This is a genomic window from Citrobacter sp. R56 (assembly GCF_016811995.1).
In the GTDB taxonomy this organism is placed as follows: domain Bacteria; phylum Pseudomonadota; class Gammaproteobacteria; order Enterobacterales; family Enterobacteriaceae; genus Citrobacter_D; species Citrobacter_D enshiensis.
Map to the genome: position 1 here is coordinate 2297408 of NZ_CP069159.1, position 57671 is coordinate 2355078.

General features: G+C 54.0%; 55 protein-coding genes and 1 pseudogene (2 of these 56 running past the window's edge). 20 read left to right on the top strand and 36 right to left on the bottom strand.

Annotated elements, in window-relative coordinates:
• Positions 1-74, top strand: the end of a protein-coding gene (locus JM656_RS10920) for a glutathione S-transferase family protein (RefSeq protein WP_203361161.1). The gene continues 544 nt to the left of window position 1, outside the view; 74 of the gene's 618 nt are visible here — the last part of the coding sequence; its start codon lies beyond the left edge, outside the window; the stop codon is at positions 72-74.
• A gap of 170 nt (positions 75-244) precedes the next feature.
• On the opposite strand, the gene JM656_RS10925 is transcribed toward JM656_RS10920, so the two are convergent.
• Complete coding sequence (locus JM656_RS10925) at positions 245-1216, bottom strand: NmrA/HSCARG family protein (RefSeq protein WP_203361162.1); 972 nt, start codon at positions 1214-1216, stop codon at positions 245-247.
• Between the two features lie 96 nt (positions 1217-1312).
• Here JM656_RS10925 and JM656_RS10930 point away from each other — a divergent pair, with 96 nt between their 5' ends.
• Positions 1313-2245, top strand: coding sequence for a LysR family transcriptional regulator (locus JM656_RS10930; protein ID WP_203361163.1), 933 nt, complete (start codon positions 1313-1315; stop codon positions 2243-2245).
• A 10-nt stretch (positions 2246-2255) separates the two neighbouring features.
• Positions 2256-2483 carry a tautomerase PptA gene (gene pptA / locus JM656_RS10935; RefSeq protein ID WP_203361164.1) on the top strand — a complete coding sequence of 76 codons (228 nt, stop codon included), beginning with the start codon at positions 2256-2258 and terminating at the stop codon, positions 2481-2483.
• Between the two features lie 4 nt (positions 2484-2487).
• Here the strand turns inward: pptA and JM656_RS10940 are convergent, their stop codons facing one another.
• Both JM656_RS10940 and JM656_RS10945 read right to left on the bottom strand, forming a co-directional pair.
• Positions 2488-3537, bottom strand: coding sequence for a GGDEF domain-containing protein (locus JM656_RS10940; RefSeq protein ID WP_203361273.1), 1050 nt, complete (start codon positions 3535-3537; stop codon positions 2488-2490).
• A 162-nt stretch (positions 3538-3699) separates the two neighbouring features.
• On the bottom strand, positions 3700-4269 hold the full coding sequence (locus JM656_RS10945; protein WP_203361165.1) for a flavin reductase family protein: 570 nt from the start codon (positions 4267-4269) through the stop codon (positions 3700-3702).
• Positions 4270-4427: 158 nt separating this feature from the next.
• Between JM656_RS10945 and nhoA the strand changes: the two genes are divergently transcribed.
• Together nhoA and JM656_RS10955 are read left to right on the top strand one after the other, a co-directional pair.
• Entirely contained in the window at positions 4428-5273 is an 846-nt protein-coding gene (nhoA, locus tag JM656_RS10950) for an N-hydroxyarylamine O-acetyltransferase (protein WP_203361166.1), read from the top strand.
• A gap of 61 nt (positions 5274-5334) precedes the next feature.
• A complete protein-coding gene (locus JM656_RS10955) occupies positions 5335-6477 on the top strand; it encodes a hypothetical protein (RefSeq protein ID WP_203361167.1) in 1143 nt (380 codons plus the stop codon).
• A gap of 308 nt (positions 6478-6785) precedes the next feature.
• On the opposite strand, the gene JM656_RS10960 is transcribed toward JM656_RS10955, so the two are convergent.
• The 7 genes from JM656_RS10960 to JM656_RS10990 form a co-directional block, all read right to left on the bottom strand.
• Positions 6786-7679 (bottom strand): PhzF family isomerase, encoded by an 894-nt coding sequence (locus JM656_RS10960; RefSeq protein WP_203361168.1) that lies wholly within the window; start codon positions 7677-7679, stop codon positions 6786-6788.
• 78 nt (positions 7680-7757) lie between these two features.
• On the bottom strand, positions 7758-8438 hold the full coding sequence (narI, locus tag JM656_RS10965; RefSeq protein WP_203361169.1) for a respiratory nitrate reductase subunit gamma: 681 nt from the start codon (positions 8436-8438) through the stop codon (positions 7758-7760).
• Positions 8435-9130 (bottom strand): nitrate reductase molybdenum cofactor assembly chaperone, encoded by a 696-nt coding sequence (gene narW, locus JM656_RS10970; RefSeq protein ID WP_203361170.1) that lies wholly within the window; start codon positions 9128-9130, stop codon positions 8435-8437. The genes narI and narW overlap by 4 nt, the downstream gene beginning before the upstream one ends.
• The gene (gene narH / locus JM656_RS10975) at positions 9130-10674 is read right to left on the bottom strand and encodes a nitrate reductase subunit beta (RefSeq protein WP_203361171.1); all 1545 of its coding nucleotides are present in this window, start codon (positions 10672-10674) and stop codon (positions 9130-9132) included. The genes narW and narH overlap by 1 nt, the downstream gene beginning before the upstream one ends.
• Positions 10671-14411: a nitrate reductase subunit alpha gene (locus JM656_RS10980; protein WP_203361172.1), complete on the bottom strand. Its 3741-nt coding sequence runs from the start codon at positions 14409-14411 to the stop codon at positions 10671-10673. The genes narH and JM656_RS10980 overlap by 4 nt, the downstream gene beginning before the upstream one ends.
• 129 nt (positions 14412-14540) lie before the next feature.
• Positions 14541-15926 (bottom strand): NarK family nitrate/nitrite MFS transporter, encoded by a 1386-nt coding sequence (locus JM656_RS10985; protein WP_203361173.1) that lies wholly within the window; start codon positions 15924-15926, stop codon positions 14541-14543.
• A 213-nt stretch (positions 15927-16139) separates the two neighbouring features.
• Positions 16140-16721 (bottom strand): TetR family transcriptional regulator, encoded by a 582-nt coding sequence (locus JM656_RS10990; protein ID WP_203361174.1) that lies wholly within the window; start codon positions 16719-16721, stop codon positions 16140-16142.
• 118 nt (positions 16722-16839) lie between these two features.
• Between JM656_RS10990 and JM656_RS10995 the strand changes: the two genes are divergently transcribed.
• The gene (locus tag JM656_RS10995; protein ID WP_203361175.1) at positions 16840-18327 is read left to right on the top strand and encodes an MFS transporter; all 1488 of its coding nucleotides are present in this window, start codon (positions 16840-16842) and stop codon (positions 18325-18327) included.
• Position 18328: 1 nt separating this feature from the next.
• On the opposite strand, the gene JM656_RS11000 is transcribed toward JM656_RS10995, so the two are convergent.
• The 3 genes from JM656_RS11000 to yddG all read right to left on the bottom strand — a co-directional run bounded on the left by JM656_RS11000 (position 18329) and on the right by yddG (position 21402).
• A complete protein-coding gene (locus JM656_RS11000) occupies positions 18329-18709 on the bottom strand; it encodes a GFA family protein (RefSeq protein WP_203361274.1) in 381 nt (126 codons plus the stop codon).
• Between the two features lie 143 nt (positions 18710-18852).
• Positions 18853-19950: a porin OmpC gene (gene ompC, locus JM656_RS11005; RefSeq protein ID WP_203361176.1), complete on the bottom strand. Its 1098-nt coding sequence runs from the start codon at positions 19948-19950 to the stop codon at positions 18853-18855.
• A 570-nt stretch (positions 19951-20520) separates the two neighbouring features.
• Complete coding sequence (yddG, locus tag JM656_RS11010) at positions 20521-21402, bottom strand: aromatic amino acid efflux DMT transporter YddG (protein WP_203361177.1); 882 nt, start codon at positions 21400-21402, stop codon at positions 20521-20523.
• 232 nt (positions 21403-21634) lie between these two features.
• Here yddG and fdnG point away from each other — a divergent pair, with 232 nt between their 5' ends.
• From fdnG to fdnI, 3 genes are read left to right on the top strand one after another with little or no spacing between them, the layout of a single operon-like run.
• Positions 21635-24682 (top strand): formate dehydrogenase-N subunit alpha, encoded by a 3048-nt coding sequence (gene fdnG, locus JM656_RS11015; RefSeq protein WP_203361178.1) that lies wholly within the window; start codon positions 21635-21637, stop codon positions 24680-24682.
• 13 nt (positions 24683-24695) lie between these two features.
• Positions 24696-25580, top strand: coding sequence for a formate dehydrogenase N subunit beta (gene fdnH, locus JM656_RS11020; RefSeq protein WP_192612223.1), 885 nt, complete (start codon positions 24696-24698; stop codon positions 25578-25580).
• On the top strand, positions 25573-26226 hold the full coding sequence (gene fdnI / locus JM656_RS11025; RefSeq protein WP_162382270.1) for a formate dehydrogenase-N subunit gamma: 654 nt from the start codon (positions 25573-25575) through the stop codon (positions 26224-26226). Before fdnH ends, fdnI begins: the two co-directional genes overlap by 8 nt.
• A 63-nt stretch (positions 26227-26289) precedes the next feature.
• On the opposite strand, the gene JM656_RS11030 is transcribed toward fdnI, so the two are convergent.
• The 6 genes from JM656_RS11030 to sra all read right to left on the bottom strand — a co-directional run bounded on the left by JM656_RS11030 (position 26290) and on the right by sra (position 32349).
• Entirely contained in the window at positions 26290-26574 is a 285-nt protein-coding gene (locus JM656_RS11030) for a HigA family addiction module antitoxin (RefSeq protein ID WP_203361179.1), read from the bottom strand.
• Positions 26571-26852 (bottom strand): type II toxin-antitoxin system RelE/ParE family toxin, encoded by a 282-nt coding sequence (locus tag JM656_RS11035; protein ID WP_203361275.1) that lies wholly within the window; start codon positions 26850-26852, stop codon positions 26571-26573. Before JM656_RS11035 ends, JM656_RS11030 begins: the two co-directional genes overlap by 4 nt.
• A 185-nt stretch (positions 26853-27037) precedes the next feature.
• Positions 27038-28048 (bottom strand): alcohol dehydrogenase AdhP, encoded by a 1011-nt coding sequence (adhP, locus tag JM656_RS11040; protein ID WP_203361180.1) that lies wholly within the window; start codon positions 28046-28048, stop codon positions 27038-27040.
• Between the two features lie 238 nt (positions 28049-28286).
• Positions 28287-30005 (bottom strand): ABC-F family ATP-binding cassette domain-containing protein, encoded by a 1719-nt coding sequence (locus JM656_RS11045; protein ID WP_203361181.1) that lies wholly within the window; start codon positions 30003-30005, stop codon positions 28287-28289.
• 326 nt (positions 30006-30331) lie between these two features.
• Positions 30332-32029 (bottom strand): malate dehydrogenase, encoded by a 1698-nt coding sequence (gene maeA / locus JM656_RS11050; protein ID WP_203357833.1) that lies wholly within the window; start codon positions 32027-32029, stop codon positions 30332-30334.
• A 179-nt stretch (positions 32030-32208) separates the two neighbouring features.
• Positions 32209-32349, bottom strand: a complete 141-nt coding sequence (sra, locus tag JM656_RS11055; RefSeq protein ID WP_203357834.1) for a stationary-phase-induced ribosome-associated protein — start codon at positions 32347-32349, stop codon at positions 32209-32211.
• A 227-nt stretch (positions 32350-32576) separates the two neighbouring features.
• On the opposite strand from sra, the gene osmC reads away from it, so the two are divergent.
• A complete protein-coding gene (gene osmC, locus JM656_RS11060; RefSeq protein WP_192612216.1) occupies positions 32577-33014 on the top strand; it encodes a peroxiredoxin OsmC in 438 nt (145 codons plus the stop codon).
• Positions 33015-33071: 57 nt separating this feature from the next.
• On the opposite strand, the gene JM656_RS11065 is transcribed toward osmC, so the two are convergent.
• Genes JM656_RS11065 through JM656_RS11090 form a run of 6 tightly spaced genes read right to left on the bottom strand, consistent with a single transcriptional unit; the run spans position 33072 to position 38787 of the window.
• Entirely contained in the window at positions 33072-33842 is a 771-nt protein-coding gene (locus tag JM656_RS11065) for a 3-hydroxybutyrate dehydrogenase (protein ID WP_203361276.1), read from the bottom strand.
• Between the two features lie 11 nt (positions 33843-33853).
• Positions 33854-35248: a GntP family permease gene (locus JM656_RS11070; protein ID WP_203357835.1), complete on the bottom strand. Its 1395-nt coding sequence runs from the start codon at positions 35246-35248 to the stop codon at positions 33854-33856.
• A gap of 43 nt (positions 35249-35291) precedes the next feature.
• Entirely contained in the window at positions 35292-36215 is a 924-nt protein-coding gene (locus tag JM656_RS11075; RefSeq protein ID WP_203357836.1) for a 3-hydroxyacyl-CoA dehydrogenase family protein, read from the bottom strand.
• Complete coding sequence (locus tag JM656_RS11080) at positions 36205-37410, bottom strand: acetyl-CoA C-acetyltransferase (protein ID WP_203357837.1); 1206 nt, start codon at positions 37408-37410, stop codon at positions 36205-36207. Before JM656_RS11080 ends, JM656_RS11075 begins: the two co-directional genes overlap by 11 nt.
• A 10-nt stretch (positions 37411-37420) precedes the next feature.
• Complete coding sequence (locus tag JM656_RS11085; protein WP_203357838.1) at positions 37421-38077, bottom strand: CoA transferase subunit B; 657 nt, start codon at positions 38075-38077, stop codon at positions 37421-37423.
• A 2-nt stretch (positions 38078-38079) separates the two neighbouring features.
• Positions 38080-38787 (bottom strand): CoA transferase subunit A, encoded by a 708-nt coding sequence (locus JM656_RS11090; protein ID WP_203357839.1) that lies wholly within the window; start codon positions 38785-38787, stop codon positions 38080-38082.
• 142 nt (positions 38788-38929) lie between these two features.
• Here JM656_RS11090 and JM656_RS11095 point away from each other — a divergent pair, with 142 nt between their 5' ends.
• Positions 38930-39820, top strand: a complete 891-nt coding sequence (locus JM656_RS11095) for a LysR family transcriptional regulator (protein WP_203357840.1) — start codon at positions 38930-38932, stop codon at positions 39818-39820.
• A gap of 13 nt (positions 39821-39833) precedes the next feature.
• Here JM656_RS11095 and JM656_RS11100 read toward each other — a convergent pair whose 3' ends face one another.
• The 7 genes from JM656_RS11100 to JM656_RS11130 are packed head-to-tail and all read right to left on the bottom strand — an operon-like array spanning position 39834 to position 46745.
• Positions 39834-40772: an ABC transporter ATP-binding protein gene (locus JM656_RS11100; RefSeq protein WP_203357841.1), complete on the bottom strand. Its 939-nt coding sequence runs from the start codon at positions 40770-40772 to the stop codon at positions 39834-39836.
• Positions 40765-41751: an ABC transporter ATP-binding protein gene (locus JM656_RS11105; RefSeq protein WP_203357842.1), complete on the bottom strand. Its 987-nt coding sequence runs from the start codon at positions 41749-41751 to the stop codon at positions 40765-40767. Before JM656_RS11105 ends, JM656_RS11100 begins: the two co-directional genes overlap by 8 nt.
• Entirely contained in the window at positions 41748-42644 is an 897-nt protein-coding gene (gene ddpC, locus JM656_RS11110) for a D,D-dipeptide ABC transporter permease (protein WP_203357843.1), read from the bottom strand. The genes JM656_RS11105 and ddpC overlap by 4 nt, the downstream gene beginning before the upstream one ends.
• Positions 42641-43663 (bottom strand): ABC transporter permease, encoded by a 1023-nt coding sequence (locus JM656_RS11115; RefSeq protein WP_203357844.1) that lies wholly within the window; start codon positions 43661-43663, stop codon positions 42641-42643. The genes ddpC and JM656_RS11115 overlap by 4 nt, the downstream gene beginning before the upstream one ends.
• A gap of 44 nt (positions 43664-43707) precedes the next feature.
• Complete coding sequence (locus JM656_RS11120) at positions 43708-45267, bottom strand: ABC transporter substrate-binding protein (protein ID WP_203357845.1); 1560 nt, start codon at positions 45265-45267, stop codon at positions 43708-43710.
• A gap of 15 nt (positions 45268-45282) precedes the next feature.
• On the bottom strand, positions 45283-45864 hold the full coding sequence (ddpX, locus tag JM656_RS11125) for a D-alanyl-D-alanine dipeptidase (protein WP_203357846.1): 582 nt from the start codon (positions 45862-45864) through the stop codon (positions 45283-45285).
• 14 nt (positions 45865-45878) lie between these two features.
• A complete protein-coding gene (locus JM656_RS11130; RefSeq protein ID WP_203357847.1) occupies positions 45879-46745 on the bottom strand; it encodes a MurR/RpiR family transcriptional regulator in 867 nt (288 codons plus the stop codon).
• A gap of 404 nt (positions 46746-47149) precedes the next feature.
• Between JM656_RS11130 and hdeB the strand changes: the two genes are divergently transcribed.
• From hdeB to JM656_RS11165, 7 genes are all read left to right on the top strand, one after another.
• A complete protein-coding gene (hdeB, locus tag JM656_RS11135) occupies positions 47150-47479 on the top strand; it encodes an acid-activated periplasmic chaperone HdeB (RefSeq protein WP_203357848.1) in 330 nt (109 codons plus the stop codon).
• A gap of 167 nt (positions 47480-47646) precedes the next feature.
• A complete protein-coding gene (locus JM656_RS11140) occupies positions 47647-49593 on the top strand; it encodes a methyl-accepting chemotaxis protein (RefSeq protein WP_203357849.1) in 1947 nt (648 codons plus the stop codon).
• 138 nt (positions 49594-49731) lie between these two features.
• Positions 49732-50046 carry a helix-turn-helix domain-containing protein gene (locus JM656_RS11145; protein ID WP_203357850.1) on the top strand — a complete coding sequence of 105 codons (315 nt, stop codon included), beginning with the start codon at positions 49732-49734 and terminating at the stop codon, positions 50044-50046.
• Positions 50039-51307: a type II toxin-antitoxin system HipA family toxin gene (locus tag JM656_RS11150; RefSeq protein WP_203361277.1), complete on the top strand. Its 1269-nt coding sequence runs from the start codon at positions 50039-50041 to the stop codon at positions 51305-51307. Before JM656_RS11145 ends, JM656_RS11150 begins: the two co-directional genes overlap by 8 nt.
• A gap of 199 nt (positions 51308-51506) precedes the next feature.
• Entirely contained in the window at positions 51507-51905 is a 399-nt protein-coding gene (locus JM656_RS11155; protein WP_192612199.1) for a RidA family protein, read from the top strand.
• 19 nt (positions 51906-51924) lie between these two features.
• Entirely contained in the window at positions 51925-52893 is a 969-nt protein-coding gene (locus tag JM656_RS11160; protein WP_203357851.1) for a threo-3-hydroxy-L-aspartate ammonia-lyase, read from the top strand.
• A 79-nt stretch (positions 52894-52972) separates the two neighbouring features.
• Positions 52973-53608: a transcriptional regulator gene (locus JM656_RS11165; protein ID WP_203357852.1), complete on the top strand. Its 636-nt coding sequence runs from the start codon at positions 52973-52975 to the stop codon at positions 53606-53608.
• A gap of 70 nt (positions 53609-53678) precedes the next feature.
• Here the strand turns inward: JM656_RS11165 and JM656_RS11170 are convergent, their stop codons facing one another.
• The 4 genes from JM656_RS11170 to JM656_RS11185 form a co-directional block, all read right to left on the bottom strand.
• On the bottom strand, positions 53679-54995 hold the full coding sequence (locus tag JM656_RS11170; protein WP_203361278.1) for a glycoside hydrolase family 10 protein: 1317 nt from the start codon (positions 54993-54995) through the stop codon (positions 53679-53681).
• Positions 54996-55100: 105 nt separating this feature from the next.
• On the bottom strand, positions 55101-55388 hold the full coding sequence (locus tag JM656_RS11175) for a VF530 family DNA-binding protein (protein ID WP_203357853.1): 288 nt from the start codon (positions 55386-55388) through the stop codon (positions 55101-55103).
• A 92-nt stretch (positions 55389-55480) separates the two neighbouring features.
• A complete protein-coding gene (locus JM656_RS11180) occupies positions 55481-56074 on the bottom strand; it encodes a hypothetical protein (RefSeq protein WP_203357854.1) in 594 nt (197 codons plus the stop codon).
• Between the two features lie 178 nt (positions 56075-56252).
• A complete protein-coding gene (locus JM656_RS11185; protein WP_203357855.1) occupies positions 56253-56435 on the bottom strand; it encodes a hypothetical protein in 183 nt (60 codons plus the stop codon).
• A 313-nt stretch (positions 56436-56748) separates the two neighbouring features.
• Here JM656_RS11185 and JM656_RS11190 point away from each other — a divergent pair, with 313 nt between their 5' ends.
• Both JM656_RS11190 and JM656_RS11195 read left to right on the top strand, forming a co-directional pair.
• Positions 56749-57600, top strand: coding sequence for an aldo/keto reductase (locus tag JM656_RS11190; protein ID WP_203357856.1), 852 nt, complete (start codon positions 56749-56751; stop codon positions 57598-57600).
• Positions 57601-57642: 42 nt separating this feature from the next.
• Positions 57643-57671 (top strand): annotated as a pseudogene (locus JM656_RS11195) (aldo/keto reductase); its annotated part runs 337 nt beyond the window's last position; the annotation flags it as partial.

The window sequence follows — 57671 nt, forward strand, 5'->3', positions numbered from 1 at the left end:
TTAGCGCGATTGCCGATGCGGTATGCCAGATACCGCAGCTGCGAACGGTGCTGAAAAACAATGAAATTATCTGAAAGTCATAAAAGCGGCACAGTGCTTTGCCGCTTTTACATTTCGAGGTAATAACAATTTTACCGACCTGTTCGTTGGCTGATCGTATTGACCAGATATAGGGAAAAGATGTCATTATTGATATTGGATTTCATTTGGTAGAACGGAAATCCCCCTGATCGGATGCAGGAAATCAGGGGTAAAATGATAAATCCAATTTTTCTCCCTGCCATTTTGAATGGATAAGAAATGTCTCCCAGGTTCGGGTTGCTGGAAAGACGTTTCGGCTCCAGTGTAGATCCCTGTATTTTGAAAAATAGCCATAGCTAACCGCATATTCTGTCATCCCGGTCAGTTCATCGACCAGACCGTTATTTTCGGCGAATGCCGGAAAGAGATGAAGCAACTCATCACGCCTAACAGCCGAACGATAAACTGCTTTTTTTCCTGTGACCTTGCTAAAGGTTTCAACCATTTCGCGTGGCGTCAGCATTTCCCCAATGACGGGAAGCGTCTGCCCGGCATAAGTTTCGCGGTTATCGAACATTTCCAGTACCGCTGGCCCGGTCGAGGTGAGCGGGTCGACAAAAGGGGCTCGAAACTCCTCAGGTAAATAGATAGGAAACACCAGATCTTCACCTTCCTGGCGCGGCTGATAATATTCAAGCAGATTGGTATAGAAAAAAGCCATTTGAATAAACGAACTACTCATCGGAAGGGTACGAATATATTCTTCGATTTTGCCTTTATCGGTAAAATGTGGAACCCATAATTTCCCTGATGTTATTTTTTCAACATTCTCCAGACTGCTAAAAACAACGTGTTCAACACCGGCGTTCAGCGCTGCATCTGCCAGTCGTTTTCCCAACGCCAGCTCAATGGTTTCTGTCCTTGTAGCATCAGGAACGACACCAGGCGTCATTAGGAAAACACCGGTTGCCCCATTAAATGCGGCGACGAGGGTATTCTCATGAGCCGATTCTACGTTCACCTCGCTAAGTTCGGCACCCAGTCGCTGCAGTTCCTGCGCTGCCGGGGATTGTGTGTTACGGGTTAAAGCCCGCACACGATAACGCTGGCTTTGTAGCAGGGTGCGTGTGACGCTGCGACCCTGTTTACTCAGTGCGCCGACAACGGCTATCAGCGGCTTGTTGTCTGACAACATTTTACTCTCCTGAGGGTTCTGAAAGGGAATGATTGCATTATGAAAACAGATAAGGGATAAGTGAAATCGATTAACTTTTGCCAAGGAATCCATTGAGTGGATACCAAAAAATTAGATCTGAACCTGTTGCTAACGCTGGAGGCGCTACTCGCCGAACTGAATGTGACCAAAGCCGCAGAACGATTGCATCTGAGTCAACCGGCAGTAAGCGCTCAGCTCAACCGGCTAAGGACTTTGTTTCGCGATCCGCTGCTGATCCCGGGGCGAAGAGGAATGATACCGACGGCAAAGGCGCTTGAGCTGATGGTTCCACTCAGCGAAGCGCTAGAAAAGATCCGCTTTACTCTCAATACACAAGACGAATTTACGCCAGAAGACTCCGCGTTGACGGCAACACTCTCTTGTACGGATTACATCCAGGTAGCGCTGATCAAGCCGCTCATTAATGTCCTTAGGGAGGTTGCTCCTGGGATACGCATCGCCATTCGCAATTACGATCCGCGACAGTCGGCATATCAACTGGTAGCAGGGCAAACGGATTTGGTTATTGCCACGCCGGAAACCGCCTATCCGTCTTTACGAACTCAGCATCTGTTTTATGAAACCTATGTGCTGGTCGGGAGTGCAGGGCATACCGCACTAAAGGAAAAACTGACTATGGAGGAATTTTGCCAACTTGAGCATATTATTGTTTCACCGGTTGGCGGTGGGTTTACCACCCCTGTTGACGAACTGCTTGCCGAATCGGGACTAAAGCGCAACATTGTGCTCTCTGCTGCCTCGTTCCTGTTTATTCCGGCGATGGTCGCGACCAGTCGTTTAGTTGCTCTGGTTCCCCGACGTTTTATGCAAGAATCGTTCAATCAACTCTCAGTCGTAGAAGTGCCATGGTTAAAAGAGCGTTTTGAAGTCAGCCTCATATGGCATGAGCGTAACCATGGGCATGTGGGCTATCGCTGGCTCAGAGAGCTGATTTTAAAACTCAGCAAAGATGAGAACATATCTTCACTTCCCTCACATAATGAATAAGGAGCCTGCTATGCCGCACGTCGATATCAAATGTTTTCCCCGCGAACTGAATGACGATGAGAAAACCGCACTGGCCAAGGACATTACCGCCGTTATCGTTCGTCACCTGCAAAGTAAAGAGAGTTCGGTGAGCGTGGCGCTAAACGAAATCCAACCCGCAGAGTGGAAAGCGGTCTGGGACGCGGAGATCGCCCCCCAGATGGATACACTGATCAAAAAACCGGGCTACAGCATGTAACCGGCTAGCGTGACCAACGATTCCGCCCGGCCTGTTTTGCCCGATACAGTGCGGCGTCGGCCTCTGCAATCGTCTGTTCAGCCGTTTTATCTTTCGCTGAACAGGCGATACCCTGACTTACCGTGACGTTGTCACTTACCGTTGACGCGGAGTGGGGGATTGCCGCTGTCTCCAGACCGGCTTTGATTCTGGCGGCCACCTGCTCAGCCTCCGGTAGCGACGCGCCAAACAGCACTACCGCAAACTCCTCGCCGCCGTAGCGCGCAACCACATCTTCCGGACTACGCACCGACTGCATCAACACTTCCGCCACCTGCGCCAGGCAGGCATCGCCTTTCGGGTGTCCGTAGGTATCGTTGTAGCGTTTAAAGAAATCGACGTCGAGCATCAGCAGTGTGAATGCGCTGTCATTGGCGGTAGCGCTGTGCAGCACATCCTCCAGCGCGCGTCGGTTTGCCGCGCCGGTCAGCGCGTCTCGGTGCGCGAGGGCGTCAAGGCGAGAAATGAGCACGTTGTTATGTTGGTTCTGATACCAGGCTTCATCGAACCAGCGAAGCAGGATGACGCGCCCGCCAAGCATAATCAGCGTGAAGATGACCCAAACGACCGCAAAGTGGGGATTGATCCCGTGGTTAAGCACAACGCTTGCCACCGGCACCGTGAACCACAGCGGTATCACGTAGGAAAGCAAAGTCGGGGTGTGAAAATAGAGCGCCACGACGGCACTGAGCAGCAAGATGGAACACAGTGGATAGGCAACCGGTAATTGCCACTGGTCGATGAACGAGTAGATGCACAAGGACCAGAGCAGGCTCAGCAGTACTAGCAAACCCTGATTCAGCCACGATTTTCGCCGTGGCGAGAAAATCAGGATGACGCTGATCAGCACAATTCCCATCACCGCGCTGTCGATGGACTGGAGGAGGCTTATCTTCGCCTGATACAGGGTATCCGCATCAGTAAACAGGGCGCGACGGAAAAGGATCATCAACGCAAAGCTGATGTTCACAAAAGCGAACCACGGCAGGCTGATCGCCATTCCGCGTTCAACCATATCTTCACGTTTGGCCCAGATGGTATAGGCAGGTTTTCTATTATTTGGCGTCATAAACTTCATACATACGTAAAACGGGCGGAAAGTCCCGCCCCCAGAGAGTGTGAATTAGGGTGTAATAACCGTGGAGCAGAATTCAACTTTATCCTTAACGTGAGGCGTTCATCCCGCCGTGACCCGTTTCCCGCTGGTGATAAAGGTTCCGGCGCCTAAATGGTGCAGGGTATTGAGCTTGTCGTCGTCAAATTGCCAGCGACCTTCCACAAAGGCGCGTTCGTCGGCAGAGGCCGAGACGACTTCGCCAAACAGTGTATCGTATTTCTCTTGCGCGGACGTCGCAGGCAACAACCGGCACTCCATCCAGGCCAGACATTTTTCTTCAATCATCGGCAATCCGAGCACCGGGCCTTTCACCACCGGGATCCCGTAGCAGTTGAATTTGTCTTCCACACGTCCTGAAACGCTGCCGACCGCATAGGTCCAGTTGGTGGCGGCCACTCCCGGAACCACAATGCCAAACATGCCGCTACGCTCAATCAGTTCGCGCGACCAGGTACTTTTGTCGACCACAATTGCGATACGGGGTGGCTCAAATTCGACCGGCATGGACCACGCCGCCGCCATGACGTTACGTCGTTCAGTGTGACTGTCCCGACAGGTGATCAGAATCGTCGGGCCATGATTTAACAGACGGCAAGCATGCGTTAACTCAACAGGGCGAAAATGGCTCATGGCAGTTCCTCAGAAAGATGAAAACGTAACGGGAATAGTATTGATATTAACGGGATTAGCGATTTTGTCGCCCCGTTGTCGCTATTCACCGCACAAAATCGCCTGTGCAACAATAAAAATACGTTATAAATACAGGACGCTATCAACAGGAACGCCTTATGACGCCTTTTTTACACGCTTATTTTTCCCGCCTGGGTTGGTCAGCCACGGCGGCGGTCAACATCGATACCCTGCGGGCGCTGCATTTAAATCACAACAGCGCCATCGTGTTTGAAAACCTTGATGTGTTGCTACCCCGCGAGATACAGCTTGACGATCAATCGCTGGAAGAAAAACTGATCGTTGCACGTCGTGGCGGATATTGTTTCGAACAGAATGGTGTTTTTGAACGGGCGTTACGTGAGATTGGATTTACCGTCCGCAGTTTGCTGGGAAGAGTGGTACTGGCGAATCCGGCAAGTATGCCGCCGCGCACGCATCGCCTGTTACTGGTTGAGTTAGAGGGCGAACAGTGGATCGGCGACGTGGGATTCGGTGGGCAAACGCTGACCGCGCCAATCCGGTTACAGGCCGATCTTGAACAAAAAACGCCTCACGGGGAATACCGTCTGGTCCAGGAAGGCGAAGAGTGGATTTTGCAGTTCCGCCATCACGATCACTGGCAACCCATGTACCGTTTCGATCTCGGCATTCAGCATCACAGCGATTATGTGATGGGTAACTTCTGGTCGGCGCACTGGCCGCAATCGCATTTCCGTCACCATCTGTTGATGTGTCGCCATCTGCCGGACGGCGGAAAACTGACGTTAACCAACTTTCACTTTACCCACTACCAGGATGGTCACGCGATAGAGCAGATCAATTTGCCCGATGTGGCCAGTCTGTACGCGCTGTTGCAGACGCGGTTTGGACTGGGCGTTGACGATGCGAAGCACGGTTTTACCGAGGCGGAACTGACGGCGGTGATGTCCGCCTTTGATACCCATCCGGAAGCAGGAAAATAATTGTGCAAGTCTCCGCCGAAGAGCCATGCCCTCCGGCGGATTGACCTGATGACGAGGACCTATGAAACACTCTGCATTGCCATTTTTTGCCGGTCAGCACCGCCAGGAGCGCCTCGGTGCCCGCACCGTATTCAGCCCCCTGCCGGTGATGACCAATGTGCCGCCGGTGCGCCGCGCCGACTGGCTGACCCAAAAGCACCTCCACTATATCGAACTGGGGGGGGCGGGTGGATCTCTCTTTCAAACACAAATTCTCTATTCGTTCTGGGTGCTCGGATTACTTCTCTTTGCTTCAGCTTTTTGGGGGCCGCCTGGTTCTGGTTTGAGTGACGGACAGGGGTGGGCCGGCGTTTGGGCCGGACATTATCAGGAGGTCTGGATTGGCCCGGACCAATGGGTGATGGAATTTAGTTGGATGAACTTGCTTGGTACAGTTCTATTACTAGGTATGGGGCCAGGTTTTGCTTTACTCCTAACGGTAAAAATGTTGTGGGAGCATCAGCAGCAGCTACGTCGGGTGTTGCCTTTTCGCTTTCACCGCCAGCGCCGCGAGGTGATGCTGTCGCGCTGGGACAAGCGCACCAGACGCACCGAGGTCCGGATTTTCCCCTGGGAAGATATGTGCGCCATGGTGGGAGAGGGCTCAGCCGTTTCGGTCAGCGGTGTCATGACCATGGCGAGCCTGTTTTTCGGTATCAACTCGGACGAGCGGCCCGGTTATTTCTGGTCCGGCATGAATGTCGGCACCCTCAGCAAGGAGGTGGGGGCCGGCGAGTGGGAGATGCTCCGCCGCTATATGGAAGAGGGCCCCGAGGCCATCGACGAGCCGGCCTCCGTCACCTTTGACGGCATGATTGAGGAGTTCTGCCGGGAACGGAAGATACCCCGCAGCGCCTTCTCCCCCCTGCGCCGGCTCTGGTGGGAACTCAACGGTACCCGCTTTGGCATATTACGCATCAATATCCAGAGCCGCTTGCAGCAGCGCTTTGCCGGGCGCTACTTCGCAGCCCATCCCGAGCTGGCAGCCTGGAGTGAGCCATTGCCACCCGAACAGTGGGCCAAACCGAGCGAGCGGCTGACCCGTTGCAACCAGCTGTTGGCCGAGCAGTACGCCCAGGGCCGGACCATCTTTACCGTGGGTGACGTGCGCGAACTGCTGGGGGAGGTTATCACGGCGGAGGAGGAACAGGTGTTGGCACCCTAGGCCGCAAGACGGCGTGGTCTTGCAAGCGCCCCCTCGGGCCGGTTGTGTCGCATTAAGGCAGTGTCAGGTAATCTGCTGTTTTCTTGATGCTACCTGATCATGTTGGCACTGTTGCAAAGTTTTATCGCAGAACATTTCCCTGGCACATTTTGTGGACCAATACGGGAGTTGGCACAATAACTTGTGGCTGCAATTCCCTATTTTCCGGGAGAATCAAACTTTGCAACAGTGCCGTTCAACGCTCCCTGGTCAGTCAGTACAAAAAATCATCTTAACGTACAATAATTTTCGATACCCAAACTAACCCCTTACAGGTCAATCGCCCATTCTGCGCTGAATAAGATCACTGCGGTGCCGGAGATCGTCACTTTTACTGGCTGATTATCGCGAATAGTGACGTTCACATCGACGACGCCATCGCGTCCCAGCGCGCGTCCCTGATGCCCCAGAACACGCAACGTGTTGCCGTCGTGCGCCATCACATTGTGATGAACCAACCATGCCCCCATCGGACCATTGGCGTTGCCTGTCACCGGATCTTCAACAATACCGATTGCTGGTGAGAACATGCGCCCATCGGTTTCATTTTTGCCAGGGCGGATCTGGAACGGAAAAAAGCCGTTGCAGCCAATCTGCTGGCTGATGGCCGTCAGTGCCACAAGATCGGGGGAAAGGGCGTCAATATCGACGCCGGGTTTCAGCGGGATCATCACTTTCGAATGTCCCGTTGTCGCCACCTGAATCGGCAGGCCGGGAAGAATATCGTCTTCACCAAGGTGGAATGCGCTGACGATGGCGGCGCGCGTTTCACCCTCAAGCGGCGGCTCAAAACCCGGCGTACCTTGTTCCAGCGTGATGCGATAGCCGTTGTCTTGCGCAAGGATATCGACCCGGTGACGTCCGGCGAGCGAGCTTTGCCAGACGGTACCATTCCCTAACCCAAGTACGGTGGCGCGAACATAATGCGCCGCAATGGTCGCATGGCCGCAAATCGGCACTTCAACCGTTGGCGTAAAATAACGAATGCGCACATCGCTCTCGTCGCTTTTTAAAACGAATGCCGTTTCACTGTGGCGGAGTTCGCGGGCGATAAGCTGCATTTGCGCTTCGCTGAGTCCATCAGCATGTAACACGACGCCCGCCGAGTTACCGCGAAACGGTTCGGAGGTGAAAGCATCAACATGATAAACCTGGGGTTTCATTCGGGTTCTCCTTAGGTCGGAGAACCATCATAACGCGCCAGCCGCCGGAGAGTGAAGGCTATCCGGCGGCACAGAGGATTAGCGACGCGAGCGGACAATCTGGTAGCGGCGCGTAAAGTATTCAAACGGTGCGCTCCAGACATGAACCAGACGGGTAAAGGGAAAGATCAGGAAGATGGTCATTCCCAGCACCAGATGCGCCCGGAAGACCAATGCCACACCGTCCAGATGCGCAGACGCTCCGCCCTGGAAGGTCACCACTGACTGCGCCCAACCGACCAGTTTCAGCATTTCGCTGCCGTCCGAGTGCTGGGCGGAAAAGGGGATCGAAATGAGGCCCAGGATGCACTGAAACAGCAGGATGCAGAGGATGAGAATATCGGCGGTAGAAGAGGTCGCGCGAATTCGGGAGTTGGTCAGACGGCGAACCAGCAAACCCGTACCGCCGACTAATGTCAGCACGCCACAGAGGCCGCCAGCAATCATTGCCATCTGCTGTTTCATCGCCATGGGCAGAAACCAGGCGTACATCCAGTGCGGGGTTAACATCCCGAACAGGTGCCCGAAGAAAATCCCCAGAATGCCGATATGGAACAGATTCGACCATAACACCATGCCCCGTTTGTCCAGCATTTGGCTGGAGGCGGCGCGCCAGGTGTACTGCCCGTAATCGTAGCGTAACCAACTGCCGAGGATAAACACCGTACCGCACAGGTAAGGGTAGATATCGTAAAAAAAGACGTTCAGGTACTGTATCATTTCGGACCTCCCGAACTGACGTCAACATACTGTGGCGCCACGTCCTGGCTAAAGCGGCGTTGATAATGTTGTAACGGTGAACTGTCACAGGCGGTGGCGTTATCTTCGATAAACTTCACCTGTTCTTCTTCCCACACCGCGTCCAGTGCCTGACGCGTGTCATCCCGCGTTTCACTGCTGACCTGCTTGGTGACACTGTCACTTGATAGCGGGCTGCCTGCCAGAGCAAGCAACGCGTCAAACAGGTGATACCACGGGGTTTCGCGCTGTTTTAAGCGCCCGCCCAGCAGGGCCAGAATAGGGGCGACATTCTGTAATCCTTCTTTGGCCTCGGCCTCCGGCAACACGCTCAGGTACTCCAGATAGAGGGGAAGATGGTCCGGCAATTCCCGGCAGTTAAGCTGCAGTCCGACCTTTTCATATTGCGCCAGCAGATCCACCATCGCCTGACCCCGATCACGGGACTCCGCATGGACATGCTCAAACAGCAGTAACGAGGTAGCGCGACCACGATCAAACACTTCGCACCATTGCGCCTGTTTCTCGAGCAAGGGCGCATTGAGAAGATCGGCCGCGAAGTCGCTCAGCATCGGCGCTTCATTGCGAACCAGCGCGAGGGCGTCGTCCCGACACTCCCAAAGAAATTCATCGGGATATTCCATCAGCAGCCCAATCACTTTGAGAATTTGCATTATTCGCCCTCCGCTTTATCGCGCACTTCCGTGACATCGATGGCGTCGATTCGACTGCTGTTAAACAGGTTGAATTTGGTGTCTGAGCCGTGACAGCCGTCGCCGAAGGTAAAGCCGCAGCCGTTTTTCTCCGGGAAGGCGTCGCGCGCCATCTCCCGGTGGCTGGTCGGGATCACAAAGCGGTCTTCATAGTTGGCAATGGCCAGATAGCGATACATCTCTTCAACTTGTTCAACGCTTAATCCCACTTCCTCAATCGCGCGGGTGTCCGTGACGCCTTCCACGGTTTGTGAGCGTTTGTAATGGCGCATCGCCATCATTCGTTTCAGGGCGCGCAGCACGGGACCGGTGTCGCCCGCGCTGAGCATATTGGCGAGATATTGCACCGGGATCCGCAAACTTTCGACGGCTGGCAGAATACTGTCGGTCTGCGGCAATCCGCCTGCATCGGCATACGACTGGATGGGCGACAACGGCGGGACGTACCAGACCATCGGCAGGGTGCGGTATTCCGGGTGCAGCGGCAGGGCCAGCTTCCAGTCCATCGCCATCTTGTAGACCGGCGAACGCTGGGCCGCCTCAATCACGTTGTGTGGAATTCCCTGTTTCAGCGCCTCTTCGATCACCGCCGGATCGTTCGGGTTCAAAAACACGTCGCACTGGCGCTCATAGAGGTCGGTTTCATGTTCGGTACTGGCCGCCTCTTCAATCTTGTCGGCATCGTAGAGCAACACGCCGAGATAACGGATGCGGCCCACGCAGGTTTCTGAACAGACGGTTGGCTGGCCCGATTCAATACGCGGATAACAGAAGATGCATTTTTCAGATTTGCCGCTCTTCCAGTTGAAGTAGATTTTTTTGTACGGACAGCCGCTGATGCACAGACGCCAGCCTCGGCATTTATCCTGGTCAATCAAGACAATGCCGTCTTCTTCACGTTTGTAAATCGCGCCGCTCGGGCAGGTCGCCACGCAGCTGGGGTTCAGGCAGTGTTCACATAAGCGCGGCAGATACATCATGAAAGTGTTTTCAAACTGACCGTACATCTCCTTCTGCATCTTGTCGAAGTTACGGTCGCGGGCGCGTTTTTCAAATTCCCCGCCTAGCAGCTCTTCCCAGTTTGGCCCCCAGATAATCTGGTCCATCCGTTTGCCGTCAATCAACGAACGCGGACGGGCAGTGGGCAGATTTTTGCCCTCAGGCGCGCTATGCAGGTGCTGGTAATCGTAGGTGAACGGCTCGTAGTAATCATCGATTTGCGGAATCACCGGGTTGGCGAAGATTTTCGTGATAACGCCCATTTTGCCGCCCAGACGCGGCCTGATCTTACCGTTAACGTCGCGAACCCAGCCTCCTTGCCACTCCTCCTGATCTTCCCAGTTCTTCGGATACCCGATACCCGGTTTAGTCTCAACGTTGTTAAACCACGCGTATTCCATGCCTTCACGCCCGGTCCAGACGTTTTTACAGGTCACCGAGCACGTGTGGCAGCCGATGCACTTATCAAGATTGAGGACCATGCCAACCTGCGAACGTATTTTCATTTTTTCGCCTCCTGTACCTGATCCCGACCTTCATCATCCAGCCAGTTAACATGTTTCATTTTGCGGATCATGATGAATTCATCGCGGTTCGAACCCACCGTGCCGTAGTAGTTAAAGCTGTACGCCAGTTGGGCATAGCCGCCAATCATGTGCGTCGGTTTCGGGCACACGCGCGTCACCGAGTTGTGGATGCCACCGCGCATACCGGTGATTTCCGAGCCTGGAATGTTCATGATGCGTTCCTGGGCGTGGTACATCATGGTCATCCCCGGCGGAACGCGCTGGCTCACCACCGCGCGGGCGGTGAGAGCGCCGTTGGCGTTGAAGGCTTCAATCCAGTCGTTGTCTTCAATACCCAACTCTTTGGCGTCGGTCTCGCTAAGCCAGACAATCGGCCCGCCGCGCGACAGCGTCAGCATCAGCAGGTTTTCGCTGTAGGTGGAGTGAATGCCCCATTTCTGGTGCGGCGTCAGGAAATTGAGCGCCTTTTCGGGGAAACCGTTAGGGGGGATCTCTCGCATCGCGCTGACGCTGCGGGTGTCAATAGGCGGTCGGTACGCCACCAGACTTTCGCCAAACGCGCGCATCCAGGCGTGATCCTGGTACAGCTGTTGGCGACCCGAGAGCGTGCGCCACGGGATCAACTCATGGACGTTGGTGTAACCGGCGTTGTAGGAGACATGTTCGCTTTCCAGACCGGACCAGGTCGGGCTGGAGATAATCTTACGCGGCTGGGCCTGGATATCACGAAAGCGGATTTTCTCGTCTTCTTTGTTGAGCGCCAGATGAGTATGTTCGCGACCGGTAATGACGCCTAACGCCTCCCAGGCTTTCACCGCCACCTGACCGTTGGTTTCCGGCGCCAGCGCCAGGATCACTTCTGAAGCATCGATGGCAGTGTCGATGAGCGGGCGACCTTTCGCCGGGCCATCCAGCTTGGTGTAGTTGAGCTTGCCGAGGAAATCGACCTCCGTCTGGGTGTTCCAGGAGATGCCTTTACCGCCGTTACCCAGCTTGTCCATCAGCGGTCCAAGTGAGGTAAAACGCTCATAAGTGGCCGGATAGTCACGCTCGAGCACCGCAATATTGGGCGCGGTTTTTCCGGGGATGAGGTCACATTCGCCTTTGCGCCAGTCCTGAATATCAAAGGGTTGTGACAGTTCTGCCGGAGAGTCGTGTTGCAGCGGTTGCAGTACGACATCCGTTTCCTTGCCAAGATGCCCGACGCACACCTCTGAGAACGATTTGGCGATCCCTTTGTAGATATCCCAGTCGCTTTTCGATTCCCAGGCCGGGTCGACGGCGGCCGATAACGGATGAATAAACGGATGCATATCCGAGGTATTCATGTCGTCTTTTTCATACCAGGTGGCGGTCGGCAGTACGATGTCGGAAAACAGACAGGTACTCGACATCCGGAAATCGAGCGTCACCAGCAGGTCAAGCTTGCCTTCAATCGCGGCGGACTGCCATTCAACCTCTTCAGGCTTGATCCCTTCGTTCGACCCTAACGCCTCGCCCTGAATACCGCTCTCGGTACCCAGCAGGTATTTGAGCATGTACTCGTGGCCTTTACCCGAGGAACCCAGCAGGTTTGAACGCCAGACGAAGAGATTGCGCGGATGGTTTTTCCCGCTGTCCGGCTGCTCACAGGCGAAACGAATTTCACCAGATTTGAGCGCCGCAACGGTGTACTCCGCAGGCGATAATCCGGCCTGATCCGCGTTGGCTTTCAGGGTTAATGGGTTGAGATTGAGCTGAGGCGCCGAAGGCAGCCAGCCCATGCGTTCTGCCCGGACGTTGAAATCGATCAGATGCCCGGTAAATTTCGAGGCGTCCGCCAGCGGCGAGAGCAATTCCTGCGCGGTCAGTTTTTCATAGCGCCACTGACTGGAGTGGTTATAGAAAAACGAGGTGCTGTTCATCTGGCGCGGCGGTCGGTTCCAGTCCAGCGCGAACGCCAGCGGCAGCCAGCCGGTTTGCGGACGCAGTTTCTCCTGCCCGACATAGTGCGCCCAGCCGCCGCCGCTTTGCCCGACGCAGCCGCAGAAGACCAGGATGTTGATCATTCCCCGGTAGTTCATGTCCATGTGATACCAGTGGTTCACACCGGCACCGAGAATAATCATCGAGCGTCCGTGGGTTTTGTGGGCGGTATCGGCAAATTCACGGGCGATCTGTTCGATATGACGGCGCGGCACGCCGGTGATGTGTTCGCCCCACGCAGGCGTATAGGCTTTGAGATCGGCGTACTCTTTTGCGGCGCAGTCATCATCAAGACCCCGATCCAGCCCGTAATTGGCCAGCACCAGATCGTAGACGCTGACCACCGGACGCACGCTGCCGTCGGCCAGCGTCAGGTGTTTTACCGGGAGCTGGCGAATGAGCACAGGTTCCTGCTTCACACTGCGAAAATGGGGGTTTTCATTACCGCCGAAATAGGGGAACGCCACGCCCGCCACGTCATCATGCTGACCCAGCAACGATAGAGACAGTTCCGTTTCGTTTCCGGCAGCCAGCGCTTCAAGGTTCCATTTGCCTTTCTCACCCCAGCGAAAGCCAATCGAACCGTTCGGCGCCACCAGTTCTCCCGCGCTATTAAAGGCGACCGTTTTCCATTCTGGATTATTGCTCTCGCCCAGACCGTCCACCAGGTCGGAGGCGCGCATCATCCGCCCGGGAACGTAACTGCCGTCGTCACGCGCATCCAGCAGAACCAGCATCGGCATATCGGTGTAGCGACGACAGTAGTTGATAAAGTAGTCGCTCGGGTTGTCGAGATGGAACTCCTTCAGGATCACATGGCCCATCGCCATGGCCAGCGCGCTGTCGGTACCTTGCTTCGGCGACAGCCACTGGTCGCACAGTTTGGCGACTTCTGAATAATCGGGCGTGATGGCGATGGTTTTGGTGCCTTTGTAACGCACTTCGGTAAAGAAGTGGGCGTCCGGGGTACGCGTCTGCGGCACGTTAGAACCCCAGGCGATAATGTAGCTGGAGTTGTACCAGTCGGCCGATTCCGGGACGTCCGTTTGCTCGCCCCAGGTCATCGGTGATGCCGGGGGTAAATCGCAGTACCAGTCATAAAAACTCAGACAGGTGCCGCCGAGCAGCGACAGGTAGCGGGTGCCCGCAGCGTAGGAGACCATCGACATGGCCGGGATCGGCGAGAAACCGACGACGCGATCGGGACCGTAGGTTTTGACCGTCCAGACGTTGGCGGCGGCGATCAACTGATTGAGTTCTTTCCAGTTTGAGCGAATAAATCCGCCGCGTCCGCGCACCTGTTTGTAGCTCTGGCACTTTTGCGGGTCGTTCATGATCGATTCCCAGGCCAGAACCGGATCGGGCTGGCGGGAGAGGGCGTCGCGCCAGAGTTCGATCAACCGTTTGCGCACCAGCGGATATTTGAGTCGGTTAGCGCTGTATAAATACCAGGAGTAGCTGGCGCCGCGTGGGCAGCCACGCGGTTCGTGATTGGGCAGATCCGGGCGCGTGCGCGGATAGTCGGTTTGTTGTGTTTCCCAGGTCACCAGGCCATTTTTGACGTAGATTTTCCAGCTGCACGAGCCAGTACAGTTAACCCCGTGAGTCGAGCGCACGATTTTGTCGAACTGCCAGCGTTGGCGATAGCTGTCCTCCCAATCCCGGTTGGTATGCATAACCTGACCGTGTCCTTCAGCGAAGGTTTCACCTTTTTGCTTAAAGTAACGGAAGCGATCCAGCAGTTTGCTCATGACATGTCTCCTGCTCCGATAATGTGTCAGGCATGTAGGCCGGATAAGGCCTTGTGCCGCCATCCGGCATTATTTCAACGCCTGATGGCGACGCTAACGCGTCTTATCAGGCCTACATGAATATGTTTGTTATTTTTTTTGTGATTTACGGCCGTAGACCAGCCAGGTCACCAGCACGCAGACGATGTAAAACACTAAGAATATTTTCATTGCGCCAACCGGAGAGCCGGTCAGCGCCAGAGATGAACCAAACGCTTTCGGGATGAAGAAACCGCCCACCGCGCCGATAGCGGAGATAAACCCAAGCGCGGCGGCAGTATCCGTCACCGCTTCACGCTGAGCCTGTTCTTCCGTCCCGCCGTGCAGCTTCACCCGATAAATCGTAATTTTGCGAAAGATCACCGCAATCATCTGGAAGGTCGAGCCGCTTCCCAGCCCTGCGGTCAGGAAAAGCCCCATGAACACCAGATAAAAGGCGGTAAAACTGCCGGAACCCGAACCCGGCAAGGTGAGAAACAGCAGCGCGCTAAACAAGGCCATAAAAATGAAGTTAATCAGCGTCACGCGCACGCCGCCGAACTTATCGGAAATAACGCCGCCAGCAGAGCGTGCCAGCGCGCCGATAAACGGGCCAAAAAAGGCCAGTTTCAGGATGTTCACATCGGGAAATTGTGTTTTCGCCAGCATGGCGAATCCGGCGGAAAAGCCGATAAACGATCCAAACGTGGCGAGGTACAGCAGGCTTAACAACCAGAGATGAAAACGTTTGAGTACCGGCAGTTGCGCAGCGATAGAGGATTTTGAGCTGGAAATATCATTCATTCCCAACCCGGCCGCAATGGTGGCGGCAATCAGCAACGGAACCCAAATCCAGGTGGCATTCGCCAGCGACAACAACGACCCGTCGGCTTGTGGGACGCCTTGCACGCCGAGGAACGTGAAGATGGGCAGAAAAATCACCAGCGGCGCGACCATCTGCATCACGCTGACGCCGAGGTTGCCTAAACCGCCGTTAATCCCCAGGGCGCTGCCTTGCTTCGATTTGGGGAAGAAAAAACTGATATTGCCCATACTCGAGGCAAAGTTGGCACCCGCAAAACCGCACAGCAACGCGATAACAATAAATACCCCATAGGGAGTAGCGGGGTTTTGCACCGCAAAACCGAGCCACAGGCAAGGAATAATCAGAATCACAGTGCTAAAAATCGTCCAGCGACGCCCGCCAAATATGGGCACCATAAAGGAGTAGGGAACGCGTAATATGGCGCCGGAAAGGGAAGGTAATGCGGTTAATAAAAAGAGTTGATCGGTGGTGAAATTAAAGCCTACTTTATTCAAATTAACGGCGACGGCGCTAAACAACATCCAGACGCAGAAGGCGAGCAGCAGGCAAGGGACTGATATCCAGAGGTTTCTTCTGGCGATATGCTTACCTTTGTTTTCCCAGTAAGCGGGGTTTTCAGGCTTCCAGTCATTTAAAAGATAACGATTTTTTTTCTCATTTTGTGGTGCCATATTACCCTCACATGCCCGCGTCGTTCATGAAAAAGAAATAATAAGAGGCTGAGCCGCAATGGCTCTTTTTAGAAATTATTGGCTTTTTTTGAGAATATTGTTTGAAAGGATAGATAAGAAAGCGTGGCCACGTGATGTGAAGGGGGAATAACAGGTTGCTTAAGTGTTACCAAATGTAAATTTGGAAGGTGTATTATTCATCCATATTTAACGTCAGATATACAGCTCCCGTGAAATCATGTGATCGAGATGCCGCTCAAAGGCAGGATCGGCCATTTCCGTCATGCCAAGCGCGTACATACCGTCCAGACCACACACCAGCGCAATGAAACGCCAGGCGATGTCCTCCGCCGCGCCGTCGGTAAAGGTGAACTCACCGGCCTCACGACCTTGCTCGATCAGTCGCGCGGTATCTTCGTGCCACATCTTCATCGTCAGCAGATACGCATTTTTGATTTCAGGATCTTTGTCCGCCAGGATTTGCGCTTCCCGCCAGAGTTTAATGTACGGCTCAAAACCGCCGTCGTGGCTGCCCAGCATGGCATGAAGGCGCATGCGCCAGGTGGCGTTCTCCGGTGCGATGTTGGTATCCAGCAGAGTACGAATCAGACGAATAAACGCCTGCGATTTCAGTTCACCCGCATTGCTGAAATGGTGGTGAAGTTGCCCGGTCGCCACGCTGGCTTCTGTCGCAATACGTCTTACCGTCATGGCATTAAAGCCTTCCTGTAACGCAACGCGCATGGCTGCCTGCAAAATCACTTCGCGACGTTCATCCCGATTTAAATAGCTCATACGCCCCTCACTTTGGTTACCGTGACGGCAGTGTAACAAAAAGCTGGACATGCGTTCAACTTTCCGTAGGATCGCCAGACTTGGACGTGTGTCCAGGTTTGTTTTTAGCGGGAGTTTTATGTTTCGTCAGTGGTTAACGTTAGTGATTATTGTGCTGGTCTACATCCCTGTTGCGATTGACGCAACGGTGCTGCATGTTGCCGCCCCCACGCTGAGTATGACGTTGGGCGCCAGTGGCAACGAGCTGCTGTGGATCATTGATATTTATTCTCTGGTGATGGCCGGGATGGTCCTACCGATGGGCGCGCTGGGCGACCGCATAGGTTTTAAACGTCTACTGTTGCTGGGCGGGAGCCTGTTTGGTCTGGCCTCGCTGGCTGCTGCGTTTGCTCATAGCGCCAGTCTGCTGATTGCAACACGGGCGCTGCTGGCGATCGGTGCTGCAATGATTGTCCCTGCGACGCTGGCGGGGATCCGCGCCACCTTCTCTGAAGCGCGTCATCGCAATATGGCGCTGGGTGTGTGGGCCGCCGTTGGATCGGGGGGCGCGGCGTTCGGTCCCCTGGTCGGCGGTATGTTGCTGGAGCATTTCTACTGGGGCTCGGTATTTCTGATCAACGTCCCGATTGTCTTACTGGTGATGGGACTGACGGCGCGCTTTGTTCCGCCACAGGCAGGACGTCGCGATCAATCGCTCAACCTGGTGCACGCGATCATGCTGATCATCGCTATTTTACTGTTGGTCTATAGCGCAAAGACAGCGCTAAAAGGACATCTCGCCGTCGGGGTGATTGCGTTGACATTACTGGTGGGAGCGCTGTTACTGGCCGCGTTTGTGCGCATCCAGTTGGCGGCTTCGCGCCCGATGATCGACATGCGTCTTTTTACCCACCGCATCATCCTGAGCGGCGTGGTGATGGCGATGACCGCCATGATCACGTTGGTGGGATTTGAACTGCTGATGGCGCAGGAGCTGCAGTTTGTTCACGGTTTAACGCCGTATCAGGCGGGGCTGTTTATGTTGCCCGTGATGGTGGCCAGCGGATTCAGCGGTCCGATTGCCGGCATGCTGGTTTCACGACTGGGGTTGCGTTGGGTGGCGACGGGCGGGATGGCGCTCAGCGCGTTGAGTTTCTATGGTCTGGCGCTGACCGATTTCAGTAGCCAACAGTGGCAAGCCTGGGGGCTGATGGCATTGCTGGGATTCAGCGCTGCCAGTGCGCTTCTCGCGTCAACGGCGGCCATTATGGCGGCGGCACCGGCAGAAAAAGCCGCTGCAGCGGGCGCCATTGAAACGATGGCCTATGAGCTGGGCGCAGGGTTAGGTATCGCCATCTTCGGTTTACTGCTGAGCAGGAGTTTTTCGGCGTCTGTCATGCTGCCGGACGGGTTAAGCGAGCAGGAGATAGAACGCGCGTCGTCATCAATGGGTGAGGCGGTACAACTTGCCCATACACTCTCACCGAATCTTGGCGAAGCGGTTCTTGGGGCGGCCAGACAGGCGTTCACCTGGTCGCACAGTGTGGCGTTAAGCAGCGCCGGAAGTCTGTTGATCCTGCTGGCACTCGGGATGTGGTTCAGTCTCGCCCGCATAAAACAGCATTAATTTAGTGGGCTAACTGGCAAGGGTAATCCATCTCCTCAACTTCCTTACCGCTCAGGCGGGCGTATTGCCCCGTGAGCCGCCAGAAAGCGGGTTGCGTTTCGGTGTAGATTTCGGCGGCCAGGATCAGGCGACGGCGATCGACCTCGTTAAGCTCCAGTAATGTCCACGGAATAAAGTAGCGCTCACTGTCGGTCAACGTAAACCACAGTGGGCATCCGCAACCGGAACAGAAAAAACGTTCTCCACGTGTTGAAGAGGGAAAGTGCGAAGGTTCTGATGACTCTGGCGACATCAGCGGTTGACCGCTGGCTTCCAGATACATGGCAATACCACCTGACCATTTCTGGCACAACGTGCAGTGGCAGGCATAAACATCAAGCATTTCGACGTTAACGGTAAAATGACTTTGTCCGCAAAGACAACGACCTGTGAACGTCTGCACGGCATACTCCTTATGACCGAGTCTGGATCAAGAGAAAAAGCCAGCCCATCATGGGCTGGCTTTGATTTCACGCTACAACAAAATTAGAACTGGTAGGTCAGACCTACAGCCACAACGTTGTCAGTGCTTACACCAGCATCACGAGTGAAGTTGTTGTCATCCAGCAGGTTGATTTTGTAATCAACGAAGGTAGACATGTTTTTGTTGAAGTAGTAGGTCGCGCCCAGGTCAACGTATTCAACCAGATCCTGGTCGCCATAACGGCCGATGTCTTTACCTTTGGATTTCAGGTAAGCGACGGACGGACGCAGACCGAAGTCGAACTGATACTGAGCCACCGCTTCAAAGTTTTGTGCTTTGTCGGCGATACCGTTAATAGTTTTACCGTCGACTTTGCCACCGTAGGTAGTCATATTACGGGTTTCAGAGTAGGTAGTTGCCAGGTAGATGTTGTTCGCATCGTATTTCAGACCGGCAGCCCAAACTTCAGCATTGTCGCCGTCAGCGGTGAACACGCCGTTACCGCGATTGTTCTGAAGGTCGGTACGGTCAGATTTCGCATAGGTCGCACCGATGCCGAAGCCTTCGTACTCATAGGTAGTGGACAGACCAAAACCGTCGCCGTTAGCTTCTTTGATATCGCTACGGTCGTTTTTGCCCTGGTACTGAGCGGCAAAGTTCAGACCTTCAACCAGACCAAAGAAGTCGGTATTACGGTAGGTTGCAACGCCAGTAGTACGGCCGGTCATGAACACGTCAGTCTGGGTCCAGGTATCACCACCGAACTCAGGCAGAACGTCGGTCCATGCGCCGATGTCGTACGCTACGCCGTAGTTACGGCCATAGTCGAAAGAACCGTATTCTGCGAATTTCAGACCAGCGAATGCCAGACGAGTTTTGTCGCCTTCGGAACCCTGATCTTCAGTACGGTTGCCTTTAAATTCATATTCCCACTGACCAAAACCAACCAGTTGGTCATTGATCTGCGTTTCGCCTTTGAAGCCGGTACGCACGTAAGTTTTGTCACCATCACTCTTGGTGTCATCAGAGAAATAATGCTGAGCGTGTACTTTACCGTACAGATCCAGTTTGTTGCCGTCTTTGTTATATATCTCTGCTGCGTTTACAGCACCTGCTGCCAACAGGGAAGTCACTGCCACTGCAACTAATTTAAGTTTCATGCTCAATAATCCTTATAATTTTCTTAGTGTGTTTCCTAAACCATTTCTAAACGAACCCGTCAGTCAATGGCAGACCATTTTTAAATTACGCAGTGGTATAAGTTCAATAATAAGTTTCATAATATTACTGAATATTTACAGTTATGTGATCTAGATCTACATAATAGGGATGAAAAATTTAGTTTAAATTAGGAACTTACTGCATAGATATATTTACGAGAGGGACTATATCTGTATTTATTGTTTGATATTCGTTAGTTGCCACGACTAACTATATGCATGAATACAGTTTCCTTTGAGCATAAAATGCTGAGTGTTATCAAAATATAATCATATTGATAACATATTTAACACAAAAGAAAATGGTTGCATACAATTTGTTCATGTGACGCCAAAATGAACAGCTGGCATGGTATTAACGGTATGGCAGTATAACGGTGAAAAAGCAAATAAGAATTTTCTGCGCGTGGAATATCCACGTAATAACTGCCAGATAAGAATTTGTAACAGGAAATAGACTGCCGGGTCGTTTTTCATCCAGCAGACGATATTAAGACCTGATGGTTGGCGTCAGGCACGCCGTGTTGCCAGCCAGCAGAGCAGCGAACCGACACACACCATAATAGCACCTTGCCAGAACGAAAATGAGAGGGGAGCGCTTAAAAGAACCGCAGCCAGCGCAGACGACATCACGGGGGTGAAATAAGAACCCACGGCCATGATAGTGACATTTCCGTGCAAAATTCCAACATTCCACGCCGCGTAAGCAAAACCTAACGTTAATGCCGCCGAAAATAACTTGATGGTGACGGGAAGGGTGAAATGCATTTCAGGCTGTGGCGTCAGTAAATAGTAGACCCATAAACTTGCGGCAGTGAGCAAAACAAAGACAGTGATTCCGTTAAATCCCCGGGCATATTTGTTGGTGACTGTACAATATGTCGCCCAGATAAATGCCCCCAGAAAGGCGAGAAAATAGCTTAACGGGTTGGTAGCAACGTTGCTGATTATTTCGCCAGGGTTGAGTCCATTTTCACCGCCTAATACCCAACAGACACCGGTCAACGCCACAATTAATCCAGGAATAATCAGCCAGGTTGTTTTTTGTCCATTAAACAATATGGCAAAAAGAATCGTCAGGCTGGGCCATAAATAGTTGACCATGCCGACCTCAATAGCCTGATGTCGCGTCACCGCATAACCCAGCGACAGCGCCAGGCATATTTCGTAAGTAACGAACAGGAAACTGCCAGCGATTAAATAACGAACAGGAAAGTGACGAATATTAGGAAAGCCGACCGTAAAAATAAGCAACAGTCCACTTAATGAATAGATCATTGCGGCGCCGCCCACCGGCCCAAGTCCTTCACTCACGCCACGAATCAACCCCACCATGGTGCTCCAGAGCACGATGGCAATCAGTCCAATTAGCGTTGCTTTTTTTCTCGTCATTCTGTTCGTCTGTCCTCGTTCCTTTTCATTAAAGAAGCTGAAATTTATAGCACTTTTAAACAGTCGGCGTTAATAAATCGTCCTGCCTGCTACTTCTTTGTGGGTATAAATGTTCGACAAACGGCACTATTTAGTAGCGGAACCGATTCGTTATTGATTTGACGCAAAAAAGATATGGTCATAGCTGTTAGTTTCGTCGCGAAGTTACATCCCTGTAAAAAAGAGGAAAGCAATGGACGTCAGCCGCAGACAATTTTTTAAAATCTGCGCGGGCGGTATGGCAGGAACAACAGTCGCAGCGCTTGGTTTCGCACCTAAGTCTGCACTGGCTCAGGCGCGTAATTACAAACTGCTGCGCGCCAAAGAGATCCGAAACTCCTGCACATACTGTTCCGTGGGATGCGGGCTATTAATGTATAGCCTCGGAGATGGAGCCAAAAACGCGAAGGAAGCGATTTACCATATTGAAGGGGATCCGGACCACCCGGTAAGCCGTGGGGCATTATGTCCTAAAGGCGCGGGTCTGCTGGACTATGTTCACAGTGAAAACCGCCTGCGGTATCCACAATATCGCGCGCCGGGTTCAGACAAATGGCAGCGTATCAGTTGGGATGAAGCATTCTCCCGTATCGCAAAACTGATGAAAGCTGACCGTGATGCCAACTTTATTGAAAAGAACGAGCAGGGCGTCACCGTCAACCGCTGGCTGTCTACCGGGATGCTTTGCGCTTCTGCGGCAAGTAATGAAACCGGTATGCTGACGCAAAAATTTGTGCGCTCTCTCGGCATGCTGGCAGTCGACAACCAGGCACGCGTCTGACACGGACCAACGGTAGCAAGTCTTGCTCCAACATTTGGTCGCGGTGCGATGACCAACCACTGGGTTGATATCAAAAACGCCAACGTCGTAATGGTGATGGGCGGTAACGCCGCTGAAGCACATCCGGTGGGATTCCGCTGGGCGATGGAAGCGAAGAATAATAATGATGCGACATTGATTGTCGTCGATCCTCGCTTTACGCGTACAGCATCGGTTGCGGATATCTATGCGCCGATCCGTTCCGGTACGGACATTACGTTTTTGTCTGGCGTTCTGCTGTACCTGATCGAAAATCAGAAAATCAACGCGGAGTACGTGAAGCATTACACCAATGCCAGCCTGCTGGTACGGGATGATTTTGCTTTCGACGACGGCCTGTTTAGCGGCTATGACGCGAAAAAACGCCATTATGATAAGTCATCATGGAACTATCAGTTCGATGAAAACGGCTATGCAAAACGCGATGACACGCTAAGTCACCCACGCTGCGTGTGGAACTTACTGAAACATCACGTTTCCCGTTATACGCCGGATGTAGTGGAAAACATCTGCGGTACGCCAAAAACTGACTTCCTGAAAGTGTGCGAAGTGTTAGCCTCCACCAGCGCGGCCGACCGTACGACCACCTTCCTTTATGCATTGGGGTGGACGCAACACACCGTCGGGGCGCAGAACATTCGTACGATGGCGATGATCCAGTTGCTGCTCGGCAATATGGGCATGGCTGGCGGCGGCGTTAACGCCTTGCGTGGGCACTCCAACATTCAGGGCTTAACGGATTTAGGTCTTCTCTCTACCAGTCTGAGCGGTTATCTGACGCTGCCGTCTGAGAAACAGACCGATCTGCAAACCTATCTGCAGGCCAATACGCCGAAAGCGACGCTTGCCGAGCAGGTGAACTACTGGGGCAACTATCCGAAGTTCTTTGTCAGCCTGATGAAATCGTTCTACGGCGACGCGGCGCAGAAAGAAAATGACTGGGGATTTGAGTGGCTGCCGAAATGGGATCAGTCCTACGACGTCATTAAATACTTCAACATGATGGATAGCGGCAAAGTGACCGGCTACATCTGTCAGGGCTTCAACCCGGTGGCGTCCTTCCCGGACAAAAACAAAGTGGTGCAGTCCCTGAGTAAGTTGAAATACATGGTCGTTATCGATCCGCTGGTGACAGAGACTTCAACGTTCTGGCAGAACCACGGCGAGTCAAATGATGTCGACCCGGCGTCGATTCAGACCGAAGTGTTCCGTCTGCCGTCCACCTGTTTTGCGGAAGAAGATGGCTCCATTGCTAACTCCGGTCGCTGGCTGCAGTGGCACTGGAAAGGCCAGGATGCGCCAGGCGAAGCCCGCAATGACGGCGAAATTCTGGCCGGGATTTACCATCGTCTGCGCGATCTCTATCGCAACGAAGGCGGTAAAGGCGTAGAGCCGCTGCTGAAAATGAGCTGGAACTACAAGCAGCCAGACCATCCGGAATCCGAAGAGGTCGCCAAAGAAAACAACGGTTATGCGCTGGCCGATCTCTATGACGCCAACGGTGTGCTGATCGCGAAGAAAGGCCAGTTACTGAGCAGTTTCGCTCAGTTGCGCGATGACGGTACCACGGCTTCTTCCTGCTGGATTTATACCGGTAGCTGGACGGAGCAGGGCAACCAGATGGCCAACCGTGACAACGCCGATCCTTCTGGTCTGGGTAACACGTTGGGCTGGGCGTGGGCGTGGCCGCTGAACCGCCGCGTACTGTATAACCGCGCTTCCGCCGATCCGCAGGGTAAACCGTGGGATCCGAAGCGGATGCTGATCCAGTGGAACGGTGCGAAATGGACGGGTAACGATATTCCGGACTTCAACACTGCTCCACCGGGCAGCGCAACCGGGCCGTTTATCATGCAGCCGGAAGGGCTGGGGCGTCTGTTCGCCATTGATAAAATGGCGGAAGGGCCGTTCCCGGAACACTACGAGCCGGTTGAAACGCCGCTGGGAACCAACCCGCTGCATCCAAACGTTATTTCCAATCCGGCGGTGCGCTTGTATGAAGAAGATGCCTTGCGCCTGGGTAAAAAGGATAAGTTCCCGTATGTCGGTACCACTTACCGTCTGACGGAGCACTTCCACACCTGGACCAAGCACGCATTGCTGAATGCGATCGCCCAGCCAGAGCAGTTTGTGGAAATCAGCGAAACGCTGGCCGCCGCGAAAGGTATCGCCAACGGCGACTATGTGAAAGTCAGCAGCCAGCGCGGATTTATTCGTGCCGTTGCGGTGGTCACACGCCGTCTGCGTAGCTTGCAGGTTAACGATCAGCAGGTTGAAACGGTGGGGATCCCGATTCACTGGGGTTTTGAAGGGGTCGCGCGTAAAGGCTATATCGCCAACACTCTGACGCCGAACGTCGGTGATGCAAACTCGCAAACGCCGGAATACAAAGCGTTTTTAGTTAACATCGAGAAGGCGTAAGGGAGGCGAACATATGTCTTTGGAAACGCAGGACATCATCAAACGGTCCGCAACAAACGCCATCACGCCGCCTCCCCAGGCGCGTGATTACAAGGCTGAAGTCGCCAAACTGATCGACGTTTCCACCTGCATAGGCTGTAAAGCCTGCCAGGTGGCGTGTTCGGAGTGGAACGACATTCGCGATGAGGTTGGGCATTGTGTTGGGGTGTATGACAACCCTGCCGATCTGAGCGCGAAATCCTGGACGGTGATGCGCTTTAGCGAAACCGAGCAAAACGGCAAGCTGGAGTGGTTGATCCGCAAAGACGGCTGTATGCACTGTGAAGATCCGGGCTGCCTGAAGGCGTGCCCGTCTGCCGGGGCAATCATCCAGTACGCTAACGGGATTGTTGATTTTCAGTCTGAACACTGCATTGGCTGTGGCTACTGCATTGCCGGGTGTCCGTTTAATGTACCGCGCCTCAATAAAGAGGATAACCGCGTCTATAAATGTACACTCTGCGTCGATCGCGTCAGTGTCGGCCAGGAGCCAGCGTGCGTGAAAACGTGCCCGACGGGGGCGATTCATTTCGGCACCAAGCAAGAGATGCTGGAAATGGCCGAGCAGCGCGTGGAAAAACTCAAAGCGCGCGGGTATGAACATGCCGGTGTTTATAACCCGCAGGGTGTGGGTGGGACACACGTGATGTATGTACTGCATCATGCTAACCAGCCAGAGTTGTATCACGGTTTACCGAAGGACCCGAAAGTCGACACCTCAATCAACCTGTGGAAAGGGGCATTGAAACCGTTGGCGGCAGCTGGGTTTATCGCCACCTTCGCCGGACTGATTTACCACTACATTGGTATCGGCCCGAACAAAGAAGTGGACGACGAAGAGGAGGATCATCATGAGTAAGTCAAAAATGATAGTGCGCACGAAATTTATCGACCGCGCCTGTCACTGGACGGTGGTGATCTGTTTCTTCCTGGTGGCGCTGTCGGGAATTTCGTTTTTCTTCCCGACGCTGCAATGGCTGACGCAAACCTTCGGTACGCCGCAGATGGGGCGCATTCTGCACCCGTTCTTCGGCATCGCGATCTTCGTTGCGCTGATGTTTATGTTCTTCCGTTTTGTACAACACAACATCCCGGATAAGAAAGACATTCCGTGGCTGAAGAATATTGTGGAAGTGCTGAAGGGCAATGAACACAAAGTGGCGGACGTGGGTAAGTACAACGCCGGGCAGAAAATGATGTTCTGGTCGATCATGAGCATGATTTTCGTTCTGCTGGTGACCGGCGTCATTATCTGGCGTCCGTACTTCGCGCAGTTCTTCCCGATGCAGGTGGTGCGTTACAGCCTGCTGATCCATGCGGCGGCGGGCATTATTCTGATGCACGCCATCCTCATCCATATGTATATGGCATTCTGGGTGAAAGGATCGATCAAAGGCATGGTCGAAGGGAAAGTCAGCCGTCGCTGGGCGAAGAAACACCATCCGCGCTGGTATCGCGACGTCGAGAAAGCCGAAGCCAAAAAAGAGAGTGAAGAAGGGTTATAATCTCTTTTGACTCTATACAGTAAAAATGGCGCTGAAAAAGGCGCCATTTTTTTATCAGATGAATTATTGCGTTGCCAGATGACGGAGCCTTGAAATATCAACGGTTTTTTCGGCCTCTGTCAGACTCCAGGCGGTTTGCAGATTCAGCCACATTTGCGGTGAGCTGCCGATCACCACGGAGAGCTTAATCGCCATTTCTGGGGTTAGCGCCGCTTTTCCAGTTAGCAACCGGCTTGCTGTAGAGGGAGCAATGTCCATTGCTCTGGCAAATTCGCGCAGACTGACGTTAAGTTCGTTCAGCGCCTCCTGAATAATCTCCCCCGGGCGGGGATGATTTGCCATTTTCATGCGTGATAGTCCTCGTAATCCAGTATGTATGCATCGCCATTGACGAACTCAAAGGTTATTCGCCAGTTTCCCGATACCGATATCGCCCAAACGCCATCACGATCGCCGCTCAACGAGTGCAGCCTGTAGCCTGGCATGTCGATATCGTTAATATGGCAGGCGGCATCAATAACAGCGAGACGGTGACGCAATCGTTTTACCTGCGTTGTCAGAACGCCTGACGTACGCCCATGAAGAAACAAGTCACGCAATCCCTTGTGTCTGAAGCTCATGATCATCCAAATCATCCTTGTTCCTTCAGGAGGAACGCTATCATTATTGTTTCGTGTGACGCAACAACATTCGCTACGATTGTCGAAATTTTGTGGGGAACTCGTTTAAAGAGAAAGCAGGAGAGGAGGTTTGTGGAAAGCGCTTCGCAAAACAAACGGCGACGAGCAATAAAGCCGTCGCCGTTTACCGATTAACGGCGGAAATCAATCACCATACGGCCACGAATCTGGCCTTGTTCCATCTCTTTAAAGATAGCGTTGATGTCGCCGAGCGGACGCAGGGCCACTTTAGGCACCACTTTGCCTTCTGCGGCAAACTGGAACGCTTCGGTCAGATCCTGACGCGTACCCACCAGCGAACCGACTACCTGAATACCGTCCAGCACCAGGCGTGGAATATCCAGACTCATGGCTTCCGGCGGCAGGCCAACGGCAACCACACGACCGCCAGCACGGACAGCATCGACGGCAGAGTTAAACGCCGCTTTCGCAACGGCAGTCACCACGGCTGCGTGTGCGCCGCCCGTTTTCTCCTGCACGATTTTCGCCGCATCATCAGTGCGTGAATTGATGACCAGATCGGCGCCCATCTCTTTGGCGAGTTTCAGCTGTTCGTCGTTCACGTCGATGGCAATCACTTTGGCGTTAAAGACGTTTTTCGCATACTGCAGCGCCAGGTTGCCCAGACCGCCAAGTCCGTAGATAGCAATCCACTGACCGGGTTTGATCTTCGAGATTTTCACCGCTTTATAGGTGGTAACGCCCGCACAGGTGATGCTGCTTGCCGCGGCGGATTCCAGACCATCCGGCACTTTCACCGCATAATCCGCCACCACAATGCACTCTTCAGCCATACCGCCATCAACGCTGTAACCTGCGTTTTTGACGCTCCGGCACAGCGTCTCGTTGCCGCTGTTACAGTATTCACAGTGACCACATCCTTCAAAGAACCATGCCACGCTTGCGCGATCGCCTGGCTTAAGGGAGGTCACGCCTGGCCCAACGGCAGTAACAACACCAATGCCTTCATGTCCCAGGATAACGCCGGTTTTGTCGCCAAAATCGCCGTTTTTAACATGGAGATCGGTATGACACACACCACAGCACTCCATTTTCAGAAGCGCTTCACCGTGTTGCAGCGAGCGTAGCGTTTTCTCAGTGATATCAACCTGATGATCTTTAGTGACAACAGCAGCCTTCATAGTCTTCTCCTTATCATGATGGTGAACTGCATAGCGAGTAAGGCGAGTGAGTCTTGTTCTCCTTTACCTCGTAAGGATTAATTTTTCTGATGATATATGCAAGCGTAAAGCACGATTATTTCCCTGTTCTGGCCTGTTTTTACCGCCAACGGGCCTGTCAAAGCATAATAAATACTAATATTAATAGCTTGACGAGACAGGTAAGAAAGGGCACCTGGCCGGTGCCCTGATGTCATGCTTATTCTAGCCGCAAAATCAGCGCGTCGATTTCCTGACGCCATTGCGCCTGCAAATGTGGCTTCTGATGCTTTGGCTTACGCGCCAGGTCATTCGCTAATTGCTGTTCCAGCAGCAACAGCTTTTCCAGCAGGCTATCGCTGTCATCCGGGAGGGGATTCGCCGATGCCTGAGCCGTGATAGTCGCCGTTGGCCACGTAACAGCCGTTTCCCGAATCCGCGAGTTGATCGCCTCGAGATCGTGCCATTCGCTCAACACACCCCGTTCAATAAACCAGAAGCGGTTACAGCTTTGGCTGATCAACTGTCGGTCATGACTCACCAGCAATACGCCGCCGCTGAAGGTTTGCAGGGTTTGCGCCAGCGCCTCTTTCCCATCCATATCCAGATGGTTAGTCGGCTCGTCAAGCATCAGCAGGCTAAACCGCGCCAGCGACAATCCCACAAACAATAACCGTGAGCGCTCGCCGCCGCTTAACGTTTTGACCTGCTGCTGATGACGGATCCAGGGAAACCCCGCGCCAATTAGCGCCATCTTGCGTACGTCGGGCTGTGGGGCAAACGGTTCAAGCGCATCAAACAACGAATCATTATCTGCGAGCTGCTGTAGCGTTTGATCGTAATAGCCCAGTGAGACGCGAGGGTGCAGAGACACATTCGCATTGTCCTGCTGAGACTGAAACTGCTGCCAGAGAAGCCGGAGCAGCGATGATTTTCCGCAGCCGTTACGCCCGACAATCGCCACCCGGTCACCGCTTTTTAGCCGCGCCCCCGGAACAGAAAACAGCACTGGGGTTTCCGCCGCCGGCGACACGAACAGGTCGTTCATCTCCAGCAAACGGTCAGCGCGGACGCTATCACCCTGTAATGTTAGTGACCACTGACTTCCTGCCGTGACGTCTGTCTGCGCGGCTTTCAGACGGGAAACCTGTTTTTCCATCTGCTTCGCTTTGCGGGACAAATCTTCGTTGTCATAAACCCGTCCCCAGTTCGCCAGGCGTTTGGCGCTGGCGGTGACTCTGTCGATCTCTTTTTGCTCTGCTTTGTGGCGCAGCGCATCACTGACATCCGCATCCGCTAATGCCTGTCTCGCCGCGCTACAGGGCAGCACGAACGCGTGCAGGCGACGATCGCGCAGGATCCAGGTGCCGTTAGTGACCGCATCCAACAGATTAGGATCGTGGGAGACCACAACGAAACTGCCTGACCAGCGTTGTAAGAACTGTTCCAGCCACAATAAGGTGGGGAGATCCAGATGGTTGCCGGGCTCATCCAGTAACAACAGGTCGGGACGACGCATCAACGCGCGGGCCAGTAACAGACGCGTATGCTGTCCGCCACTCAGCACTTGCGCTGACAGTGACAACTCCTCAGCAGTAAAACCCATTTCCGCGAGTAATGACTCCGCCTGCCATTGCTGGCTTAGGCGTTCGCGTTCCGGCAGTTGCGCCAACACCGCTTCCCGTAGGGGTAACGAGAGAATGTCAGACGGCAAATGTTGTTCAACACGGGCGAGATGACAGTGACTGGCCAGAGAAACGGTGCCTGAGGTTGGCGTTTCGCTGCCGTCGAGAATTTTTAGCAGTGTGCTTTTGCCACAGCCGTTGTCGCCGATAAGCCCTATACGATCGCCTTTTTTCAGCGTAAAGGTGAGATCACAGAATAACGGGCCAAACGCCGTATCAACGTGTAAAGATTGTGCGGTTAATAAAGTGCTCATTGTTGCTTACTCAAGAGTTACAGGCGTAAAAACGCCTCGTCAAACATCGCTGACGATAACCCGGTAAGCCCGAGAGAAGGGGAAAGAGAAGGTCGCTTCGCTCAAGCCGAAGTTATCGCAGCACGATATCGATAACGCTTGAGCACTGACGATCGCCTAATGTATGTGAAGCGATGAAACGTTCACAGTACAGCATAAGTATCCTCCTTTTATTTTCCGAATGTTAATGGGTGGTGAAAGTGTAAGCACAAAGGGGGAATTTCGCCACTGTAAACATCGGCGGGAAGATAACCCGGCAACCATTCGTCACCGGGCCATAGGGGGAGTTAGATGGACGTACGGCGGTAATCGCGGTATTCCGCCTGCCAGAAGTTATCGTCGATAGCCTGTTGCAACGCCTCGGCGGAGGTTTTCACCGCGACACCCTGTTGCTGGGCCATTTTGCCGACGGCAAAAGCAATGGCGCGCGACACGGCCTGGATATCTTTCAACTCCGGTAACACCAGCCCTTCACCGTTGAGTACCATCGGCGAATATTTCGCTAACGTTTCACTGGCCGACATCAGCATCTCGTCGGTAATCCGTGACGCGCCTGCGGCGATCACGCCCAGACCGATCCCCGGGAAGATATAGGCGTTATTACACTGAGCGATAGGATAGGTTTTGTCTTTCCACACCACCGGGGCGAACGGACTGCCCGTCGCCACCAACGCGCTGCCTTCCGTCCAGGCGATGATGTCCTGCGGTGTGGCTTCCACGCGAGAGGTCGGGTTAGACAACGGCATCACGATCGGACGCGGACAATGCTTGTGCATCTCGCGAATGATCTCTTCGGTAAACAGCCCCGTCTGACCGGAAACGCCGATTAAAATATCCGGCTTCACATTCCGCACCACATCAAGCAGGGAGAGCACGTCGTTTTGCGTATCCCACTGGTGCAGATTTTCACGTTTTTGCACCAGTTTGGTCTGGAACGGCAGCAGGTTAGGCATCTGGTCGGTTAACAGACCAAAGCGATCCACCATAAACACGCGCTGGCGAGCGGCTTCTTCGCTTAGCCCTTCGCGCTGGATCTGCGCAACTATCTGCTCGGCAATCCCACAACCTGCAGAACCTGCGCCGAGGAAGACGATTTTTTGCTCGCTTAACTGGCTACCCGCAGCATGGCTGGCCGCAATGAGCGTGCCGACGGTAACCGCGGCCGTTCCCTGGATATCATCGTTGAAAGAGCAAATTTCATCACGATAGCGGTTGAGTAACGGCATCGCGTTTTTCTGGGCAAAATCTTCGAACTGCAACAGCACGTCCGGCCAGCGTTGCTTCACCGCCTGGATGAAGTCATCGACAAATTCATAGTACTCATCGTCGGTGATACGCGGGTTACGCCAGCCCATGTAGAGCGGATCGTTCAGCAGTTGCTGGTTATTGGTGCCGACATCCAGCACCACCGGGAGGGTGTACGCCGGACTGATCCCGCCACAGGCGGTGTACAGCGACAATTTACCGATGGGAATACCCATACCGCCAATTCCCTGGTCGCCCAGACCCAGAATACGTTCACCGTCAGTCACCACGATCACTTTGATATTGTGATTCGGGACGTTTTGCAGGATATCGTCCATGTTGTGGCGGTTCTGGTAGGAGATAAACACGCCGCGCGAACGACGGTAGATCTCAGAGAAACGCTCACAGGCGGCACCGACCGTTGGGGTATAGATGACCGGCATCATCTCATCGAGATGGTTATGCACCAGTCGGTAGAACAGGGTTTCGTTGGTATCCTGAATGTTGCGCAGGTAAATGTGTTTGTCGATTTCAGTTTTGAATCCCTGGTACTGGATCCAGGCGCGTTCGGCCTGCTCTTCAATCGTTTCGACGACTTCCGGTAGTAACCCCAGCAGGTTGAAGTTACGACGCTCTTCCGCACTGAATGCGCTGCCTTTGTTCAGGAGAGGAAATTCAAGCAGTACAGGGCCAGCGTAGGGGATGTAAAGGGAACGCGGTTTCTTGGTTTTGATGTCCATGTCACTCACTCTTTTTTGAATTACCGTCCCTGGCATTGTCGTTTATCGTCATATGTTGCCTTGCCGCCAGGGAATCGGGCACAGATTATAAAGCATTGTGTATGGATAGAGGGGTTTTATAAGCAAAAACACCATTGCGGTGGCAATGGTGTTTGTCGTCATATCAACACAGGCGGGTACTAGTTGCTGTCAGCGCGGCGTTTTCTTCCGGTTGGATTGTTGACCACGCTGGTTTTGTCGCCTTCGGTCACGGTTTTACGTTGATTGGAGATTTTGTGGTCCTGTCCAAGAATATGACGGGCCTGACGGTTCGATTTCATTCTAACTCCTTAATCCTGCTAATGGTTTCAAGGATGAGCCCGCGCGATGTCGGACGAAATACAACCCCATAGAAAGCCGCTCTCAGCGAAAACGGCTTACTGGATGGTCGACCATTTTATCTGAAAGGTCAATGTTTAAGCGGCAATTCAGAACGTTCTCTTATCTATCCTGTTTGCGTACAGGCGTCCTATACTTGTTATCCCGACGACAATTAAGGAGAGTAGCAATGACAATCCATAAGAAAGGTCAGGCACACTGGGAAGGCGACATTAAACGCGGAAAAGGCACCGTTTCAACCGAAAGCGGCGTGCTGAATCAGCAGCCTTACGGGTTTAACACGCGCTTTGAAGGCGTTAAAGGCACCAACCCAGAAGAGCTGATTGGTGCCGCGCATGCGGCCTGTTTCTCGATGGCGCTTTCGTTGATGCTGGGAGAGGCTGGGTTTACGCCAACCTCAATCGATACCACGGCAGATGTCTCACTGGATAAAGTGGATGCCGGGTTTGCGATCACCAAAATTGCGCTCAACAGCGTGGTGGTGGTGCCCGGTATAGATGCGTCGACCTTTGACGGGATTATCCAGAAAGCGAAGGCCGGGTGCCCGGTATCTCAGGTATTGAAGGCAGAAATTACCCTTGATTATCAGTTACAGTTAACACCGTAACTGACCCCGTTGCGCATACCGGCCTGCAATCGCCCAGGCCGGTAAAGGTAACAAGATTTACTGCGCGACCCAGCCGCCATCCATATTCCACGCCACGCCGCGCACCTGGGCTGCCCCTTCGGAACATAAAAAGAGCGTCAGCTCGCCAAGCTGTTCTGGGGTGACAAACTCACGGGAAGGCTGTTTTTCTGCGAGCAGCGCATCGCGGGCGCTTTCCGGCGCTGCGCCGTCGGCAATCCGTTTGTCGATTTGCTGCTGTACCAACGGCGTCAACACCCAGCCAGGGCAGAGGGCGTTACAGGTCACGCCGCTTTGCGCTGTTTCCAGCGCGGTGGTTTTGGTCAGTCCCACCACCCCGTGTTTTGCCGCGACATAGGCGGATTTCTCTTTCGACGCCACCAGTCCATGCACCGAGGCAATATTAATGATCCGTCCCCAGTTACGCTCGCGCATCCCCGGCAGCGCCAGTCGCGTGGTGTGGAACACGGACGAGAGGTTAATCGCAATGATGGCGTTCCATTTTTCCACCGGAAAGGTCTCAACCGGGGAAACATGCTGGATCCCGGCATTGTTGATGAGAATATCCACGCCGCCAAATTCGCTTTGCGCATAGCGCATCATGTCGGCGATTTGTGTTTCATCACTGAGATCGGCGCCATGATAGCCCGGCGTGGTGCCGTATTGCGCCACGCGATCTTTTGCCGCCTCAATATCGCCAAAACCATTAAGAATAATGTTAGCGCCTGCTTTTGCGAGCACCTGCGCAATCCCCAAACCAATACCGCTGGTGGAACCGGTAACCAGAGCGGTTTTACCGTGTAAATTCATCATGATTCTCCTCAGACAATGCCGGTGGCGTAAAAGACGCCGATAACAAACAGTACGGCCAGACTTTTAATCACGGTGATGGCAAAAATCCCGCCGTAAGCCTGACGATGACTCAATCCGGTGATCGCCAGCAGCGTAATCACCGCCCCGTTGTGCGGCAGCGTGTCCATACCGCCACTGGCCATTGAGGCCACGCGGTGTAGCACTTCCAGCGGAATGTTCGCCGCGTTCGCCGCCGCAATAAAGGTGTCGGACATCGCGGCCAGGGCGATACTCATCCCACCCGATGCCGAGCCGGTGATCCCGGCAAGCGTGGTGACGCTAATGGCTTCGTTGAGCAGCGGATCAGGAATCGCCGCCAGCGCTTTCGACAACACCAGAAAACCCGGCAGGGCGGCGATAACGGCGCCGAAACCATATTCTGATGCCGTATTCATTGCCGCCAGAATGGCGCCGCCAACCGCGGTTTTACTGCCTTCCGCCATGCGGCCATGAATATTGCGATAACCGAACACCACCACCAGGATGATCCCGGAAATCAGCGCCGCTTCAACGGCCCAAATCGCAGTGATTTTGCCCACTTCGGTGGTGATCGGCTTGGCAAGGCCAGGAAGTTCCAGCTGATGCGTCGCACCGTACCACTTCGGGATCCAGCGGGTAAACAACAGGTTAAACACCCCCACCAGAATCAGTGGCGAAATCGCAATGATCGGGTTTGGCAGATTAATATTATCCGGCGTTTCCGGTTCATTGAGCAGGTTGCTACCGTACCCTTCGTTTTTCGCCTGCGCTTTGCGACGCTGGCGTTCCAGATAAAAAAGCCCGACGCAGATGATAAACAGCGAGCCAATTAATCCGAGCCAGGGCGCTGCCCAGGCATTGGTGCCAAAAAAGCTGGTCGGGATGATGTTCTGGATCTGCGGCGTTCCCGGCAGGGCATCCATCGTGAAGGAAAACGCCCCCAGCGCCACCGTTGCCGGGATCAGGCGTTTAGGAATATTGCTTTGTCTGAACAGTTCCGCGGCAAACGGATACACCGCAAATGCCACCACAAACAGCGACACCCCGCCGTAGGTCAGCAGCGCACAGACCAGCACAATCACCGGAATGGCATGCCGCCGGCCCAGAATGTTGATTGCCGCAGCGACAATCGAGCGGGAAAAACCAGACAATTCGATCAACTTGCCAAACACGGCGCCCAGTAAGAAGACGGGGAAGTAGAGTTTTACAAAGCCGACCATTTTCTCCATGAATAAACCGGTAAAGGTCGGGCCAACGGCGCTCGGATCCGTCAACAGAACAGCGCCTAATGCCGCGATGGGGGCAAACAGGATGACGCTGTATCCACGATAGGCTGCCAGCATTAGCAGGCCTAACGCGGCCAGGGCGATTAACACACTCATCAAGACTCCTCAGTATCATTGTTATAGTGGGGTACAGAAAGAGAAGTTACGGCTTTAAGGCAAAGCGCAGTTGATGCTCCCGACGCTGCTGGATGTACTCCTTACGGGCGTCATCCCAACGATAAAATCCCTGACCGCTGCGTAGGCCAGTCTCACCACGTGCCACTTTTTCCGTGATCAGCGACAGCATGTCGCTACCGGTTGCCAGTTCAGGCAGCAGATGCCGACAGATATCCTGCACCGTGGCAAGACCGGTCATGTCTGCGGCCTCCAGCGGCCCCACCATGGCATAACGGCGACCTAACGACGCGCGCATCACCTGATCAACCACCTCGGCGCTGGCGATCCCGCTCTTCACGATATGCAGTGCTTCACGCAGCAGGGCGAATTGCAGACGATTACCGACAAAGCCGGGCGCGGCGCGATCAAGCACCACCGCTTCCAGTTGCATGTCGAGCAGGAGATGTTGCAGCCAGCCCGTCAGCTCTGGCCGGGTGGCGCTGCCGGGCACAATTTCGACCAGCGGGATAAAGTGGGGTGGATGCCAGAAATGGGCAATCAGCAAGCGTTCAGGGTGCTTCAGGGGCGCGGCCAGCGCGTCCGGCGGCAAACCGCTGGTGTTACTGGCGATCACCGTGTCGGGATCGATGCACGCTTCCAGCTGTGCATACAGCGCATGTTTAAGCTCGAGCCGTTCAGGAATGGCCTCGATCAGAACCTGCGAGGAGGCGACATCCTGAAGCGTAGTGGTGCCTTTGAGTCGGCGAATCACCGCCGTTTTATGCTCGGGCGAAAACTGCCCGGTGGCGTTCAGCTCATCAAGAATCGAACCTGCAACGGCGCTAATTTCGGCAATTCTGGCGCTATCGGTATCAAACAGCCAGACTTCATGCCCGTAACGGGCAAAGTGGGTGGCAATCCCGACGCCCATCAATCCCGCCCCGAGGACGGCGAAGTGGTTACTTTGCATGATGGGCTCCCGTTGGGCGTTCCACCGCCAGCGCCACGCCCTGGCCGCCGCCGACGCACAGCGTCGCCAGCCCTTTGTCAACATCACGGCGCGCCATTTCGTGCAGCAACGTCACCAGAATACGGCAGCCGGATGCACCGATAGGATGGCCCAGCGCAATCGCACCGCCGTTGACGTTGACCTTGTCACTGTCCCATTGCAGCGAATCGCCGACCGCCAGTGCCTGGGCGGCAAAGGCTTCATTGGCTTCGATAAGATCAACGTCGTTAAGCGCCCAGCCTGCACGGGACAAGCACTCGATACTGGCATTCACCGGCCCGATCCCCATGATCGACGGGTCAACGCCGGAAACCGCATAACCGGAGATGCGAGCGAGAACCGGCAGATTCAGCGCTTGCGCTTTACGAGCGCTCATCATCATCACCGCCGCCGCGCCGTCGTTGAGAGAAGAGGCATTTCCCGCCGTGACGGTGCCAGTTCCCGGGCGAAACGCCGGTTTGAGCTGTGCCAGTTTTTCGGCGGCGGTATCCGGTCTTGGTTGCTCATCGGTAGTGACCAGACGCGGCGGTTTTTTACCCTGCGGAACGCTCACTGGGGTGATTTCCTCAATAAAGCGCCCGGATTCCATCGCGGCGGCCGCCTGTTTCTGCGAGCGCAGGGCGAAGGCGTCCTGGCGCTCACGGCTAATGGCGAACCTTTCCGCCAGATTTTCGGCGGTAATACCCATATGGTAATCGTTGAAGGCATCCCACAACCCGTCATGCACCACGCTGTCTTTCAGACTGGTGTGACCCAGGCGTAATCCGGCGCGGGCGCCGTCGAGAAAATAGGGGGCATTGCTCATGCTTTCCTGTCCCCCGGCAATGACAATTTCCGCATCGCCGCAACGAATCGCTTGCGCGGCCTGCTGTACCGCTTTTAGCCCGGAGCCGCAGACCAGATTGACGGTCACGGCGGGGGTTGTGACGGGTAAACCGGCGTTTAACGCACTCTGTCTGGCGGGGTTTTGTCCGCTGCCGGTGGTGAGTACCTGACCAAAAATCACTTCATCAATCAGTTCAGGCGAAACAGCGGTTTTCTCCAGCAAGGCCTTAATGACCGCCGCGCCGAGGTCGACAGCGGAAAGGGGCGCCAGTGCGCCATGAAAACTGCCAATCGGTGTCCGCGTTGCCGCGACAATAACAACGTCCTGCATGATGTTCTCCTCAGGCAAAGTGCATTTCAGGAACCTGATCCGCAACGATCAGCTTGCCTGCGGTTTTCTCAATGATTTCTTCCACGCTGACGCCAGGTGCTCGTTCACGCAGAATGAACGCACCATCGGCGATGTCGAGCAACGCCAGGTCGGTCAGAACACGTTTGATACATCCCACGCCGGTCAGCGGCAGGGTGCAGGCGGGCAGTAATTTGGATTCGCCGTTTTTGGAGGCGTGGGTCATGACGACGATGATGTTCTCGGCGCCGGCAACCAAATCCATTGCGCCGCCCATTCCTTTCACCATCTTGCCGGGGATCATCCACGAGGCGATGCTGCCGTTGACGTCTACCTCAAACGCGCCGAGCACCGTCAGATCGACGTGACCGCCACGGATCATGGCGAACGACTGCGCCGAGTCGAAAATCGCCGCCCCTTTGCGGGCCGTCACGGTCTGTTTCCCGGCATTGATCATGTCGGCATCGAGTTCCCTTTCGGTCGGAAATGCCCCCATACCCAGCAAACCGTTTTCTGACTGCAACATCACGTCCATTCCGTCGGGAATATAGTTCGCGACCAGCGTAGGGATGCCAATCCCCAGATTAACGTAGTAACCGTCGCGCAGTTCGCGGGCGACACGCATCGCCATTTGTTCACGCGTTAACATGGTCAGACTCCTTGGGCCCGCAGGGTGCGTTGTTCAATACGTTTCTCGAAATGCCCCTGGATAATGCGGTTGACGAAAATACCGGGGGTATGGATGGCGGCGGGATCAAGCTCGCCGGGAGGGACAATCTCTTCTACTTCCACCACCGTGATTCGCCCGGCGGCGGCCACTAAGGGATTGAAGTTTTGCGCGGTATGGCGGTAAATCACGTTCCCGTACCAGTCGGCTTTCCAGCCTTTAACCAACGCGAAATCACCGGTGATCGCCCGTTCCATGATGTAAGGACGACCATCAAATTCGCGCACCTCTTTACCTTCAGCGACGGGCGTACCGTAGCCGGTAGCGGTAAAGAAGGCAGGAATGCCCGCGCCGCCAGCACGCAGTTGCTCAGCCAGCGTGCCTTGCGGGGTCAGCACGGCATCCAGTTCGCCGCTCAATACCTGCTTTTCGAACAGCGCATTTTCACCGACATACGAGGCAACGACTTTGCGTACCTGGCGGTTGTCCAGCAGAACGCCAAGCCCGAAACCGTCCACGCCGCAGTTATTCGACACGACCGTTAACCCCTGAACACCCCGGCGACGAACCTCCTCGATCAGGTTCTCCGGAATGCCGCATAAACCAAACCCGCCCGCCAGCAGCGTCATGTTGTCGGTCAGTCCTTCCAGTGCCTCTTTATAGGTGGCAACCCGTTTATCCAGTCCAGCCATACACTTGCCCCTCCTGTTAACCTTGCCGACATCATTAGGGGCGAAAAATAATTTGTTAATTTTAAATTTGTGACTCACTCATTTGGTTTTTTTATCAATTTAATGTTAATTAAACGTATTCAATAGGTTAAAGAGAAGAAAAATGAGAATGAGCATCAAACAGTTACGCGCGTTTTTAGCGGTAGCTCACACTCTTAATTTTGCTCATGCCAGTGACCGGCTGAATATGTCGCAACCCGCACTGAGTCTGGCCATTAAAGGGCTGGAAGAGGCGCTTGGTGGGGCGCTCCTGTTGCGAACGACCCGTAAAGTCACGCTAACCCAGGAAGGGGAAACGTTTCTGACGATGGCGCGACAGCTGCTCGCCGACTGGGAAAACACCGAAGAGGCGATGCGTCAGCGGTTTACCTTACAGCGTGGAAAAGTCTCCGTGGCCGCCATGCCGTCATTTGCCGCCAACGTTTTACCGCCGGTGCTGAAAACCTTTCGCGATCGCTATTCCGGGATCAATGTCACCGTCCACGATGTGATCAATGAACAGGTGATTGAGATGGTCAGTGAAGGGCGGGTGGAGATGGGCATTGCGTTTGAACCGGAATTCTCCGGGCACCTCCATTTTACGCCGCTGGGGATGGATCGCTTCATCGCCATTGTTCCGCCCGACAGTAAACTTGCCACCCGTGAACGCATTTGCTGGCGAGAGCTGCTGAGTCTGGATTTCATTGCGTTGCAGCGTCCCTCGGCGGTTCGCCTGATGTTAGAAGAGAAGCTGGCGCAAAGCGGTCGACCGCTGGAAGTGGCGCTCGAAAGCCACCAACTGGTGACTATCGGGCGGCTGGTGGCGAACGGGTTAGGCGGCAGCGCGGTACCGGCGTTATGTCGCACCCAAATGACCGAACTGGGCGCGACCTGTCTGGATCTCGACGGGCCGGTGATCGAGCGTCGTGTAGGGGTGCTGTGCGCGGCGCATCAAAAACTGTCAACGGCGGCCCAGGCGCTGATGGAAACCCTGAAAAAGGCCTACAACGCCTGACGCAGAGCGGGCATCAACGATCCTCAAGCGCCCGCCAACACCGCACATCGCGGCCCGACTCTTGCGGGAGTAGCGCCTGCTTTTTCTCGCATCCCTGCGTCGCTAACGGGCAACGGTCGCGAAAAAAACAGCCCTGCGGCAGGGTGCGATTGCCGGGAAGTTCGGTTTTGCGCAACACGAGATCTTCCGCCAGCGGTGCGCCTGTTTTCGGTACTGAATCAAGTAACAATCGTGTATAGGGATGCGCGGGCGAAGTTAACACCTGTCGTGCATCACCCAGTTCAACAATTTGCCCGAGATACATCACCGCGACGCGATCGCTCATGTGCCTGACCACCGAAACGTTATGTGAGATCAACACATAAGTCAGGTTTCTGCGGGCCTGGAGAGAAACCAGCAGATTGAGGATTTGCGCCTGTACGGAGATATCCAGCGCCGACGTGGGTTCATCCAGCACAATCACATCTGGCTCAGAGGAGAGCGCCCGCGCGATAGCGATACGCTGGCGTTGCCCACCGGAAAACGCATGGGGAAGACGGTCGAGATACTCCGGACGAATGCCCACCAACAGCGCCAGCTCTTCTGCCAGCGCACGGCGTTCCCGCTCGCTGTTGTGTTTTTGGATCCAGACCGGTTCGGTAATGATCCGCCAGATCGGCAATCGGGGGTCGAGCGAGGAGAGCGGGTCCTGAAACACCATCTGCATCCCCTTGTTTGATCCACGCCCCCGGGAGCATTGCCCCTGACTGGGTTTCAGCATCCCCATCAACAGCTGCGCCAGCGTGCTTTTGCCGCAGCCTGACTCTCCGACAATGCCGAGGGTTTCGCCTTCGCGGATCTGCAAATCCAGTCCGTTCAGGGCGTGAACCCGTTCGGTGACGCGCCCCAGCCAGTTGCTGCGGGCCGGGAAATTGACGTGCACATCCTGTAACGCCAGTAAAATATCAGACATGCGTTGTCTCCAGTTGCGGATACCAGCAGGCAGATTGCTGCGTCGTGTCGCCTGTGCGGCGCATCGGCGGGATAACATCACACTGCTGTCCGGCGGCGAAACAGCGCTCGCGGAAGGCGCATCCGGTGGGTAAATGGGTGAGATTCGGTACCGTTCCGGGGATCGCGGGCAGCGCCTGGCGAGGCTGGCCGTGTTCCGGGGCGCATTTCAACAAACCGATAGAGTAAGGATGCGTGGGATGGCGAATCACGTTTTCCGTCGGACCGCTTTCGATAACGCTGCCGGCATACATGACATACAGCCTGTCGCACAGTTGCGATACCACCGCCATATCATGGCTGATAAACAGCACGGCAGTGCCGCTGGCGCGCGCTTTATGTTTGAGTAAGCGCAACACCTGAAGTTGAACCGTCACATCCAGCGCGGTGGTGGGTTCATCGGCAATGATCAGTTCCGGCTCGCAGGAGAAGGCCAGTGCTATCATCACACGCTGGCGCATACCGCCGGAAAGCTCAAACGGAAATCGCGACATCACCTGAGCGGCGTCCGGAATTTGCATCTCTTCCAGCAGGGCGATGGCTTTCTGCCGCGCATCGTAACGGCGCATTGGCTGGTGGTGGCGGATCACTTCCACCATCTGTTGCCCAATGCGTCGGGTCGGATTCAGTGCGGTCATCGGCTCCTGGAATATCATCGCCACCCGCGCGCCACGCCACTGGCGCATCTGTTTTTCACTGGCGTTCAGGACATCTTCACCCAGTAATGAGACGCGTCCCTGATGAATGCGATAACTGCCTTCCGGCAGCAAACGCATCGCCAGCATCGCGGTCACCGATTTACCGGAGCCCGACTCGCCAACCACGCCAACAATTTCGCCACGCTGAATATGCAGCGACACTCGGTTCAGGGCATGAACCTCGCTTTTATAGCCCGGAAAACTCAAATGCAGATCTTCAATTTCCAGTACGGGTTGCGTCATGACTGTTTTCCTCCGGCTTTGGGGTCCAGCAGATCGCGAATACCGTCGCCAAACAGATTAAATCCCACGGCAGTGATGAGGATCGCCGCGCCCGGGAAGGCGCAATACCACCACTGGTCGAGAACATAATTACGGCCAATCGCCACCATCGCTCCCCATTCTGCACTCGGCTGTTGTGCGCCGAGGCCAATAAAGCCCAGCGTCGCGGCCATCAGGATCGCGCTGCCGATATCCAGCGAAGCCTGAACAATCAGCGGCGGCAGCGAATTGCGCAAAATATGCCAGCTGATCAGATGCCAGCGTGATGCGCCATAGGTTCGTGCAGCCTGCACATAAGCGTACTGACGGACCACCAGCGTTTGTCCGCGCGCGAGGCGCACATAAAACGGGATACGGACGATGGCGATCGCCATCATGGCGTTAAACAGACTGGGGCCGAGGGCGGCCGCCAGCGCCATGGTGAGCACCAGCGAGGGAATCGACAACATAATGTCCATCATGCGCATGATGACGGCATCGGCACGCCCTCCCATCACGCCCGATAAACAGCCGAGCAGCGAACCAATGCCGCCCGCAATACCGACCACCACCAGACCGGCAACGATAGACTGCTGGCTGCCCACCAGAACGCGGCTGAACAGATCGCGTCCGACTTCATCGGTGCCAAACCAGTGGCTGGCAGAAGGCGCCAGCAGGCGGGCGGTTAAATCGATGGCGTTCGGGTTATAGGGCGCGACCCACGGCGAAAGCACCATCAACAGCAGCATCAGAACGATAATGACGCCGCCAATCAGCGTCAGCGGACTGCCTTTGATAAGCCACCACAACTTCGCCCAGTCGGTGCGACGGCGGGTGGTTTGCGGTGGCGTCTGCGTTTCCTCGGTTAACATCATTCAGCACCTCCGCGACCAATTCGGGGATCGATCCACAGGTAAAGTAAATCCACGAGCAGATTTACCAGTACGTAAGCAAAAGAGACCACCACGGCAAAGCCCATCACGGCGGGGAAGTCGAGTGCCTGGATAGAGGTCACGACCCAGGCGCCCATCCCCGGCCAGGCAAACACCGTTTCGGTGAGTACCGCGCCATAGAGCAAGTCGCCCAACGCCAGTCCCAGAACGGTAATGGACGGGATCAACGCGTTAGGCAGCGCATAACACAACACGATGTACCAGCCTGGCAGGCCGCTGGCGCGCGCCGTACGAATATAATCCTCGCTCAGTTGTTCCAGCATCGCGGAGCGAATTTGGCGCGCCACAATGCCCAGATGCACAAAAGCGAGGGTCAGGGCGGGTAAAATCAGGTGCTGCAGTGCATTGAAAAAGACCTCGCCATTGCCTTCCAGCAGGGCATCGATCAGATAAAAACCGGTGACGTGATTCGGCGGGTCCAGCCAGTCATCAAGCCGTCCGCCGCCAGGCAGGATTTGCAGGTGACCGTAAAACAGCACAATCACGCCAAGCCCCAGCCAGAACGCCGGGGTTGAAATACCGGTAATGGCCATCAGACGCACCAGATGATCCAGCCAACGGTTGCGCCAGACGGCGGATAAAATGCCCAGCGGAATGCCGATAACCAACGCCAGCAGCAGCGAGCAAAACGCCAGTTCCAGCGTGGCGGGGAAGAAGACGCGCAGTTCGTCCATCACCGGGCGTCCGGTACGAATCGAGGTGCCCAGATCGCCATGAAAGAGATCGCTCACATAGCGAAAGAACTGGATATACAGCGGCTGGTTAAGCCCTAACTGCTGGCGAATATTCTCCACAATCTCGTCGCTGGCGCGATCGCCTGCCAGCAAGCGCGCAGGGTCGCCAGGAATCAGATGTGAAATAATAAAGGTAATCACGCAAACCCCAGCGACTACCAGGACGAGTCCCCAGCATCGCTGACGTAAAATGGACCAGAACGTCATTGGCTTCCCCTTGCGGAGCCTGTACGGCTCCGCATCAACGTGGCTTATTTGCTCATGGTGGAAATATTGAACACCTGCTCCAGCATCGGGTTGAATACAAAGCCTTTGACCTCTTTGTTCATCGCTAACTGGTAGTTTTTCTGGAACAGATAAACGTAAGCGGCCTCGTCAATTACGATGGTTTGCGCTTGTTGGTAATCCTTCGTCCTTGCCGTCTGGTCGGTGGTGGCCAGCGCGCTATGCAGCAGTTTGTCGACGTCGGCGTTTTCATAGAATGAGCGGTTGCCCGGTAATCCTTTCTTATCGGATTCAAACCAGTAGTTCATGAACATATAGGGGTCGGCGAAATCCGGGCTCCAGTTACCAATCGCGATGTCATAATCCCCTTTTCCAACGCGGTCGCGCATGGTGGCATTCGCCAGTTTTTCCAGTTTCACGTTGATACCCAGCTTACTGAGACTGGCCTGTGTCGCGAGGGCGATCGGTTCCCAGTTCGGATCGTTATCCGAATAGAGGAAGCTGAGGGTCTTCGGTTTGGCGGCAACGTTCTCCCACGCGGCTTTGGCTTTTGCCTCGTCTGTGCTGTACTGCATCGCATTGGCGTCATAGCCCCACATGCCTTCCGGAATCGGCCCACGCATCTGCTTGCCGTTGCCGCTCAGAATGCCGTTCACCATGCCCGGATAGTCTGTTGACCAGGAGATAGCGCGGCGTAAATCGACCTGATTCAACGGCGCTTTACTGTTGTTGAGATAGAGATAAGTCACCCGCAATGACGGATACTCGGCCACCGTCACGTTGCCTTCCTGTTTTAAGGCGGTGAGCTGATCAACCGGTAAGGCATCCGCGATATCGATGTCCCCGCGCGACAGTTGCAGGCGACGGGAGGCACTCTCGCCAATGATTTTCACCGACACGCGCTTGAACGCCGGTTTCGTGCCAGCGTAATGGGGGTTTGGCACCAGGATCAATTGCTGGCCTTTCTGCCAGCTTTTCAACATAAAGGGTCCGGAACCCGCCGTGTTCTGCGCCAGAAAACCGCGCGCATCGTCCGCCGCATGCTCTTTCAACACCGCCGGGTTGATGATAGAGGCGCCATCGTTAGCCAGCGTATACAGGAACGGCGCAAACGGCTGAGTCAGCGTAAATTTGACCGTATGATCGTCAAGCGCTTCCACTTTCAAATCTTTCGGGAAGGCTTCCGCTGGCCCCTGACCAATCTTCAACAGACGCTCAAAAGAGAGCTTCACCGCCTCGGCGGTCACCGGTGTGCCATCCGCAAATTTGGCCTCTTGATTGAGCGTGAAGGTCCACTCTTTTTGATCGTCAGAGGCTTTCCAGCCGCTCGCCAGATCGCCTTCCACCTCCGTAGAACCTTTACCGCCCTCCGTTTTGTACTGCACCAGGCGCTGATAAGAGGGATAGGTCACCGTCCAGTCGTTGTTGTCGATAGTGACCGCCGGGTCGAGGGTTTGCGGATCGGCCGCTTTGCCGATCACCAGCATATCTTTGGGGACGGCGGCATAACCTGGCAACGCCATTGCCAGAGCTGCGGCGATCAACGCAGGGCGAAACAGCGAGGCTAATGTGATTGTTGTCTTCATGACCTTGCTCCAGAATTAAAGTGTGTGTTGTGTTGTCGTGGGTGAAAAACAGGCAATGCAGTCGTCGAGTAAGGGGTATTTTGCGGCGGCGGGTAACTCGAAATGCCACCATTCGCTGCTGATCCCGACAAAACCGCCACCGAACATAATCGCGTTCAGCAGCAGGCGATTTCGCTGTGCCTGCGGCGGCACCGACGGGTGATACGCGTGAGAACGGTCGTGCATTTCGTCAAAACCCGCGCCCATATCAAGCACCTGACCGTTTGCGTCCATCAGCGTGACATCGATAGCGGTGCCGCGGCTGTGATTCGATCCAATCGCCACATCGACCACATACTGCGGGTCAGGGCAGACATCCCACAGGATGGATTGCGCCTGCTGCGGGCGGTAAGCGTCGTACACCACCAGAGACAAGCCCGCCAGTTGCGCAATGCTGATGCTTTTTGCCAACGCAGCAACGGCGTCTTTGTGTAACAGGCAACGCGCTTCCCGATAAATGGGCGCGCCGGTGAGGTTATCGGCCGTGGCGTATTTGAGATCGATATGCAGTGACGGGAAGATCGCCGCTACATCGCGCAGTACGGGGTTTTCTGACATAGCACAGTTCCTGTTTATTGTTCGAATTGACCAAATTCTTGTTGTAATTGACGGTTAGTGTGTAAGCGCTCGGCGAGGGTATCGCCCAACTGCTCAACCACGCTGGAGAGTAATAAGTTGAACAGACAGCTGACGGGCGCCAGGGAATCCCAGAAATGCCCGGTATCGGTTTTTACCTGTAATAAATCAATGGAATAGTCTCTTGCCCACGGACACCAGACATCGGTGACCAGCGCCAGTGGAATGTGCCGTTCACTGGCCACGCGACAGTAATGTCGTGCGGTGGCGGAGTAAGCGCGGGTGTCGGTGATCACCACATAGGGCTGCGTAAACCCTGAATTCAGCGATTCCACCCAGCTCCCTGACAACCCTTCGGAGTAACTCACCTTAGGACGCAGATATTCCAGATGGCTAAAAAATGCGTTAGCAATTCCGCGAGTCGACTGGATCCCCAGAATGTAGACGGCTTCTGCGTGCGCCAGTTGCTGTGCAATCCGTAAAAACGTTTCACTTTGCGCCAGTTGATAGACGTGGCTAATGGCGTCAATTTCCAGCGACAACGACTGCTGCGCGCGGTCCGGCAACCGCTGTTGTTGCTGCCACGCCCCCAGACGCTCGTTCATTCCCCAGGGCTGATAGGGGATAGAGGGGAGTTCGCGCAGACTCGCTTTGGCATCCTCCAGATTGCGAAACCCGAGTTTACGCAAATAGCGTCCCACCGTGATCCCGCTGGTGCCGGTTGCTTTGGCGATGCCGTCTGCCGTTTCAAAGGGGATCTGTGCCGCGTGAGTCAACAGCCAGCCTGCAACACGCTTTTCGCTTGGCGTTTGCTGACTGAACGTGCGTTCAATGCGGGCAAATAATTCAGGTTTCGCTGTCATTACCGTCTCGCTGTTAAGTCGCTGTCAGATGCCGTGTTGCTGTTATCTGATTAACAATGCAGGACGCGTGCCATACCATCGACAGTCGTCCCGACGCCTTTTTTGTTAAATTTTGGTAATTTTTAATTAACTAACGATCAACATTTGTGCAGCGTAGTTCACTTTTGGTGCAACGGCTGTAGAGTCGGGGGCGGAATATGTTGAATTCGTAGACACGATCACAAAGCGCAGGGTGTTTTAATGTCCGATACATAAAAATCAGTCGCCGGAAATATCAATAATAGCCATAACAACTACTACTGACTTTATTCCTGAAACGTCTGGGGTATTATTTCTTTCGTCCTACATTAACGGTTTAAAGCGCGTGTGTAGATATTAATTATTGTGTTTATGGAGTCACAAAAATGAATAAGTTCTCCCTTTCTACAGCAGGTATTTTGGTGGCAGCGCTGTTGACCAGTGTAAGCGTAAGTGCAGCAACGGATAACGCAAAAACTGAAGTCACACCCAAAGATATGAGCTGCCAGGAGTTCGTTGATCTGAATCCGCAAACCATGGCGCCGGTGGCTTTCTGGGTGCTTAATGAAGATGAAGATTTCAAAGGCGGTGACTTTGTTAGCTTCGACGAAACCGTGACCACGGCGGTTCCGTTAACCGTTGAAATTTGCAAAAAACATCCTCAAAGTGAATTAAGCAAAATTAAAGACGAAATCAAAAAAGAATTATCTAAATAAATTTTAGCGTTATTAAAACCCAGCCAAAGTGCTGGGTTTTGTTATTTGTGACATTGTCACGTTGAAGTCATTAAGCGATCACCATGCTTTATCACCCAACCGCCATAAAGATATAAATTTGCGTGCCGATACTGGTTAAACGTTCGCCTTTTACATAAGGAGTTTGTATGGCCTTGTATCCCTCACGTATTTCTACCCGTTTAACCCTCGGCGGCATTTTGCTGTTGGTCGTCACCACGCTGGTCATCGTGGCGATTATGCTGTGGCGCGGTCAGCCACGGGTTATCGAGATCAATTCCGCCCTTATTGAGGAGACGGGACAAGGTCTGACCCGGCATCTCAGTACCGTGTTATCACGTATTGAAGGGGAAACCGTCACCCTTGCGCGGATGGCCGAAGTGCTTCCCAATGATGAGGCGCTTTATCGCAGTGTGGTTCCCCATCTGATTGGCGAGCAGAATAATGCAATGATTACTGGCGGCGGGATCTGGCCTGAACCGGATGCCTTTACGCAAGGTGTAGAACGTCGCAGTTTTTTCTGGTCGCGTAACGCCGAAGGAAAGCTGATATTTTCTGATGACTACAACGTGCCTGGCGGCAACGGTTACCACAGCGAAACCTGGTATCAGCAGGCGAAAGGGCGTTCGCAGGATACCTGTGTGTGGTCTGATGTTTATCGTGATGCGATCTCCGGCGTCAATATGGTGACCTGTAGCATTCCGTATCGTCATTCAGGCGCGTTTGCCGGCGTCGCCACCACCGATATCCGTCTGGATAATGTCGCGACGTTTATGCGCCAGCAGGGTAACAGCACCGGCGGCTACGCCTTTGTGGTGGATAAGCAGGGGCAAATTCTCTATTTCCCGCAGGCTGACCCGGCAAAATACAAGACGTTCAGCGATCTGCTCAGTACCTCTGACTGGCTGACGCCGGTGGCAGAGAGCCTGAAGTCACTACGCGGCAGCGCACAGATGACATCTATAGCGCTCGAACATGACAACATCCTTAACGCGCCTTCACGGGTCATGCTGTTCCCGATGGCGGACACCGGTTGGGTGGTCGGGCTGGTCACACCGCAAGAGCGTATTGTCGGCCTGGCGAAAGTGATGATGCAGGATGTTCTTGAAGTCCTGATCCCGATTATGACGCTGTTGCTGGTGGGTGCATGGCTGGTGGTACGCAGGCTTATCTCCCGGCTGGATGATACACGCCGCGCACTGGATGATATTGCTCAGGGAGAAGGCGATCTCACCCGACGTCTGGATGTGCGTGGGAAAGATGAAATTTCTGATATCGCCCAGGCATTTAACCTTTTCGTCGACAAAATAGCCGCCATTTTGATCAACGTACGCAGCAGTAGCGTCGTGGTTGCCAGCAACGCCGTCAGTCTGGCAGACAGCAATACGGAGTTATCCACGCGCGTGACCCAGCAAGCGGCGGCCCTGGAGGAGAGTGCGGCGGCCATGGAACAGTTAAATGCGACCGTGCATCAAAATTCAGGCAACACACAGCTAGCAGATGAGCTGTCCGAAAGCACCGCGCAAACCGCGAACCGCTGCGGCGATGTGATGCAGGGGGTGATTTCGACCATGGATAACGTCAGTGCGTCATCCGGGCGGATGGTCGAGATTGTGGCAGTGATCGACAGCATTGCATTCCAGACGAATATCCTGGCGCTCAATGCGGCGGTTGAGGCGGCACGGGCCGGTGATGCCGGGCGGGGATTTGCGGTTGTCGCCTCCGAAGTGCGTACGCTGGCGCAGCGTAGCGCTACTGCCGCGCAAGAGATCAAAACCTTAATTGATGGATCGGTCTCGCATGTAAATACCGGAAGTCAGCAAATTCATCATGCGGGTGACCGACTGGAAGAATTGGTCAGCAATGTACGGCAGGTAAGACAGTTGATGGGGGAGATCCGTGTTGCGGGGGACGAACAGCGTAAAGGGGTTTCTGAAGTGACGCTGGCCGTCACCGAAATGGACAGTACCGTTCAGCAGAACGCCTCGCTTATCGACGATGCCGCGACACGTACCCAGGTGCTGAAGGAAGAGGCGGAGCAGCTGGCACTGCTGGTTTCTTCGTTCAGACTGCCGGAACCTGTCACGGCCAGTTAACTCCAATATTAAGTGCATTAAACTGCATTAATGCACTTAATTCTTTTATTTTGGGTGTTGTGCTGGTTTGCGCATACTCATAATTAACTCTATAATATTGTGGATAAAGTGCAATTAAGCGAGATAAGCCACCCTATTATGGATTTAATGCTCAGAACACCCGTTGAGATCGTCAAACTTCTCTGCGAACGATTACGCAAAGAACGCCTGTCAAAACAGATGACGCAGGCGGATGTCGCCGCACGCGCGGGGATTGGCGTGAATACGGTGTCGAATCTCGAGGCCGGACGAAATGTGGGCTTTGAGGGGCTGGTCAGGGTGGCAGTTGTTCTGGGGTTGGGGGATGAACTGGAAAATCTGTTCAAACCGAAAATTGAGAGCCTCGATGACATGGTGCGCTACGAGGAGAGTTCAGCACGTCAGCGCGTGAGAAGGAAAAATGACGATGCCTGAACACATTGATGTCTTTTACGAAGGATGGGGGGAACGCTGGCGTTGGGGCCGACTGATGTCGTCCACCGCCATGACGGGACGCCCGCTGATTGCCTTCGAATACAGCGATGAAGCCATACGCAAAGGCTTCGAACTCTCCCGGCTGACCCTACCTCTCAATGGTCCTCGCTTACGACAAGGTTTTCCCGCCCATCAACTTGGTCTGCCTGGCCCCATTTATGATTCATTGCCCGATGGTTGGGGAATGCTGCTCATGGATCGATTGTTTAAACGACGGGGACTCAATGCCGCGCGTATTGGCCCTCTGGAGCGATTGACCTGGATCGGCAGCAATGCGATGGGCGCCATGACATTCCAGCCGGTTCAGCCGGACGCACAAACCGTTAGCGCACAGGAGATCCCCCTTATTCAGTTAGCCTCTGAAGTGCAGGAGGTGTTGAGCGGCGAGGGCGGTGAGTTCCTGCAAAAGTTACTGCAGATGGGAGGCTCACCGCAGGGTGCAAGACCCAAAGCGTTGCTTTATCGTGACACTGTCACTAAAAAATTCACCACGTCACCGCAACCCGGATACGAAAGTTGGTTAATTAAGTTTCCGGCACAAAATGAGCACGCGGAAGTCTGCGCCATTGAAGCGGTCTACTCTGAATGCCTGCGTCGGTGCGGTATTGCCACCCCGGACACCGCTTACTTCGCGCTGGATGATCAACAGGCCGCCTTTGCCACGCGTCGCTTTGACCGCAACAACGATCGCCGTGTTCCGATGCAAAGTCTGGCCTCTTTTACCGGGGCGAATTATCAGGTTCCGGGGGCACTGGACTATCGCAGTTTTTTACGCGCCACCCAAATATGCACCAACGATGTCAGAGAAAAAGCCGTCGCCTTTGAGCGTGTGGTCTTCAACGTGGTGTTTAATAATCGGGACGATCATCCGAAGAACTTTGCCTGGCTGATGTCCGCAGAGGGTAACTGGACGCTGGCTCCCGCATATGATGTTACCTGGTGTGAAGGGCCTGGCGGCTATCACCAGATGGATGTCATGGGCGAGGCATTAGATATCGAGAGAAAACATCTGCAGACGCTGGGCGAACAGGAAGCGGAGTTAATGCCGCAGAAGGTGGCCGAAATCATCGCGAAGATTTGTGCGGTCGCCGCCAGATTCCGTGAGATAGCGAACGACCTGTATCCCGGACACATTACCCAGGCAACGCTTACAACCATACAAAAGCGGATCGTTGAAAATATCCGTCGTCTGAACGTATGACCTGAGAAAACCACAGGTTAGCCGATGCCTAAAAAGCCGTGTTGAACACCTTCAGCGCGGCTTTTTTATTGGTATTTACGGTTGCTCAAAATGTGATCCCGGGGCAGAGAAAAGGGTTGGCGAGCAGGAAGAATCGCGTTATATATACATAAAGTATTAAATTAGACATTTTGTATTATAATCTATACGGAGAGTACGTATGTCTTCCGACATTATCCTCAGAAACATGACGTCCGGCGTGAGCCCTGCAGGCCACTACTCGCACACCTGTACCGCCGGGGGTTTTGTGTTTGTCTCGGGTCAATTACCCGTTACCGCAGCAGGTGAGATCAATCCCGCCGCCTCGTTCGAAGAGCAGGTGCATCAGGTGCTGGCAAACCTCGATGCCTGCCTTGCAGCGGCAGGAACAGACCGCGCTTCACTGGTGTCGGTTAGAATCTATGTCACCGATGTCTCGCAATGGCCCTTGTTTAATCAGATTTACGCACAATGGCTGGGGGAGTTTAAACCTGCTCGCGTGGTGGCTGGCGTTGATGCGCTTCATTATGGATTTGCCGTAGAAGTTGAAGCCGTTGCCCTTGCTCGTTCGTCTTCCTGAACTATTCGGAGTTAACAACATGACTTCACTGCAATTCCCTGAGTACAACGATGTGGTTGCTGCGGCACAGCGCATCGAAGGCTATGCCAATCGCACACCGGTGCTGACCTCCCGTACGGTGAATGACGCGTTTTCGGCGGAGGTATTTTTCAAGTGTGAAAACTACCAGCGTATGGGCGCATTTAAGTTTCGTGGTGCGATGAACGCCCTCAGCCAGTTTACGCCACAACAGCGCGCGGCTGGCGTCGTGACGTTTTCTTCCGGCAATCACGCCCAGGCCATTGCGCTGGCGGCAAAGTTATTGAACATCCCGGCGACAATTGTCATGCCGCACGATGCGCCTGCGGCAAAAGTGGCGGCGACGAAAGGGTACGGCGGTAATGTGGTTGTCTACAATCGCTATACCGAAGACCGCGAGCAGATTGGCCGTGATCTGGCGACAAAACACGGACTGACGCTCATCCCGCCCTACGATCACCCGCATGTGATTGCTGGGCAGGGTACTGCCGCCAAAGAGTTGATCGAAGAGGTCGGCCCGCTCGATGTGCTGTATGTGTGTCTGGGCGGCGGCGGATTGCTTTCCGGTTCGGCGCTGGCCGCGCGACATTTGTCGCCAGAGTGCAGAATTTATGGCGTCGAGCCAGAAGCAGGCAATGATGGACAGCAATCATTTCGCAGTGGCAACATCGTCCACATTGATACCCCTAAAACCATTGCCGACGGCGCGCAAACCCAGCATCTTGGGCAGTATACGTTTCCACTCATTCAGAAACACGTCGATGATATTCTTACGGTTTCCGATCAGGAACTTATTGACTCAATGATCTTTTTCGCCGAGCGGATGAAAATGGTGGTTGAGCCGACCGGCTGCTTAGGGTTTGCCGCGGCGCGGGCCAATAAAGAACGGTTACGCGGAAAACGGGTGGGGGTCATTATCAGCGGTGGTAACGTCGATATCAGCCGTTATAGCGAGTTTCTGGCGGGCTAAATACGTGGGGATATCTGGCAGCAGATATCCTTTTTCTTTAGACTGCACCGGGAATATTGCGTCGTTCGCAGGAGAGAAAATGTCTAAACCCGAGGAAAATTCACTGTTAGGTCAACTTGATATCATTGCGAAAGGGCTCAGTGAAACCTTTTCGCCATTCTGCGAAGTTGTTGTGCACGACCTTAAAAATCCCGAACATGCGATTCTCGCGATCCATAACAACTTATCCGGCAGGGAAGCAGGGCAGCCCGCAACCGAATTGGGGCTTGCACGTATTGCCTCGCCGGATTTCCCCAACATTGTGGCGAACTACGGCAATCAATTTGCTGATGGCCGCCCGGTGAAAAGCACCTCTATTGGCATTAAAGATAATGATGGCAAGTACGTCGCGGCCCTGTGTCTGAATGTGGACATGACGCTGTTCAGAGCTATGCAAAGTGCGTTAGCGCGCTTCACCGAGATCGAAAATACCGCCGTACAGGAACATATAGAACCGACAGGATCTGAGGCGATCCGTCAGCGCATCGACAGTTACGCCGCCAAACGTGCGACCACGGCACGCGCGCTCAATGTTGCCGACCGCAAAGCCGTTATTCAGGAATTACGTAAAGACGGTCTTTTGGAGGTGAAAAAATCGATGGAGACCATCGCTCAGCATCTCGGTGTTTCCAGAGCAACGGCGTATCTCTATGCCCGTCAGGAAAATGAGATATAGCTCAACCCGACAACGTGCAATCTACTGGTTGCACGTTGCCTAGTGTTAATAACAGGGGAGGGAAGGCTAGTTAACTGCCCCAGCGACTTCTCAGATAGTTAACCGCTTGCTGCGTTTGCGGCTGGTTGAGATAGTCTTCTCTGAACAGGATCGTGCCGCTAATTTGTGGCACTGATTCATTCAAATCAAGCTGCTTTTTAAGCTCCGGCACGCCGCCATTGGCCATCCAGTCCGGTTCATTTTTGGAGGGTTCGCCCACTTTGTACAGGGCAATACCGATATAGAGCCGCGTGTTGGTCGGCTTCACGACATCGGCCCACCATTTTGCCAGCACATCATAACGGGCCGCGCTGCGCGAAAAGGGCCAGTAAATTTGCGGGGCGATGTAATCGAGTAATCCTTGCTGAACCCAGCGACGCGTGTCGGCAAAGGATTCATCGTAGGCAGCTGCGCCTCGCGTATCGGAACCGGCGGGATCGTGTGAGCGATTACGCCATACACCGGCTGGACTCACACCAAATTCGACGTCAGGTTTAAGCTTATTAATGGTGTGCGAGACTTGTTCTATCAGCTGTTGCGTATTGTGCCGACGCCAGTCTGCTTTCGATGCGAACGCGCCGCCGTATTTTCGGAAGGTTTCGTTGTCATTGAGCGTGGAACCTGGAGACTCTGTATAGAAGTAGTCATCAAACTGCACGCCATCAACCGGATAACGTGAGACGACTTCGGCAACGATGCTGGTTATCCAGTCGCGTGCCTCCGGGATACCCGGGTCGAGGACAAAACGATCGCCCGCGGTTCGGATCCAGTCGCGATGCAACACAAAAACGCTTGAAGGATGTTGAGACACCGTGCTGTTCAGTTCTGCGACGGTCGACGGTTTCGTGTTGGTGGAGACGCGATACGGATTAAACCAGGCATGCACTTTCATGCCGCGTTTATGCGCTTCATCAAGCATAAATTGCAGCGGGTCATAACCCGGATTTTCACCGATGGTGCCGGTCATGAGATCTGACCAGGGTAAAATCTCCGAGGGCCAGAGCGCCGTACCGTCTGGTTTGACCTGGAAAAATACGGTATTGATACCAATGCTTTTCAGTTGATCCAGCTTGTTGGTCAACGCATTTTGCTGCTGACGGACTCGACTGGCGGTATCACTCACATTGACAGATGACACCGGCGGCCAGTCAAGGCGAGAAACCGTTGCCAACCAGATACCGCGCATCGGTTCCTGGCGCTGTTGAGGTTTACCCGGTGTGACTGGCGTTGACGGCGTGACAAGCGAAACCGGAGGTTCTGAGGAACAACTGGAAAGTAAAAGAGCCATTGCGATAAGTGAGAATGACTTTTTAGCCATGCGCTGGAGGCGACGAGAGCAGATATCCATGTATGCCAGTTTTCCGATGATCACGTGAGAAGGTCATTCTCGTATTATTCAAACGTAAGTCAATACGAAGCGTGCGGCATACAGGCTGACTGGCAGAGTAGGGGATTAATCCTTCTTACTGCGCCCCTCGGTCCACGGATTAAAAGCAGGTTCATCTTTTGCTTCAGGCTCCGCATCATTGAGAGAATCAAGGTATAGCGCTTCAACTTCCGCGCGGGCCCACGGCGTACGTCGCAAAAATTTCAAACTCGATTTGACACTTGGGTCATTCTTAAAGCAGTTGATGTTGATCAGTTGAGCCAACTTAACCCAGCCATAACGCGCAACAAGTGCATTAACTTGCATTTCAAGCGTCACGCCATGCAAAGGATCTTTAGAAAAGTGAGCAGTCACAGGAGGTCCCGTCAATTCAAATTTGGGGTGAGGGTACAAGAAAGTGGCGTCATCAGCAATGTAGTGCCAGCAATAAAGAAACTGGCTGGCGACTATTTTGTACCAATAGTGTGAGTATTTCGTGACTGGTAGATTAACTGGCGCCAGGCGCGATTATGCAGGGTGAACAGTAGCATCTTATAGAAGGCCGTAGAAAGGATACAACCACCGCAGATCAGTAGCATGACGACACTCAGCAACGATGCGGTCAGATCGACCCCGGGCCAATTGGTGCCAGTCAGCGCAGAAACCAGGTAAGCGGCCGTCAACAGCAGGCTTATCACTGCCAGAGTAAGATGCACCCGTAAGGCGCGAATGCTGCCTTTGCCAATCATAAATGTCGTCAGACCGTTGATGCCAGCGAACAGCAGCGCGATCAGCACAACCCACACGAACACCCGGTCAGCAGGCTGGTTTAGTGCGGCGAGTACGCCGTAACCCAACCACAGCTGTGGAATAGCAAAACTGACGGTTACCCCGAGGGTACTGATCGCTGCCGGAATGCCCATGGTATGTAACCCAACCGGTTTCCCCATCTGTTCGGCAAGCTGTGCTTTCAGCTGTTGCAACTGTGTAGTGCTGGCCTGACGAAGGCTGGCCGCCACGTCGTTACAGTGTTGTAAGCGACGGGAGAAGACTTTAAACATATGACTACTCTGTGCTTAGTTGGGGGAACGACTGTAACCATGGTGGCCATGTTCAACCTGATGAGCTAATAACGCAAGAGGAGGGATGCCAGAGACTCTCAGAACGTGGGAGTGGTTTAAAGTGATCGGCCTTAATAATCAATTTAACATAATATACATTATGCGCACCAGCATGGAATCAGGCAGAATCCGTAGTTTTGTGGTTATGATTGTCCTGGTTGTTGATAGCCTTTGAACGCGCTTTCTTCAGCATCAATACCAACAACCTGGCCTGCTTGTCATGACGATTGGCTTTACCGGACATCACGTTCGCAACGCGCTCATATCTGGTCATATTCAATTTTTGTATCGTACGTTTCATCCTATCGTCTTCTGGTTATCTGTGAACTTTGTTCATCTAAATTTGCGGATGATGATAATCTCTGTCTCGACTGTGAACGTTCCGGCACGCACATTAATATGATGTGCTGTTTTACAAAGCATCTGGCTCTCGCATAAAACGCGTCAAATCATCCTCAACGTTTGTTAGCAACCTTCGCTTTTGCCACTCATCCTCCCGTCAGGTTTCGGTCTATTAATGAGCCATTCTAATAAACCCTAGTTTATTACCCCATCTAATCAAATAAATCACTCTGCGTTATGCTTTTCCCCGACAACAGCTGAAGGATAACGTCATGCAAACGGTAAAACTGAACAACGGTATTGAAATGCCCCTGCTGGGTTTTGGTGTGTTTCAGATGACGGATGCCGCCGAGTGCGAAAGCGCCGTTATCGAGGCTATCGAAACGGGTTATCGCCTGATTGATACTGCGGCCTCTTACCAGAATGAAATCCAGGTTGGGAACGCGCTGAAACGTAGCGGCATTCCACGCAGCGAACTCTTTGTCACCACCAAACTGTGGCTTCAGGACACCCACTACCAGGGTGCGAAAGCACAGTTCGAACGTTCGTTGAATCGACTACAGCTGGACTATGTTGATCTGTATCTGATTCACCAGCCTTACGGCGACGTCCACGGTGCCTGGCGTGCCATGGAAGAATTGCAACAGGCAGGGAAAATTCGCGCGATTGGCGTAAGTAACTTCCATCCGGACAGACTTGCCGACCTTATCGCTTTTAACAACGTCGTCCCCGCCGTAAACCAGATTGAGGTAAACCCTTTCAATCAGCAGCTGCATGCCGTTCCGTGGATGCAAAGCCGTGGCATTCAGCCACAAGCCTGGGCCCCTTTTGCTGAAGGCAAAAATGGTCTTTTCCAGCATCCCGCATTAGCGGCAATCGGTCAGAAGTACGGCAAAAGTGTGGGTCAGGTTGTCCTGCGGTGGATCTTCCAGCGTGGCATCGTTTCTCTGGCGAAATCGGTGCGAAAAGAACGCATGGAAGAGAACATCAATATTCTCGATTTTGAACTCAGTCCGGAAGATATGCTGCAGATTGCGGCCCTTGATACCGCAACTAGCGCCTTCTTCTCTCACCGCGATCCTGCGATGGTGGAATGGTTAACAGGCCGAAAACTCGACGTTTAAGCCACGAAAAAGAGGTACGTATTAAATGCAAAAACGTTTTTTGGTTTCCTGACGGGATCTATCACGGCAGG

Bases quoted from the DNA above. Each gene is read 5' to 3' on its own strand.
- JM656_RS10945 (WP_203361165.1), bottom strand. From the start codon at position 4,269: ATGAGCCATTTTCGCCCTGTTGAGTTAACGCATGCTTGCCGTCTGTTA.
- JM656_RS11095 (WP_203357840.1), top strand. From the start codon at position 38,930: ATGAGAATGAGCATCAAACAGTTACGCGCGTTTTTAGCGGTAGCTCAC.
- JM656_RS11035 (WP_203361275.1), bottom strand. From the start codon at position 26,852: ATGATCATGAGCTTCAGACACAAGGGATTGCGTGACTTGTTTCTTCAT.
- pptA (WP_203361164.1), top strand. From the start codon at position 2,256: ATGCCGCACGTCGATATCAAATGTTTTCCCCGCGAACTGAATGACGAT.
- JM656_RS11160 (WP_203357851.1), top strand. From the start codon at position 51,925: ATGACTTCACTGCAATTCCCTGAGTACAACGATGTGGTTGCTGCGGCA.
- JM656_RS11090 (WP_203357839.1), bottom strand. From the start codon at position 38,787: ATGGCTGGACTGGATAAACGGGTTGCCACCTATAAAGAGGCACTGGAA.
- JM656_RS11080 (WP_203357837.1), bottom strand. From the start codon at position 37,410: ATGCAGGACGTTGTTATTGTCGCGGCAACGCGGACACCGATTGGCAGT.
- JM656_RS11000 (WP_203361274.1), bottom strand. From the start codon at position 18,709: ATGCTTGATGTTTATGCCTGCCACTGCACGTTGTGCCAGAAATGGTCA.
- adhP (WP_203361180.1), bottom strand. From the start codon at position 28,048: ATGAAGGCTGCTGTTGTCACTAAAGATCATCAGGTTGATATCACTGAG.
- JM656_RS11165 (WP_203357852.1), top strand. From the start codon at position 52,973: ATGTCTAAACCCGAGGAAAATTCACTGTTAGGTCAACTTGATATCATT.
- JM656_RS11170 (WP_203361278.1), bottom strand. From the start codon at position 54,995: ATGGATATCTGCTCTCGTCGCCTCCAGCGCATGGCTAAAAAGTCATTC.
- JM656_RS10925 (WP_203361162.1), bottom strand. From the start codon at position 1,216: ATGTTGTCAGACAACAAGCCGCTGATAGCCGTTGTCGGCGCACTGAGT.
- JM656_RS11120 (WP_203357845.1), bottom strand. From the start codon at position 45,267: ATGAAGACAACAATCACATTAGCCTCGCTGTTTCGCCCTGCGTTGATC.
- hdeB (WP_203357848.1), top strand. From the start codon at position 47,150: ATGAATAAGTTCTCCCTTTCTACAGCAGGTATTTTGGTGGCAGCGCTG.
- fdnI (WP_162382270.1), top strand. From the start codon at position 25,573: ATGAGTAAGTCAAAAATGATAGTGCGCACGAAATTTATCGACCGCGCC.
- nhoA (WP_203361166.1), top strand. From the start codon at position 4,428: ATGACGCCTTTTTTACACGCTTATTTTTCCCGCCTGGGTTGGTCAGCC.
- narH (WP_203361171.1), bottom strand. From the start codon at position 10,674: ATGAAAATACGTTCGCAGGTTGGCATGGTCCTCAATCTTGATAAGTGC.
- JM656_RS11140 (WP_203357849.1), top strand. From the start codon at position 47,647: ATGGCCTTGTATCCCTCACGTATTTCTACCCGTTTAACCCTCGGCGGC.
- JM656_RS11105 (WP_203357842.1), bottom strand. From the start codon at position 41,751: ATGACGCAACCCGTACTGGAAATTGAAGATCTGCATTTGAGTTTTCCG.
- osmC (WP_192612216.1), top strand. From the start codon at position 32,577: ATGACAATCCATAAGAAAGGTCAGGCACACTGGGAAGGCGACATTAAA.
- JM656_RS10980 (WP_203361172.1), bottom strand. From the start codon at position 14,411: ATGAGCAAACTGCTGGATCGCTTCCGTTACTTTAAGCAAAAAGGTGAA.
- JM656_RS10955 (WP_203361167.1), top strand. From the start codon at position 5,335: ATGAAACACTCTGCATTGCCATTTTTTGCCGGTCAGCACCGCCAGGAG.
- JM656_RS11150 (WP_203361277.1), top strand. From the start codon at position 50,039: ATGCCTGAACACATTGATGTCTTTTACGAAGGATGGGGGGAACGCTGG.
- JM656_RS11065 (WP_203361276.1), bottom strand. From the start codon at position 33,842: ATGAATTTACACGGTAAAACCGCTCTGGTTACCGGTTCCACCAGCGGT.
- JM656_RS11155 (WP_192612199.1), top strand. From the start codon at position 51,507: ATGTCTTCCGACATTATCCTCAGAAACATGACGTCCGGCGTGAGCCCT.
- JM656_RS11115 (WP_203357844.1), bottom strand. From the start codon at position 43,663: ATGACGTTCTGGTCCATTTTACGTCAGCGATGCTGGGGACTCGTCCTG.
- JM656_RS11085 (WP_203357838.1), bottom strand. From the start codon at position 38,077: ATGTTAACGCGTGAACAAATGGCGATGCGTGTCGCCCGCGAACTGCGC.
- JM656_RS11130 (WP_203357847.1), bottom strand. From the start codon at position 46,745: ATGACAGCGAAACCTGAATTATTTGCCCGCATTGAACGCACGTTCAGT.
- JM656_RS11190 (WP_203357856.1), top strand. From the start codon at position 56,749: ATGCAAACGGTAAAACTGAACAACGGTATTGAAATGCCCCTGCTGGGT.
- yddG (WP_203361177.1), bottom strand. From the start codon at position 21,402: ATGACGAGAAAAAAAGCAACGCTAATTGGACTGATTGCCATCGTGCTC.
- JM656_RS11180 (WP_203357854.1), bottom strand. From the start codon at position 56,074: ATGTTTAAAGTCTTCTCCCGTCGCTTACAACACTGTAACGACGTGGCG.
- JM656_RS11045 (WP_203361181.1), bottom strand. From the start codon at position 30,005: ATGAGCACTTTATTAACCGCACAATCTTTACACGTTGATACGGCGTTT.
- sra (WP_203357834.1), bottom strand. From the start codon at position 32,349: ATGAAATCGAACCGTCAGGCCCGTCATATTCTTGGACAGGACCACAAA.
- JM656_RS11100 (WP_203357841.1), bottom strand. From the start codon at position 40,772: ATGTCTGATATTTTACTGGCGTTACAGGATGTGCACGTCAATTTCCCG.
- JM656_RS10985 (WP_203361173.1), bottom strand. From the start codon at position 15,926: ATGGCACCACAAAATGAGAAAAAAAATCGTTATCTTTTAAATGACTGG.
- JM656_RS11075 (WP_203357836.1), bottom strand. From the start codon at position 36,215: ATGCAAAGTAACCACTTCGCCGTCCTCGGGGCGGGATTGATGGGCGTC.
- JM656_RS11145 (WP_203357850.1), top strand. From the start codon at position 49,732: ATGGATTTAATGCTCAGAACACCCGTTGAGATCGTCAAACTTCTCTGC.
- narW (WP_203361170.1), bottom strand. From the start codon at position 9,130: ATGCAAATTCTCAAAGTGATTGGGCTGCTGATGGAATATCCCGATGAA.
- ddpC (WP_203357843.1), bottom strand. From the start codon at position 42,644: ATGATGTTAACCGAGGAAACGCAGACGCCACCGCAAACCACCCGCCGT.
- JM656_RS11185 (WP_203357855.1), bottom strand. From the start codon at position 56,435: ATGAAACGTACGATACAAAAATTGAATATGACCAGATATGAGCGCGTT.
- ompC (WP_203361176.1), bottom strand. From the start codon at position 19,950: ATGAAACTTAAATTAGTTGCAGTGGCAGTGACTTCCCTGTTGGCAGCA.
- narI (WP_203361169.1), bottom strand. From the start codon at position 8,438: ATGATACAGTACCTGAACGTCTTTTTTTACGATATCTACCCTTACCTG.
- JM656_RS10990 (WP_203361174.1), bottom strand. From the start codon at position 16,721: ATGAGCTATTTAAATCGGGATGAACGTCGCGAAGTGATTTTGCAGGCA.
- maeA (WP_203357833.1), bottom strand. From the start codon at position 32,029: ATGGACATCAAAACCAAGAAACCGCGTTCCCTTTACATCCCCTACGCT.
- JM656_RS10940 (WP_203361273.1), bottom strand. From the start codon at position 3,537: ATGGTTGAACGCGGAATGGCGATCAGCCTGCCGTGGTTCGCTTTTGTG.
- JM656_RS11030 (WP_203361179.1), bottom strand. From the start codon at position 26,574: ATGAAAATGGCAAATCATCCCCGCCCGGGGGAGATTATTCAGGAGGCG.
- JM656_RS10995 (WP_203361175.1), top strand. From the start codon at position 16,840: ATGTTTCGTCAGTGGTTAACGTTAGTGATTATTGTGCTGGTCTACATC.
- JM656_RS10960 (WP_203361168.1), bottom strand. From the start codon at position 7,679: ATGAAACCCCAGGTTTATCATGTTGATGCTTTCACCTCCGAACCGTTT.
- ddpX (WP_203357846.1), bottom strand. From the start codon at position 45,864: ATGTCAGAAAACCCCGTACTGCGCGATGTAGCGGCGATCTTCCCGTCA.
- fdnH (WP_192612223.1), top strand. From the start codon at position 24,696: ATGTCTTTGGAAACGCAGGACATCATCAAACGGTCCGCAACAAACGCC.